Raw genomic sequence first — 57,671 nt, forward strand, 5'->3', positions numbered from 1 at the left:
TGAGCTTTACGTAAACATGAACGCAGAAAGTTTTTATATGCACTTACTACTGAGTTTTGTAGCACATCTTGACGCTTACTTTCACTATCACGAATGTTCATCATCAGTCAATCCTATCAGTCTAGGACATTTGTTTCAAAAAAAGCTAGATCCAAATAAATTACAGTATGATGCAGAGACAGATAAGTTTATTTCATTAGGCAAGAAAGGTAATCAATTTACTCGTACGTCTCGTACTTTTTTACAATGGTCGCAAACTTGGCTATATTTTCAGCAGCATGAGGAGATGCCCAAAACTACAAGAGGTATAAGTGGAGAGATTAAATGGCCTGCCATTAATGACCCAGAAGGAAAGCGTGAATACTATATTCGTCGGACAAGTGAAGGTAAATGGATTACTTTAATAGATTTATATTGGCTGTTAGGTATTGAGGATAGAACGGATGATGAGTCTCGTAAAGTCCTTCATCTTCGCCGAAATAATATGGTCAAGTACGTAAAAAACGCTGATATTGAGGCTTTAGAAGGATTTGACCATAACTTTGTTGGATTAATCTGGTTAGTCTATGCTTTTTTTCAAACTCTGTATGAGAAGTCTGATAGCGATAGCTGTATCTTCTATGATGATTATCATGATTTATGGGAATCCATAACAGGTCACTACGAATCAAAGGTCAGTGAAAATATAAAAAATGATCGTATTGAATGGCCAGACTACCTAAAAAAACATGCCACACGTAATGAACGTATGGCTTGAGCATAAAAAAATAAAAAGTAACTAAGAGTGACTTATTTACCTTTGGGTGGATTGTTATCGCGACCACCACCTGAGGGATTACCTGTTTGACTTGGAAAACCAGCACCTTGACCACCATTATTCATGAAAACTTTCATAGCTGTTACTCCTTTAAAGGTTTGATTTAGTTTCTATAGCCAGTTGCTCACTGTCTATGCTTACTAGATTAACTGTTAATGTCAGTTTGTATCTACCACTGATCTGAGAGTTTTGATCAAAAAACATACAAATAACTTAAGTTTTTATAAAAACATAATCAGTATTAAATAAGGGTAGATAGATGAGTGATAATTTTGAATTAACCAATACAAAGTCATATTGGTTTGTAGGGGCTGCATACAGTGGTACAGAAGATCAAACTGAGCGCTTTATCCAAGAAGGTATATGGGAGGCAAGAGGCAAGCAATCTGACTTAGTAAAAACAATTAAGGCTGGTGAGAAAATCGCTATAAAATCTACTTACACCAGAAAAAAAGGCGTTCCTTTTGATAATCGAGGACACACCGTCTCTGTGATGGCGATTAAAGCTATTGGTACAGTCATAGAAAATTCAGGAGATGGAAAGACCTTAAAAGTAGACTGGGAAGAAGACAATACTGTAAGAGAGTGGTATTTTTTTACTAGTCGCAATACGGTTTGGAAGATTATCCCTGAGACATGGGCAAGGGCTAATTTAATAGATTTTGCATTTCACGGAAAAGAACAGGATATTGATCGATTTCGTAATGATGCGTATTGGCGAGATAGGTTTGGAAGTAATATTGAAGAAAACTTGTCTTTTAGCTGGACTAGTTTTTATGAAGAAGTAGCAGATAAAATTCTTACATTTCGTAATAGACGCGAAGAACTCATTGCTGGAGTACATGAGATTTCAGCTTTATTTAATGAAGTTTCTGTTTATGACAAAACTATAATGGGCCAACAAGGTGAATTACTTGAGAATATATGTCCATTTACTATTATGTTGTTATTTAATAGGGGTAATAACTATAATCAAAGAAAAGAGATAGCAGAAAAATTAGCACATTTTTTAGGAGTGTCTACACCCATTCCTCATAATTTTTTTGAAATAGTACAAGTTGATCTGAAGCCTTGGTTTTTTGAAAATATTTATGAGCATAGGAGTAATGACATTGAGGCGTTATGGGATCTCTTCTCTAAAGCAATTTCGTACGCTGATATGTATAACGAGTGTGAAGATATGCGTACTCAATTTACTAATGCTTATGACAAAGCAATATCTACCTACGACACATTTGCAGGTTGGAGAATAACCACAGGACTTCATTGGATTAGACCTTGGGTATATTTATCATTAGATAAGAAGTCAAATAAGTATATCGATCTTAAGCTTAACATTGTAATTAATAGGAGTGGTCCTTTTAGAAGCTGTAGCTCCAGTGACTACTTAGACTTAATTGATTATCTAAAGTCTCGTTTCCACGAAGAAGAGTATCCAGTACATTCATTTCCAGAACTCTCATTCATGGGTAATCATTACAAATTAAGAGATACTGATTTAGCACTTTATAATTGGAACAAAAGTATATTATCGAAAGTTAAAGAAATCTGTAATGAAAAACTATCTTCCGCTTTTACTTTAAATGAGTTTACAGATAGGTTTAATGAAAAACTTAAACAAGAGTTTCCAAGTATTAGTACATCTGACACTTCCATAGTGAAAAGTTTACAAGAAATGGTAGCTTATCGAGAACTCAAACTAATTGAACCAGAATTATATCAATACGTAGATAAAATTTTAATCTCCAAAAATATACGAAATAATGAAACCTTAGTTCAATCTTATACTCTAGAAAGTATTATCGATAACGGATGTTTTTTACCTCAATCCAAGATTGAGATGATACTTAAGCGTATTCAAAATAAGAAAAATATCATTCTACAAGGTCCTCCAGGTACTGGTAAGACTTGGCTTGCTAAAAGACTAGCCTTTGCTTTGATCGGTCAACGTGACGACAGCAAAGTACGAGCTGTGCAGTTCCATCCAAACCTATCCTATGAAGACTTTATCCGCGGATGGCGTCCATCAGGCGAGGGTAAGCTGACATTGGTGGATGGTCCTTTTATGGAAGTGATTACAACTGCTATAGCTGATCCCGAGTCAAAATATGTCATTGTCATCGAAGAGATTAACCGAGGCAATCCGGCTCAAGTATTTGGTGAGATGTTGACATTACTTGAGACCGATAAAAGAACACCAGATGAGGCGTTAGAGCTGTCTTATAGAAAGTCTGCTGGTGAACGAGTTTATATTCCCAGTAATTTATATGTCATCGGTACAATGAATATTGCTGATCGTTCATTGGCTTTGGTTGATCTTGCCTTGCGTCGGCGCTTCGCCTTTATTGATCTTGAACCGACACTTGGTAAATCATGGCGTAACTGGGTACAAACTAAAAATGGTATTGGCTCAGAGTTCTTATATGAAATTGAGCGGCGTATTAATGCTTTGAATGATGAGATCACCATAGACCCAAGTCTTGGCGCTCAATTTCAAGTAGGACATAGTTATGTCACGCCAGCCGTTGGTATGAATATCACAGATGCTAAAGAGTGGTTTGGTGAAGTGGTAGAGACAGAGATAGGCCCTTTACTCGATGAGTATTGGTTTGATGACCTTGAGAAATCTCGAAAAGCCCAAAATCGCTTAATTGAAGGTTTGTAGATATATGTCTGTTGCAGAAGGTTTATCTATGGAATCCTTTGATGATATTCAGCACATAGGCAAGATACCTATTCGTAATCTTTGGCTGCTTATGCTTTATGCGTCAGATATCTATAAAGAGCTGGATGCTGCTAACATCGCAGTTGAAGACAATCCTGATGATATACCAGACTTAGTCGCGGAGATGCTTTGTCGACGGGTTGAACATCGTATTCAGCGCAATCTAAGTTATAGCTATCAGTCTCGTGATGCCGTACTCAGTCGCGTTCGTGGCAGAATAGACCTTCTAGGTACTGAAAGAGGCAGGTTACTTGAGCGGGGTAAGATAGCCTGCCGCTTTGATGAATTAACCATTGATACGCCGCGTAATAGATATGTTAGGGTGGCTCTTGAGGCTATCTCTAAGGTCGTTAAACGTAAAGATCTGGCTCATCGGTGTCGATCGTTAGATATACGCCTAAGGCGCATGGGTGTCAGTCAGGTACGTCCGAGTCGGAGTGAAGTTTCAGTAGATCGGTTTGGGAGGCATGATGCTGAAGACAAACCTATGGTAACAGCTGCACATCTGGCGTTTAATCTGGCATTACCAACGGAATATAAAGGTACAAAGCAGCTATTCTCTCCAGAAAGAGACAATCTTCCATGGTTGCGTAAACTCTTTGAAAAAGGAGTAGCTGGATTTTACGGTACGGTTCTTTCAAAGCAGTGTTATCGAGTAGGTGCGGGTAGATCACTTAAATGGCAGATTGAGAGTAATAGTTTAGGTATGAATAACATTCTTCCTAATATGAAGACGGACATCATCATTGATAATCTGGACTTAGAGCATCGAATCGTTATCGATACCAAGTTCAACTCGATAACAACAAATGGTTGGTATCGAGATGAAACGTTAAGAAGCGGATATCTTTATCAGATGTATGCTTACTTAAGGTCTCAAGAGGGTAGTGATGATCCTCTTAATGATGATGCTTGTGGTCTATTTATTCATCCTTCGGTAGGTGAAGATGTTAATGAATATGTTGTCATTCAGAACCATAGAATTCAGTTTTTTACCGTGAATCTGGCAGCATCCGCTATAGAGATTCGAGAACAGCTACTGGATATAATAAGTACCGAGACTTTGGCTAACTAATAGATTAAGTAATTTTTGATCTTTTATTCTTATCATAGCTAATTGCTTTGAAGATTCTCATAACATAATTGAATAGTTTTAGAAAACCTTAAGCCATATGTAATTTAGTTCATATGGCTTTTATTGTCTTTGTAATTTATCTATTACCCTAAGGCTTTTAATATCTAACAGATGGACAATACTTACAGTATTGAATTATTCCCATTTGCTTAGTATTCAGAGTACTCTTCAACTACCACCACCTCATCCGCTATATCTAGTGTTTCAATAGCATCTTCTACATCTTGATAGTTATCATTTTCTGAACTACTATCTGGCGTATTATAGTCCTGCTCTTCATAAGCCCGTGTGGCAGCAGCTGCTGCTTCGCTTCTTGCTAGTTCTTGTTCTGCGTATCTAGCACTTGAAGCTTTACTTCGCTGAGACCTATCATCAACGACAGCTATCACTGCCAACATAGCTGAGGCATTACCTATAGATGCCTCATAGCTTTGTTGTTCCTCACCTGACTCTGAGTAAGTTGTCTTGATTTCGTATTCAATAGGAACAGAAAAGCTATTACCTTTTATTTCTCTGAATTGATTTATGTTATATGGAGATATACCCATATTAGAGAAAGTCAAATAGTTTGCGTTCATCATCTTAGCAACTTGAACTGATAAACCGCTATCAGATTTATCATTCCCTATATAAGTTATATCTACCTGAGCTGAACAACCCCAGCCTCCATTTTCAAGTTCTGTAGCTTGTGTAATATAGCTAAAACCAATATTTGCATCATAAAGGCTAGAAGTATCCATTGTATCGGAGCTATAGTTAGTTTCAATATTTTCGAGTGCACTTTCTACAATTTTATCTTTCATACTTTGAATTGCCCATTGAGCAAGACAAGGGTTATCAGCACTAATTGCAGGATCTTCTACCACAGTCTCTTCTGCAACAGCTTCCTCATCGTTAGAGCTCTCTATGTTTGATGAGCAAGCGGTCAAGAGCAATAAAGATAAGGGTATAGTTGAAGATAGTTTTATGATTGTCATGTAGCATCCTAGGGGATTATTATTCACCAATAAAAACATGGGTTTAAATTTAATAGCTAAATATTAATTATTTTAATGAACGAAAGTTTGAATTTTTAATAGATTGTAGCATTGCCAGACTCAATAACAATCAAATTTTAGACAAAATAATTGTTTAAATAATAAAATCAATTAGCGAATAATAAAATCCGCTTAAATACAATGAGCGGATTTTATTATTGCGGTGAGTAATTTTATTTATAAGGCTTTGTAGTATTCTATGTATTCTATGTATTCTATGTATTCTATGTATTCTATGTATTCTATGTATTCTATGTATTATCTGCCAAACAACCAAACGGTGGTATCTCATCATCAGGTTCATAAATAAAGCCAGACGATATTTTCATATCTATTTTTTTAGCTTGGGACAAGTGGGACGGCGTGACACTGCACGTGTTTACTGGGCCTTCAGCTGTCCCATTATTTTTATTGATTTGGGACGGTTGTGACACATTATCCCGTTGTTGCTTTATTTGTCCCAGCTGTCTCAGTGGCGGTTTAGGGCTTGGGACAGTGGTTATCGCTTGCTGTGCTTGGCCTATCCCTCCCGTCCCATCTGTCCCAGTAGATTCATCAGCTTCATAACTTAATATATATGCTTTGACCGCATATACAGGTTTACGGTCTTCAAAAATTGTATCTGGTGTCTTGTAATCTTTTCGGTCACCTTGATTGCGCCTTAATAATTTTGCATCATCGAGCACCTGTAAAACTTTTTTTACATTAAAAGGTGGACAGACTTCCGTCTCAAAAGCATTTTTTAAGAAATAGTAATCTCCTGTTTTGATATTACGATAACCTACGCGGTTAGATGTTTTATGACCTACGATATCTGCGCATCGATAACTATTACGCGGCTCGAAGCGACTACTGCCGTTTTGTTCAATAAATGCCTGAATATGCTTAATGATTTGGCGCTGCTCGTGTTCACCATTACGCCCATAGTTATCAAGCCAATTATCTAAGCAAGTCATAACGGCTGTGGTTGCTTGTCCTGCTTGCCAGCCAGTTATACCTGCCTGTGTTGCCATTTCACCAGCTGTTGCCACAATAGCGAACCGTTTAGCCACTCTATGCGCTTGCGGTGCTAGGTAGCTATACTTACTCATAAAGTCATTTACAAGCTGCTTGGCTGTTGCTGTGGTTGCTATTTTATCAGTAGTGATATGTTCTAACCATGCTATGCCAGCCACACCATAGTATCTATAATATAGCTCTTTGATTTTATCTGCTTGTGCTGCGCCTGTGTCTGCCAGCACCAAACTATCAAACGTCCTTAAGTCATTACCAGCCCCAGCATCAGCATCTATATGTGCTACTCGAACCTCAATACCTGCATTCGTTTTTTGTCCTGCTTGTGCCATGAAGTTCTGTAGCGACTCCTCACCATTAGACAAAAAGATAATGCGCCATGTTTTAGTGGTTCGGTTGTGTCCCGTAACAGTGCTACGCCCTTTACCAGTACCATTACCTAACATGTAAATAGTTCTGCCTACTGCTTTTGCATCGGAGTCGCTAATTTCATCGAGTGGTAAAAAACTGTCATTGCATTCACTTGCTGTGCCCTCTAAGGCGTTATCTGTACTGCGCCATGTCTTAACATACCTGTCAGGGTTGCCCCATACACTAGCAGCCACTTTAAGCGATAAGGACTTGCCCATAGTTGACGAGCCTACAATATGAAAACCGCCTCCGTCATCATCTAACAGTTCAAGTAATTGACCAGCAAACGCGCAAGCAATAGAGAAAACAAAACGGCTTTGATCTGCTAGTGGTTTGCATAATTCATCACGCCATTGGGCTAATGTGCCTTGCTGGGCTATGGTGCTGTTGATTGCATGGGCAGACTGATAGACAATTAACTGCTTACCATCGCCGCCTATTGCGCCATCAGGTAATATATACTGCCCGTCATGCCAGCCTAGCTTATCCACGCATAGCGCCCGTTTATGAATAGGATAGTCTTGAATATAAGTGTCTAAGTAATTGCGCTGTTTGCCATTGGTGGTAATGCTCAATCCTTGACTGGCTAGCTCTCTACGATACTCACGGGCATCACCTTGTAGCAGTGATAACGGCATTGTCCACGTATGTAGCACACCATCATCATCACGCCATTGTAATAACCGCCCCCATGTAGTGCTGCTCTCGTCTCTTGTTTTGGCGATTACCTCAATAGGGGAGCAAACAAACGCCTTAAACTTAAAGGTTATATTTGCTGGATCATCTAGGTTATATTTCACAAAATACAGCCCATCATGGTATAGCTCAAAACGGCCATCAGCATCAATCATAGGGGCGTTAAGCTGTGGCGCTTTGTCTTTGCGCCATTCGGGATAGTAGGAGGTGTCAGCAAGATCAATAATGTCTATCGCTTGCTCTTTGATGTACTCATAGCTCTCATGTGCTTGTAGCTTGGTAACGATATGAGCATCTGTAACTAACGCTTGCGCCTTGATACCTGCTAATGAGTTTAATAAACCCTTATCATCAAGCGTTATAGGTACAACAACATGTCGCGTACTACTCCAGTACTGTATGGTCTGCTTGAATATCTGCTTTTGCTTACTGTTGCTGGCGATCAGTGTCTTATCATGACCGATGGCCGCGATATAGGCATCAAGCATGTCAGTGATATTGTCAAAGGCAATAACCTCACTGTTTGCATCAGTGCTACCCATAACAATGGCACCGTAACCTGTCGGGTCAATAACAATAGGTTTGTCTTTACTGTTTGGTTTAAAGAATATCGCACCGACGGTTTGCCCTTGTTTATCAGTGATCGATAAGGCAATCGTGCCAGCGGTGGGTTCAGTTTTGCCAACCTCATCACCATGATATATAGTAGTATTGTCTGTAACGGATAGCAGCCGTCCAGGTTCTAGAATGTCATAGAGCTTGTTTAAAAAGGGATCGCCTGCCAGCTGTTCTTTTTTGGCCGGTTTATAGCCTTGCAAGATATTTTCAGTGCCCGTGTTCACACCACGGGCTTTTTCTTGGCTGTTGTTTTGTTTTGAGGTAGTCATAGCTTATACCTCGCTACTGTTAGTAGTGTTATGACTTTCTAACCATTGATTAATATCAGACAAACGCCATAAGCTGGCACGTCCAATTTTGACGCATTTTGGAAATTTACCTTCATTCATTAGATGGTAGATGTGCTTAATACTAAAGCCAGTGATGCCGCGTGTGGCAGCTTTGGCGGTGACGGTGCGCTTTTGACCTGACTTTGTAATGTAGGTCTTAGCGGTTCGCGCTGGCTGGTTGGCAAGGTCTGCCATTCTTAGATATTGATCGACTAAGGCCATAATAATTTACTCCATAGCGGTTAAAGGAATGGGCGGTAATGCCCTGCTATGAAGTGATATTAAGTGGTGGTAGTGGGGTTACTGCAAAGGGTAACCCTTTAAACAATGGGTGACGGTCATGGGTTACCCTTGGGGGTTACCGTCGCCTAAGTCCTTTATATTTAAATCTTTAATGACTTTTAATTTTTCGATATCCCCCTTCTGTTTGTTAATTTGAGGATTGGTTATTTTACTTAATCTACTGATCAATGCTCCGCCATGAACATCTTTATCTAAACCTATTTTTTCAGCAATTATATCAAATCGCTGAGAGTGGTCCGTTATGTGTCGGTTTTCTATCTCATTTAAGATATAACTTTTTTCCCATATCATCATGGCTAAATGAAGTTCTGGAGGATAGGTGTACGGGTTCATTTTCTGCCAATCATAGGACTGTAGTTCTTTATCAGTAACAGTGAAGTTCTCTAATGAACAATCTACCTTATTGTTTTTTTCGATGATATCTAATGCATTGTTAAGTTGAGTTTTTAAAGAAGTGATTTCATCTTGCTGCTTTCGAAATGAATTTCTTGCAAGTTCTAATCTAGCTTGTAATTCCTTCTCTACTTTGTGAGGTTGGTTATTGAAAAATATATCTAAATCAGCTTTAACAAATCTTAGATCTCTACTATGTACTTTCTCATTGTCTAATAAGAAGTATGTGAATGCCGTTGGATCGAATTTGTAAATAGATGGAAGTTCAAATATTTTGAAAGCTTCGTAAGAGAAGTCTTTACTTATACCTGCACTATTTCCAAAAGATTTAATTAGAGATTTTGATTGAAAGTATCCCTGTATATTGGCCGTTTTTACTTCGTTGCCTTGATTATTGTCATGCGAAAGTTTTTCGAGGGGGTTGAGTCGCCCTTGTCCGTCATAATAGATGACTACTCTTAATCTATTTTCCTTAACTAGATCACTGACTATCTCACTAACTTGCCAATAGTCACTTTCTACTATTAGATCAAAGTTAAACCCGTTTTCGTTAAAATACAGACTAACCTCTTCCAAACTTAAAAATTCTTTCTCAAGAACTAACATTTATAGCACCCTTACACCCTTAAATAAAATAGGAACAAGGCGCTGACAACATAAGGGTGCGGGTGCTGTCGTTCGGGTAATTAATCCTAGCCTTGCAATCGGTTATGACAGCGATTGACGCTATCAGGTTTGGCTTGCCAGCCGAATGCTGACGATAATAAGTAAAGCAGTGTTGTTAAATATTGTTGTTAAAGCTGCTCTGCAAGTTTGGTCAGTACCTCTTGCGATATACCTTGCGCTCTTAAGCTCTTTATCAAAATGTCTTTATCATGCAGCACTATATCAGTCACTTGCTTATTTCTATTACTCATTTCTTTGGATAATTCATCAGGTGTTAGAAGATCAAAACTAACCGCTTTGCCAGCACGTAAGTCATCAAGATGGTTTGCCCATTTATTCATCATCATTTGACGTTCTGCTAAATGAGCCGATAAATCATAACGCTTTTTTACACTAGATTGCTCAAGGTGCGCTAACTGTATCTCTATCAAGTTGTCATTAAATTGCAGCTCATATAGCCCCGTACTAGCCAGCTGTCTAAAGCCATGCCCTGTCATTTTAGGGTAGTGGTCACCCGTATAGCCCATGCGCTTTAATGCCTGATTGAACCAAGCTTCACTATAGGGCTTATTAGACTCGAAGTTATAGAAAACATAACCCGTCCGCTCAGTCAGTGGTCTCAAACTTTCAATAATTGCCATTGCTTGCGATGACAGCGGGATAATATGATCTTGACGCATTTTCATTTTATGAGCTGGCACGCGCCAAACGCTTTTATGGTAATCAATTTCTGACCATTCAAAAAACCTTAATTCTTTAGTTCTAACAAAGCATAGTGTCATCAGTTGCAAGCCTGCGACAGTCTGCTGATGACCGTTTGGATGGTTCTCTATATAGCTGTCGATATTACGTAGAAGCTCGGGAAATTGGTGCTGATCAACGGCTTTCATGCGTTCGGCTTTGTGTGGTCTTAGGGCCTTGTTACGTCCGCTGGCAATATTTACGATGTCATAGCCTAGCGTATTGATAGCATAGTCAAATATCGAGCTGATAAGTCCCATGGATTTATGCGCCGTTTCTGACGTATGTTTGCCTTGTTGCTCGAAGCTGATTTGAATAGCAAGTCCTGTCTTAATAATATCTTGTGCTGTGATCGCACCAATAGGATATTTACCTATGTGCTCTAAAATATGATTATCCAAAAACCCTTGGAGCTTTTGCACATTCTTCGATGTAGTTTTTGATTTCTCTGACATATAGCTTTCAGCTATGACTTTGAATAAATCTTTTTGTTCGTAGCTGTTTTTATGTCTGTTTTTATAGTCGTTAGGGTCGATACCGTCAGCAAGTAATAATTTTGCTTTATCGCGTTCGATACGAGCTTGCTTGAGTGTTACTTCAGGTTTGAATGATGCGTCAATTATCTGTTTAGATAATTTATAAGTACCAATATGATGAGTTTTTTGTTTGGGTTGAATATCTTTATCGGACTGATGGCGATAAGCCATGACCCAATAAAGTGAACCTTTAGGGTCATGAATTAAATAAAGACTGTCTCCATCACTATATCTTGTGCGTTTGGCAGGTGCTGACTGCTTGGCGATTGCCTTCACGCCATTGTCAGTTAGTAAATAGTTTTTACGCTCATTCATTATCACACCCGAAAGCCAGCTATAAAAAATGTTGTGTATGTACAACAGGATGTACAACATTCTATAGGTGCTAATAGGTAATGGCAAGTTATGTTGAAAGACGCAATACTTTGGTATATAAGGGTTTTAGAGGTTTGAGGTAATGCTAGGTAAGGGGGTAATACGATGATTGGTGCGCTCGGCGGGAATCGAACCCACGACCCTCGGCTTCGGAGACCAAAACAGAGGGCATTATAATTACAATACTTTACAATATTAACCGATTCTATCAACAGCATTTAATAAACTTTGGTAATCAAGGTGTGCATAACGAACAGTCGATTCGATATCTTGGTGTCCTAGCAAATCCTTAACAATATACAAACTAACCCCATCTTGAACAAGCCATGAAGCATATGTGTGTCGTAAATCATACATCGTGCAAGATAGACCTGCTCGACTTTTACAACGGGCAAAGGTTTTGGTAAATGTGGTGTAAGGCTTATTGGTGGTAGGATTGGTAAAAACATACTCACAATCTTGGGAACGACTGGAAAGAACGGCAAAAGCGGTACTGTTAAGGTATTTGTAAAGCGTCTTTTTGGACTTGCTGAAATAATTACGTACTACAAACTGATGCTTATCAAGATGAACATTAGACCACTTCAACGTGAGCAACTCTTTAGGCCTGCAACCTGTCATCGCTAATAAAACTATAAAATCATAAAGCGTGTGATTGTCTGTCTCCAATGCGGAGCACAACAACTTTTCATAATCGGTACGGCTCAAATAATTGGGAATATAATCTTTTTCGACAAACTTAACACGCTCGAAGGGATTATTGAGACTTATTTCATAGTCACAATTCACAAGATTAATGGCTGCACGGGCAAAACTGACTTCACGATTAATGGTGGCATTGGAGACTCTGACACGTCGAAACTGAGCATATTCTTTTATGTGATGTTTACGAATATCGGCTAACAGATGGGTATCGAAAAACGAAAGATTGTCGGAACGGTACTGATATTTGTTATCGGTAAGATGGTAATGCTGATAATACTCAATAACGTGTGAAAGCTTGGTAAACATGATAAAACCCTAAGAAATGAATAAGGTTCTAGAGTATTGAGAAATCAACTAATGCCTAACGCTTGCCCTTGGCGAATAGATGCCAAGTGCGCTACGGCTACGCAAGCAAACTATGACATACGATAGACAAAAGAAGTAACTGGGGAAAAAGAAGATGCGTTATGTGTTCGCATTGGGAGCAATAGAACCGTTAGACGGGATTTTTGGCAATAATCCCTTTTCGTTTAAATACAACTGACAATGATCGTAAGAAATATGGGACAACAACGCACCGTCTTTATTATAAACAGCACAACGACTACCGAAACCGACAACAGAGTTAGGCACTAGGTTTATATCGGCGATATAAGACCCATCAAGGGGATTAAAAACACCAACAGGCACAGAAGGCGGAGGCGAGGCAACAGGCGGTAGAGAATTAGCAGGAACAGGCACAGGAGCAACAGACGGTGAAGCGTCAGCAGGTGATAAGGGATTGTCAACAGTAGCAACAGCAGCGGTAACAGGTGTAGCACCTTTACCACCTAACAATTCAGAATCTTTAGCACCCATCAAACCATAAACAAAGATAGAACCAGCAGCCAACGTAAGAACGCCAAAGCCCATCAACTGCTTATAAGGGATACGTTTTTCGTGGGTGTTAATCGTGGTCGACTTATAGAGCTTAAAAAGGCGATCAGGTGGGGAAAAATAAAACTTATTCTCACAATTAAACTTGTTCGCCATTGTGTTTGGGTAAGCACGAACAGAACCAAATTGATAAACCTTGGTTTTCAATCCATAAGGAACAGTCAAATGAAAATGAACACCAATAAGAACGGATACGGTAGGGTGTAAAAGGCTTGGGTACTGGGTAATGAAATAAAAATCAAAACCACGGTGACGATGAATCGTTAAATCCTTAATGATAGGATCATTTTTGTCTTTAATATTTTCATAAGGCTCAACATTCTGAACCTCATCAATAACAATAATAGAGCCATCGGGACAAGTGCGCCAATCGTATTCCATAGATCTAACGTAGTCTATTTTTAACGAACGAATATTGGTGTAAATGGTACGAACAGGTAATAAATACTTAAAATCTTTTGCGCCTTCACGTTCGTGAATACGTTCACAAATCTCATTAAAACGAGTAGAGCGCATGAAATAATCATCAGGACGAAGATCATCAAATTCTTGATTGAACATATCAAAATAATCATCGGGCAACACTTCAATCTCATTGCGGAGCAAGTGACCAGTACCAACTTCATATTCGTAATAACCAAAATCGGAACGCCATGTTTCCATAAAAGACTGGTTTGACTGATAATAATCCTTGTTTTTGACAAGGTTTACTTTATTGTCACGCTCGACTTTATCGAGTTTAGACACCACAAAGACGGTTTTCTTTGCACCTGGTGTACCAGTAGCTAAATATAACATGATGATTCCTTATAATATGATCGCCACTAAATGCTCGTCGTCGTCGCCTCCTCCTCGCATGTGTCGTGGCTATTTTTTACGCAAGGCTAAATTACCTGAACTTAACGTAAACTTAGTAACGTAAGCACCAAAAATAAGACTGAAAAATATGTCAAATCCGGCAATATGGGCAAGAGATAAAATATCAAAAGGAACGGTGTTTAAATTACTTTTAAAGACATTAAGCATTTGACCAAAAATAATCATACTTACGCCACTAGTAGCAAGCGTCAGACCAGCACCCGTTAATAAATCCTTTAAAAAACCTTTGTTAACTGACTTCAACAAACTACCAAGATTAAGCATCTTTACGACCTCCAACAATGGCAACAGCCATAAACGAACCTAAAAGAATCAAGGTAGGCTTAACAAATGTACTGAGCAACGGGCAAAGCTTGCTAAAGGGCATAAGAACAAAATTAAAATTAGTACCGTAAAGATTGAAATCAGCACCTAAATCAGAAGGGCAAGAGCCACCAAAGGAAATATCGGTATCAGGTTCGGGCAATGGAACTTCGGGAATATCAATCTTATTATCTTCGGGTTTATTACCTTCAGGTTCACCCTTGAACCAATCAGCAAGAGAAGTAATTGAAGAAAGAATACCAGCAAGCATAGCTTTCAAGGCATTAATAGCAGCAATGATAGAACTAGGATCAAAAGGGACAGCAGGGTCTTTAGGGGGATTTTCGGGGTCGGTAGGATTTTCGACACCAGTATCAGGTACGGCAGCAGCATCGAGCGCGGCATCATGTTCGCCAGCAGCAAAACCCTCAAGAGCTGTGGCTTTTACGGCTTCTTGACTTTCAGCATGGCCGGCAGCAGCATTGGCAATGACTTTTGCAGCAACAGTGTCAATAGGAATATTATAAGGAGCAGGACTAGACGGTGCAATATAATCAGGAGCAGTAACACTACAACCACCGCCACCTTGAATATCTAAATTATACGGACTGCCGTCAGTACGTTTCATTTGACACTGATAACCACTAAAAACCTTAGAATAAGTAAGACCCATTTTTGCAGCAGTGGCCTTACAAAGTGATTCTTTATTAGCATATTTAGGCAAATCAGGCAGAATAAAGTAACCATTTTTTGAGCAAGTCACATCTTGACCACCAGCACCAGCAGCAGGAGTAACACGAACGCTATTATTGGCAGGGTCAAGAATCCAATCAATAGCACCATCACCCAACTCAATCATAGCAAAAGCAAGAGCAGCAGCACCGCCACCCTTTAATAAATGCTTACCAACCTTAGAGGCGCTAGCAGCAACAGTAACAGCAGAACGCATACCAGTAGCGCCAGCACCTTTTACAGCATTAATCGTATTATTAGCACCAGCGGTTATAGTATCAAGGGCAGACCAACCACCAACGGAAGTAGTAGCAAGTGCAGAGGTACTGGAGAAGATAAGAGCAAAAGATAATAAAAAGGCTAATAACCGTCTATAAATCATGATAGTAACCTTTTTATTATGTTCTAACGGAATGTACGAATAAGGACATGGAGAGCGTAAAAGATTAAAGCTATGGGTATCCAATAAAGGACAGAAGATTCAGGCATGACAAACCCCTAAAAAAGGTAGAGCCACGAGCAGAACCCGTGACCCCGTTAAAATATTAGGCTGAATTGGCACCGCGTTTCATGTAACGATAACCAGCAAATAATGCTAGGACAGTTGCACCAATACCGAACAGAGTCAAAATAATAGCTTTTGAAGCAGTAACTTCACTGGTAAGACCAGCGCCAATGGTATCAATACCTTCAGCCATAGCAAACGCAGGAGCAAAAGCCATCAAACCAAGAAGAATAGCTTTGTCAAAATTGCTGTATTTCTTAACTTCCTGAACTGCTACTTCATTTTTGTCAGACATAAGTAATTCCTTAAAGTGATTTAAGAGCTTTTGCGACCATGACAAAAGCCAAAATAAGGGCAAGAACGCCCGATATAGAGCCACCGATCAACACCATATCCGCTTTAGTAATCGCTAACTGGTCAACTAAAGAGGACGGCTGATAAACAACCCATTCGATGCACGATTGGGACAACTCATCGAGAGCATTGCAAACGTACATAGAAATTCCTTAAAAATTATTTGTTGGCTGTAACAGGCTTAATATCGATTAAAACGAGCTTAGAGCCTTGACCTGCTACAATATTTTCCCAAGTGATTTCGGCATCAAAAGGCTTTTTAATACCCGTAGAGCGTACAAAATCATGGTAGTTATCAGACAAGCCCCAATTATAGGAAACGGTCACAGAGCCAAAACCTTCTGCATCTGATGCCATATCTGTCTCGACATATACTTTGGTAGAATCATAAGGGCGACCTTCAAATTCACCTTTACTAGGCTTCATTGCGGTAACACGGGACAAAGATTTAAATTGCATATAAATGCTCCTTTAATACGTTTTCGTATGGTGAATGGGTAAGGTGCGTATTGGTAACTTTGGGAAAAGAACACCAGTGCATCGGTCTAAAAATAACTTTCTCGAATAACTTTAAACGCTTGGGGTAGTAATCGGTCTTTTCGGTAACTAACATTTCTAGTATTTCACTGTCATCTTTGAAGATGTCGCGGAATACTTTCATGTAACGCCCAAACTGATGCTTGACAACGGTTACAGACTTTTGAAAACTAATACTCATATCTTTTTTAATGGTGGCAATACGGGTAGGACAAAAATTCTCATTAACACCAGCAAGCTGGGCAATTTCAGCCATATAGGGATAAGTGCCTGCAAAATACTCACTAGGGTGCAAAAGAACATCAAGCGGTATGATGCGAGACTTATTACCAAGCTCAACTTCATGACGAAACCACGGTGATTCGGGATCACCTAACTGTTTACCTTTTTCATAACCACGGTACAACTTACCGTTAGCACGGCTACCGACTTGGAGCGTACGACCACGACCTTCATGACGTTTCCAATCACCTAAGTGCTGGACTTGCGGTAACTTATTGGTAAGGGCAAAACCGCCATTCGTGTCAGCGTCATCGGCTAATTCGGAACTGCTATAAATACCTTCAATATCATCATGGGCAAGGTCACAACGAGAGATACGAGGATCAATAGCGTTAGAACTTAACCACTGGAACAAACCGTATTCCCACCACGTTTCAGCAACGTGCGTACCTTCACCATAAATCATGACCAAAATACTAGGATTATCAGCATTAAAATTGTGAATACCGATTAAGCCCAACGGCGCTACTGTGTCTCCAATGCGGAAGGTGTAGTGATAACGGTTACGGCTTGTATTTGTGTCATGAATATCGGCAAAATCTTCACCCATTATTAGCCTAAGTACATTTCCAATATGGTAGGCGGTCTGGGTAGCTAACTTGCGTTTTTGATCAGGACATAAATCAGGGTTAATCATGTTTTGGTGTAAATGGGTGTCAAACGTATCAGGGTGAACAACTAGGTTAAGGGCATCAATTACGGCTATTTCACCGTTAACGGGTACACGGGTGCAAACTTCTTGGGGCTTACCATTTTTATCAACAACAACAGAGCTGTACTGCTGAGAGATTTGGCGAATACCGTCTAAAAGCGTAGTTTCGTTCATTTGCATAATCCGTTACCCCCGTGTTACTAATGGGGGGTTTCGTTCCCCCGAAAATTTTCGTTCTATCTGTGTTTGGTGAAAGCTTGGCGCATGTGGTTGTTTTCTTCTTGTACTAGGTTTAAGTAAAGCGCTATGGTATTAATGGTTGGTTTGTCAAAAGATTTTTGTTTGCTGATGTTTATTAATTCGATTAAGGCTATTTCTTCTGCTTCTGCTATATTTCCGTCAGAGATAAGGACACAAGCAGATTCATTAAGAGATAAAGCGACAAAGACAACAGCTTCTTGCTGGAACTGCTTATCTGTTTCATAGAATTTGTGTGTCATTGGGCAACCTCGAAGGCAATAAAAAGCTACTGAAAACATAAGAAAGGCTGTAAATAAAATGCCTAAGATAAAATTAATCATGGAACTGCATCGATGTAAGGACGCTTTTTATACTTGGGACGTAATAGATATAAAACTAAATACTGAACTGAACTAAAAACTATATATCCAAAAAGCATGATGGCGAACAACAAACCAATAAGAGCAAATTGAACATCATGCAGGGCATGAAGAAGATCGTCGGAAACTAAGAGATTCATGTCTAAAAAAGGCGTGTAATTCATAAATCACCATAAGGAAAAATCATGGAAATATTAATTGCAATAGTAATAATGGTAGTCATTGTTTTATTCGTTCTTAATGCAATGAAAGGCGATAAATCAAAGAAAGAAAAACAAACAACAAAATCCACCAAAACAGAAATTAAAAGTAGTCATTTAATGACGGCTCACGAGAAAACGATGTTTGGTGAGTTGAAGCAGTCAGTTCCTGAATGTCACATATTTGTTCAAGTAGCTTTAGGTGCGATACTTTGGACAAGTAGCTATGCAACTAGGAATAAATTTAGTCAGAAGATTGCTGACTTTGTTATTACTGACCAAAACTTCAAAATACTTGCAGTCATCGAATTGGACGATAAGAGTCATAATGGTAAAGAAGCTAAAGATGCAGAACGAGATGAAATGTTGAGAGAAGCAGGATACAAGGTATTGCGATATCCAGTGATGCCACCCAAAAATCAGTTACGTTCTGACATACTTTCTTAGTTTTAATGGTGTAGAATTAAATTAAAGAAAATACAACTAAACTTGAGTAATTCCAATAATATTGGAATTACTCCTATTAAGCAAGCATAGGAAAATACCATGAAACTAGAAATGCTCATAGCAAGAGCTAAATTTTATGAAAAAACACAGAAGGCAATAGCTAAAAAATTAGCCATATCTGAAACTAAATTTAGCGACTGGAAAAAAGGAAAGACAAAACCAACACCATTTGAAATATTCCAAATAGCAGAGATGGCAAGGCTTGAGCCTGAGATGACGTTTTATGAAGTGATGGCTGAGATAGACAAAGAGAATGAAAAATATTGGTGCGCTCGGCGGGAATCGAACCCACGACCCTCGGCTTCGGAGACCGATACTCTATCCAACTGAGCTACGAGCGCAAAAGTGCCTAGAAATAAAGACCGCTTAGTCTAACAAATAAAAGTCATAAAGCCAATGAATGAAGCCAGCTATTGAGGTTTTTTAAGAAAAAACAGCATAGTCCGCAAACAGGCATGGCAATCTACCCGTCTTTTCCCTTATAATGTCAGGGAGAATCCATATTTATAATCACCGATTACAAGTGCGCTCGCATGCGGGATGGCTGTTTGCTATTGACAACGGTTTGTTGTCAAAGGAGGACAGACAGAATGTCTAAGTCATGATGACCCTTGTATACGTAATAAGAGAACGTGACGAATGAGAAAAGTAGTTATGTTATCGGCAGCTGCCATTCTAGGAATCGCTAGTATCGCTGTGAGCCAAGCTGAAAGTGCTATAGATACACCCGTTACTATATCTGCTGTTGCAGAAGGCAAAGAGGTTGTCGAAAATGCCCCTCAAAAGCTAGGTGATGAGCCTCAAGCGGCGGCTGACACCACGGATGGCGCTGCTTCTGCTGATGCAACTGCACAAGCAGACGCGACAGCAACAGATGCACCAGCCGAGGCAACTGCGGCAGCCGCACCAGCTGCTGTCGAAGAGCCAATTCCACAAGATACGCCGCAAGTAAAAAAGCTGATTGCGTTATACCCAAACCTGATTGCTCGTATTCAGCCTGTTGCCAAAATATGTTTTGAAGAAGATGAAGTTTGTGACGTGACGGCTCGTTCTGCTGGTCCAGCTGCAGGCGATGGTCCTCGTGATGGTAAAGCAGTCTATAACGCAGTATGCCAAACTTGTCATGCGTCAGGACTGCTCGGCTCTCCTAAGTTAGGTGATGCGGGTGCTTGGGGACCTCGTATAGCAAAAGGTAAAGATACCCTATATACCCATGCTATCAATGGTTTCAATGCTATGCCTGCCAAAGGCGGCGCAGATATCCCTGATGAAGAAGTGCAAAATGCCGTTGATTATATGGTTGGTGAAGCCAGCTAGTTTTTATTGCTAAGGTGCTTTAATATCGCACTTCAAAAGGCAATAAATAAAAAGCACCTATCTCATAGTGAGGTAGGTGCTTTTTTATGTATGATTGATAGGACTCATGTCGTCGTTATGATATTCCACCGTTGAAATAGCTTCCCTTCAGCCTCACATTAATACACGACAGCAACGATTATAAGAATTGGCATGCTGATACAGCATTTTTTAGATTAATCATTCATAAAGAGGTATTCATGTCTGAAGTACCAGCACTATCGATTCAGAATTTATCCAAAACTTATAGCAACGGATTTTCGGCATTAAAAGATGTCAGTCTTACGGTTCCGCAAGGGGGATTTTTTGCGTTACTGGGACCAAATGGTGCTGGTAAGTCAACGATGATTGGTATCATCAGCTCGCTCTTTAAGCCAACAGCGGGTAGTGTCCATATCTTTGGTACGGACTTGTTATCTGATCCCTCAAAAGCCAAGCAATTTTTGGGCGTAGTACCGCAAGAGTTTAACTTTAATCAGTTTGAAAAAGTTGAAGACATTCTTATTACTCAAGCAGGCTATTTTGGCATTGCAGCAAAAGAAGCAAAACCGCGTGCAGAGAAGTTGCTCAAAGCGTTGGGACTTTGGGACAAACGTGACAGTAAATCGCGTGAGCTCTCAGGTGGTATGAAGCGTCGATTGATGATTGCACGGGCGCTCATACATAAGCCACGTCTATTGATATTAGATGAACCGACTGCTGGGGTTGATATTGAGCTACGCCGCTCAATGTGGGAGTTTATGGAACAGATTAATATTGAAGAAAACACCACCATTATTCTAACTACGCATTATCTTGAAGAAGCTGAGCAGCTGTGTAAGCGTATCGCGATTTTGGATCACGGTGAAATTCGTATCAATACTGAAATGAAAGACTTGCTTGCGCAGTTATCGGTTGAGACTTTTGTCTTTGATGTGGCGACTCCGTTAACACATCAAATAGTATTAGCTGGTGTGACGGATGTCGTGCAGCCGGATGATTTGACGATTGAGGTAACATTGACAGAAGGTGAGTCGTTAAATGGTGTCTTTACTCAATTGTCTGAGCAAGGTATTACGGTCGCGAGTATGCGTAATAAAGCCAATCGTTTAGAAGAGCTGTTTATGCGTCTGGTAGATAAAAGCCTACATGAGCCTTTAAGCTCTTAGCTCTTGAGCATTAGCTACCTTCGAAAGTTGGGCTTTATAACGAATTTTTATGAATAATAAGACCGTATTAATAAGTCTTCAGTTAACATATATATTAAATGGAACAATCAGATAGGCAAATCTGCTTGCACTAGAGACTATTTGCTCTAGCAAGCCTAGGCGCTTAGGAGAGATACCGCATGAACTTTGCACAACGCTGGATTGCATTTCGCACTATTTTGGTCAAAGAAGTGCGCCGGATTATACGTATTTGGCCGCAGACGTTATTGCCGCCAGTCATTACCATGAGTCTGTATTTTGTCATCTTTGGTAAGATGATTGGACCACGTGTGGGTGAAATGGGCGGTGTGCCGTATATGCAGTTTATCGTGCCTGGTTTGATTATGATGGCAATCATCACTAACAGCTATTCTAACGTGGTCTCAAGCTTTTTTAGTGCCAAATTCACCGCCAGTATCGAGGAGCTTTTGGTCTCGCCCGTATCAAAACATGCTATTTTGATGGGCTATATCAGCGGTGGTATTTTCCGCGGATTAGCGATTGGTATCATTGTCTCGATCGTGGCGCTGTTCTTTACTGATTTGGGTATTGAACATTTATTTGTGACCATATTTACTGTCCTTGGCACCTCTATTCTGTTTTCATTGGGCGGCTTTATTAATGCTGTATTTGCCCGCTCTTTTGATGATATCTCCATCATTCCCAGTTTTGTATTAACGCCGTTGACATATCTTGGCGGGGTGTTCTACTCGATGGAAAACTTATCACCATTTTGGCAAAATATCTCATTATTGAACCCAATCGTTTATATGGTCAACTCATTCCGATATGGGATTTTAGGCTATTCTGACGTCAATGTCTGGTATTCAATGGGCGCTATTTTTGCTTTTTGTGCGATATTTTATACCATTGCCTATCGACTATTAAGTGACGGCTCGCGCGTACGTTTGTAGGAAGAATAAGGTTTATATAAATCTTTCATTCCGTTCGAGCACTTGAACTGGTTAATAATCTTACTAAAACTTTAAATATTATTTAATTTCAATCATTACTATTAGGAAATACCAATGAGTATCCACGGTATCTTGGGTGAACAAACCACTGATTATCCAACTGAGTATAGTCCAGAGACGTTATATCCGATTGCTCGTAGTATGGGGCGAGAGGTCATTGGTTGGCAGGATGATAAGCTAGAGGTAGGTATCGATTGGTGGCAGGCATTTGAGCTGTCATGGTTAAATGAGCAAGGTATATCGCAGGTCGCGATAGCACGCTTTGGCATTCCGGCAAGCTCGTCATTTATTGTTGAATCAAAGTCATTGAAGCTTTATCTAAATAGTATCAACTTTACTGAATTTGGTAGTTGGGAAGCAGTACAAACGCTGATAGCGACAGATTTGTCGAAATGCGTACAAGCTGAAGTTAATGTTGAATTGTTTGATTTAGAGGATGAGCATTCAGGGCTATTGATCGCTCAGCCTGATGGCATTTGTATTGATGATGCACTAGCGGACAGTACTGAGAAAGTAGCATTAACGCTGCATCCTGATGCGTCATTATTAGAACATAATACAAGTGACGCTCACATAGCAGATGGTAAAGCTTTTAGCTTTTATTCTAATCTATTACGTAGTAATTGTCCGGTCACCAATCAGCCGGATTGGGGGACATTGGCAGTTTCGATAACCAGTAATAAGCCCATTAATAACGCAAATATGCTGCGTTATATATTAAGTTTCCGTCAGCATAATGGCTTTCATGAGCAGTGTGTTGAGCAGATATTTGCTGATTTGAGTCAATACTATAAGCCAAGTGAGCTCATGGTTCGTGCTTGGTATACACGCCGTGGCGGCATTGATATCAATCCTTGTCGTGTGAGCGATATTACATTATTGCCTGTGCCTAGCCGTTTGATTCGTCAGTAATAAAAGCATTGTGAATGGTTGTTAAATAAACCTCTAAGAATAAAAAGCGCCTATCTCATATAATGAGATAGGCGCTTTTTATGGTACTGATTTTATCATTGCACTATTTACCGCTGACTTTAGCTACTACTTCATCACGGCTAAGTAGTTGCTTTTCACTATCACGGCGATTAACGTATTCGTATTTATCTTCTGCCAAGTTACGGTCAGATACTACGATACGATGCGGAATACCAATCAGCTCAAGGTCAGCAAACTTCACGCCTGGGCGTTCATTACGGTCATCAAACAATACATTGATACCAAGAGCTTTTAGCTCCTCGTACAATGCTGTTGCTGTTTCCATAACGGTGTCTTCTTTTGATTTCATTGGCACGATAGCGACTTCAAAAGGTGCTAAAGAATCACTAACATCTGGTGTTGATGGCCACATAATGCCGTTTTCATCGTTGTTTTGCTCAATAGCAGCAGCGATAATACGGCTGACGCCAATACCGTAACAGCCCATCATCAAAGTGACCGGCTTGCCATCTTCACCTGATACCGTGCAGTTCATCGCTTGCGAGTATTTATCACCCAACTGGAAGATATGACCGACTTCGATACCGCGTTTGATCTGTAGCGTACCTTTACCGTCAGGAGAAGGGTCGCCTTCGTGTACATTGCGAATATCAACAATACGGGTGATATGCGCGTCACGCTCCCAATTCATACCCGTCGTGTGCTTGTTAATTTCATTGGCACCAGAGACAAAGTCGGACAATGCTGCTGCTGCACGATCTACAAAGACTGGCATATTAAGCTCAACGCCGATATAGCCTTTATGCAGACCAGCGGCTTTTAGCTCTTCTTCCGTTGCCATCGTTAAAGGGACATTGGCTTCTTCAATTTTTTCGGCTTTTATGGTGTTTAACGTATGGTCGCCGCGTAATACCACAGCGATAAGCTGCGGCTCACCTTCTGGCGTATGACCTTGCACAATCAATGTTTTGACAGTTGTAGCAAGCGGAACATTTAAATGCTCAGCAACGGCTTCACAGGTTGGCATATTGACGGTATCAATATTCTCGCGAGCCATCGTCGCAGGCTGGCGTTCTGCCGTACTCACAGATTCTGCAAGCTCAACGTTGGCAGCATATTCAGACGAATCAGAGAAAGCAATATCATCTTCGCCGCTGTCTGCTAGGACATGGAACTCGTGAGAGGCAAAGCCGCCGATCGAGCCGGTGTCGGCTTGTACCGCACGGAAATCAAGACCTAAGCGCGTGAATATGCGCGTATAAGCGTCATACATCTCATCATACGTCTTTGCCAGTGACGCTTGGTCAACGTGAAATGAATAGGCATCTTTCATAGTAAATTCGCGTGCGCGCATCACACCAAAGCGTGGACGAATCTCATCACGGAACTTATTTTGAATTTGAAAGAAAGTAATCGGTAATTGCTTATAACTGCGCAGCTCGCCTTGGGCGAGATTGGTAATGACTTCTTCGTGAGTCGGTCCCAATACAAAATCGCGGTCATGACGGTCTTTAAAGCGTAGTAGCTCAGGACCATAGTCGTTAAAACGTCCGGTCAGCTGCCAAAGCTCAGCAGGCTGAGTCATCGGCATAAGCACTTCTTGAGCGCCGATATTTTGCATCTCTTCGCGAACGATACGCTCGACTTTTTGCAATACGCGCAAACCCATTGGCAACCAGATATATAATCCAGAAGCGATTTTGCGAATCAGACCGGCTCTAACCATTAATTGGCTTGAAGCGATATCTGCATCACTGGGTGTTTCTTTTAGCGTGGCAAATAAAAATTGACTGGCTTTCATAAATAAAGCGGAACCTTATCGACGATAAAATAAATAAGAAATAGTAGGATGTTGAGCGTGTGGTTTGATAGCCGACGCAAGATTACCTGTTATTACTTGGTAATAGTGTAGGACATGCCCTAGCTAGAAAGTACTACAACAGACAGTACGCTAGTAAGCAGTGCGTTCGTAAACAGCATCTAAAAAAGGATATAACATATTATTTTGTATAAAAATATCAGACTTCATCGAGCACTGTCTTTAGCATAAAGCTCGAAAAATACCTGTATACCGATATTTTAAACATACAACCTGACTATGTTAGGTAAAGTTAGCCTAAGACGCAATGACTTTTTGTTTTTTCAGAGCGAAGGTTGCTTAAAGGGTTGAATCAGACAGCTATAACTCGATTATTTACCAGTTCTAAATGTATTTATAGCAAATGAATAAGTGGTTTTTTGAAAAGGGCATTATTGGTAATTATGTAGAGTATTGGTAGTCATTACTTGAAGTTGCTGCTTAAAAACAGCATTTATTATTTAGTACGTGATTTTTTGTGTAGTTCTAATAATAGGTATAGTGAATTCAGCATTAAAACAATATAGCGGGACTAAAATGAATTTTACGCAGCCTCTGTCAGCGTAGGCATAGCATGCCAGAAAAGTTTACAGCAGTTCCGCGTTGGAATATAACGTATCTGTTCTATTTGGAATAGACTATAGTTATAAAAATAATCGATAAAATTATGATAAAACCATAAAGGTGTTTATATGAACAGTTCTGATAATCGAAATCCTCTTGATACGACTGATTCAAAAGCGAAAAAATCTATCGCTATGATGTCGTGGATCGTATTGCTTGCTGGTCTCTCAGCCATCGTTTTCGCTATCTATACTGTGCAGAATATTACCAAAGAAGAGCCCATAGAAACCATCACTCGTGAGGGTGTGGTGACACAAATTCAGAACTTGAATCGTTTGGAGACGGTGGCATTCAGCGTTGATACGGTGATTACTAGTCAGCGTTCAGGCAGTTGGATGAAGCTATGGCAAGACGAGCAAAAGGCGCTATTTATTGCTCGTGGTCGCGTAGAAGCAGGCATTGACTTGAGCGCACTGACACCTGAGATGGTACAAGTGATACAGCCTACCGAGTCGGAAATAAATAATGCTGAAAACGCTGATCTTAATGCCTCCGTTTCTATTATGCCAAAAATTAATATTACGCTGCCGTCATCAGAGATATTTTCAGTCTATCTAGATGACATCGAGATTTACGATTGGCAAACCGGTGCTTTTGGGATGATGCAAGTCGATCCAAAAATTCTAAAACAAGCACAAAGTATGGCAAAAGCCGAGGTGCTTGAACGTGCTTGCCGCGGTGATGTCATGACAATGGCGTTAAATAACGCGCAAACGCAATTGCAGCAGTTATTTGCATTAACTGGCGCAGTAGTGACGGTCACCACGCAAGGCGCTGGTTCATGTCAGTTGCCTTCAGTCGCTTCAGCATCGACAACTGCTACGGTTAACAAATAATTAAACCCATTCTCAGCAGATAATGGTTGTATAGTCAGCGAAAAGTAATATCGATACATCAAGTACTGCTGATATTAATTTTTCTTGCTTGCTGTGCCTACGCAGACAGAGGCTGCAAAAAATTTATACCAGCAGCACTGTAGCGTTTTTGAGATATTCTAACTATAGATACTACTCTTTTTTAAACTCAGCAATCGCTAATTGGCGTGCCAGTTTATGCTCAACGATTGACACAGGATAATCAATGTCTGTAAAGGTACCGTTTTTACTCAGTGCCTTGCGCATTTTATCCTCGCTATGCAAGATGCTGGTAGGAATCGATTTTAATTCAGGCAGCCAAGTCTTAATGAATATTCCTTCAGCATCATGGCTTTTAGCTTGGCTAAAGGGATTCATAATACGAAAATAGGGCGCAGAATCTGTACCTGTTGATGCGCTCCACTGCCAGCCACCATTATTTGATGCAAAGTCACCGTCTATCAGCTGCTGCATAAAGTAACGCTCACCCCAGCGCCAATCAATCAATAAATCTTTGGTCAAAAACATCGCGGTAACCATGCGCAAACGATTGTGCATATAGCCTGTCGCATTAAGGCAGCGCATCGCTGCATCGACTAATGGCACACCCGTTTTGCCCTCACGCCATGCTGCAAAAGCATCTTCATCATATGACCAGTTGATTTTCTTATCAGTCTCATTTTTATAAGCCTGATGGCGGATAAGCTCAGGCTTATAATCTAAAACATGGCGATAAAAATCTCGCCAAGCCAGCTCGCTTATCCAGCGGTTGATGTCATTATTGTCACCGCTGTCAAAGTTGTCACCATCATTTCCATGTAATTCCCCTAATGCCTGAGTAGCTTGTAAATAACACACTCTAGGACTGATTGTTCCAATAGTAAGGTAAGCGGATAGCTGACTGGTCGCCTGTAAGCTTGGCACATCGCGGCTCACATCATAGTTATTGATATCATCCGCGATAAAGTGCTCTAATCGATGACAAGCAGCAACTTCGCCAGCAGGATAGGCAAGGCGAGCTTGGCTAATTTGCTTGTCCGTATCTATATATTGATAGGATTCATGAGTTTGTAGATATTCTTGATAGTCGTGGACAGTTTTTTTGCACAATGCTTCTATATCTTGAGTAGTATTTGCGCTGATTTCTGATAATGTTAAATTAACTTGTCTATTACCTATGATGGCAAGTGCTGTATGAATTTGTATGTCACTCACCTCCAAAGTATGCCGCCATTTTTTATAAAATGGGGTAAACACTTGATACATGCTATCGTCATTGGTAGTGATACTTTTCGGTGGTAAGATACATTGGTCATGCCAGCGGATAAACTTAATATCAGTCTCGAGGAGCTTTTTGGTTAATTGCTCATCACGTGCAACCTCATTACCTTCGTACTCATGATTTGCCATCACGCAGCTGATATTATTTGTCTCACATAATGCGCTCAACGCAGCTATACAATCAGTAAAACTAGGGCAGATTTGCATGGTTAAAATGATGTTCAACTGATGCAGTTTTTGTGCGAGGATAGGGAGTGTTCGCGCGATATGATCAAGCTGTGTAAGCGACATATCATGTGCCTGCCACTGCTCAAGGGTAAGAAAAAATACCGCGCTGAGCTGAGCATTGTCTTCGTTTGCACGCTCACAAATGGTAGCCAAAGCAGTATTGTCATGAACGCGTAGATCACGGCGAAACCACATGAGGTAATGCAACTGATGACTATCCTCGACTTTGTTGTGTGAATTATTTTTTATCGCTACCGCCGTTTTAGACATTCATCTATTCCCATATTAATCAATCGCAATCATAAACAAAACTATGAATAAAAGTATGCTAGGATAAGTTTTTGGATGCAATTGATTTGCTCCTTTATTAACAAATCATCATATTCAGTCTTTCGCAAGGTCACCTCATGCACGTTAAGTTTTGTGGATTTACTCAACTTGATGATATTAAAGCTGCTGTTAAGCTCAATGCGGACGCCATTGGCTTGGTATTTTATCCGCCAAGTCCTCGTGCGGTTACAATCGAGCAGGCGCAAATATTGAGTGCGGCAGTACCGGCTTTTATCAGTGTGGTGGCTTTGGTCGTCAATATGCCTGAAGATGAGCTTATTGAACTGGCAAATCATGTCTCTTTTGATATTATCCAATTTCACGGCGATGAAACGCCCGAGCAGTGCCGTCAGCTGGCAAATCTCGTCAATAAACGTTGGATTAAAGCGTTGCGTGTCAATACTGAACAAGATACGCTTGAGAGTGTGAATATGCAAATTGACAGTTTTGCGGCAGCAGGCGCGAGCAGCATTTTACTAGATGCCTACCATCAGCATAAGTATGGCGGTACAGGCGCACGCTTTGACTGGAGTCTGATACCGAATGACAGCTCACTACCGATTATCCTAGCCGGTGGACTTGATGTCGATAATGTCGCTGCCACTTATGACTTACCAATTTATGCCGTTGATGTCAGCGGTGGGATTGAGTCTGATAAAGGCAAAAAAGACGTTGGAAAAATGCATGCCTTTATGAAATCAGTCAAACGCGACCGATGGCAAAACGAGACGCTTAGCGAACCTTCGAATATAAGTAGTTAGCTTTACTGCTGTCAAATTGCCAAAGCAAACTATGTAAACAGTTTTCCCTATAGTTTTTCCAAAAAACAGCTATCCTAAAAAATACCACTTATTACAGTAGGAATTACCATGAGTCATGTCGCTAACAAAGATGTATCTGCCACCGCACACGCTATTAACAGCTTTACCAATCCAGAAAGCGTGCAAGATTTTAACCAGTATCCTGATGCGCGAGGACATTTTGGCGTCCACGGCGGACGCTTTGTCTCTGAAACCTTGATGGCAGCGTTAGAAGAGTTAGAAACATTATATAACACAGTCAAAAAAGACCCTGCGTTTTGGGAAGAATATCACAATGATTTGGTCAACTATGTTGGACGCCCAACGCCTCTCTATCATGCCAAGCGTCTAAGTGATGAGATTGGCGGTGCGCAAATTTACTTTAAGCGTGAAGACTTAAACCATACTGGCGCGCATAAGGTCAATAATACTATTGGTCAAGCGCTCCTTGCCAAAATGAGTGGCAAAAAACGTATTATTGCAGAAACTGGAGCAGGGCAACATGGCGTTGCGACGGCGACGATTGCCGCGCGTTTGGGACTAGAGTGTATCGTTTATATGGGCGCGGACGATGTTGAACGTCAAAAGATGAACGTCTATCGTATGCGCTTACTTGGTGCGACAGTTGTGCCAGTAACCTCTGGCTCACGTACTCTTAAAGATGCGATGAATGAAGCCATGCGTGATTGGGTTACCAATGTGGATAGCACATATTATATTATTGGTACGGTTGCAGGTCCGCATCCTTATCCATTACTCGTACGCGACTTCCAAGCAATTATTGGTAAAGAAGCGCGTGTGCAACATCTGCAAATGACGGGTAAATTACCAGATGCGCTAGTCGCTTGTGTTGGCGGCGGCTCAAATGCCATTGGTCTATTCTTTGATTTCTTAAATGATACTGATGTCAAAATGTATGGCGTGGAAGCAACAGGCGATGGTATTGAAACGGGTCGCCATTCAGCACCATTAGCTGCTGGTCGTATTGGTGTATTACACGGTAACCGTACTTACTTGATGGCAGATGATGAAGGTCAAATCCAAGAAACCCATTCTATCTCGGCGGGACTTGATTATCCTGGTGTTGGTCCTGAGCATAGCTTCTTAAAAGATATGAAGCGTGTTGAATATGTTGGTTGTACCGATAAGGAGTCGTTAGAAGGTTTCCATGAAGTCACGCGTAAAGAAGGCATCATTCCGGCGCTTGAATCTGCTCATGCGGTCGCTTATGCACTGAAGCTGGCTAAAACGATGACTCCTGATCAAACTATTATCGTCAATATGTCTGGTCGTGGCGATAAAGATTTGCATTCGGTGATGAAGGCAGAAGGGATTGAGCTGTAATAGCTACTTTTTAGTAACAACTGGATTATCCCTTGGAAGAAAAATTACTGATTTGACCCGTTATTATTAAATAAAGGGTCAAATGAGCCAGTTTATAATAATTAAGAGACCACTATGACCCGAATTGAAAGCACCTTTGAAACCCTAAAAGCACAAAATAAAAAAGCACTCATCCCTTATGTGATGGCAGGCGATCCCAATCCAAACAACTTTGTTGGCTTGCTGCATGATTTAGTCAAGCATGGCGCAGATATGATTGAAGTGGGCTTACCATTTTCTGACCCAATGGCAGATGGTCCTACAGTAGCATTGGCAGGCGAGCGTGCATTAGCAGCAGGTACGAGCACTCGTGATGCGCTAAAAATGGTCAAAGAGTTCCGTCTGCAAGACACGCAGACGCCAATTATCCTGATGGGTTACCTCAATCCAGTAGAGATTATCGGTTATGATAACTTTGTTGCGCTATGCGAGCAGTCAGGCGTCGATGGTATTTTGATGGTTGATTTGCCGCCAGCAGAAGCGGGTAGCTTTACCCAGCATTTGACTGAGCACGCGATGAATGAGATTTTCTTATTATCACCAACTACGCTGGCTGAACGTCGTCAGCAAGTATTGACCCATTGCGGTGGTTATATCTACTACGTGTCTTTAAAAGGCGTGACGGGTTCAGCAACGCTAGATACTGACGATGTTGCAAGGCAAGTACAAGCCATTAAAGCAGAGACGGATTTGCCAGTATGTGTGGGCTTTGGTATTCGTGATGCAACTTCTGCCAAAGCAATTGGTGCTCATGCGGATGGTATTATCGTCGGTAGTGCATTGGTGCAGAACTTTGCTGATATCGATGCCAATGATATCACTGCAGTCGCTAATGCTCAGCAAAAAATTATGGCAAAAATGGATGAGTTACGCGGCGCACTCGATAGTTTATAAGCACCCGCTCAAACAGTTGGGCAAGTTATCGTCACAATATTTATGAGGGTATTTATAACAATGTTTATAAAGACACAGGCAAATGGCTTTGCTAAAGTTAGTTTACGTGTGTAAACTAACATCACATATAAATGGTCACAGTTATGCATTAGCGTGCCTTATAATTGCTAAAGTCATGAGGATATGTGACGATTAAACTGATTCTTATAAATGGACTCTTACGGACAAGTGCACAAGTGAGCTTGCCAATAAGCCTTAGATAATGGCGAATAATATGACTGATACGATGACAAAACCTGATATAAATAACGATAGTACAAGCCTGCAGCAGAATGGCAATAAAGCTGGTCAATCATGGTTTGAGCGCCCGATTCCGGGTATCAAACAGCAATTAACGGCGCAATTGACCGCTGTAGAGACAGAGCCTTCTACAAAATGCAGCAGCTGCCATTCGATCATTACTAATACAGCACTGATTTTTAACTGTTACGTGTGCCCGCATTGTGACCATCATTTACCGATGAGTGCTCGTGAGCGCTTGAACTGGCTGCTTGATAAGGTAGAAGGCGAGCTTGGGCAAGAATTTACCGCCAAAGACCCGCTAAAATTTGTAGATAGTAAGCCTTATCCTGCGCGTATGGCAGAAGCACAAGAAAAAACGAAAGAGAGTGAAGCGCTGATTGTGCTATATGGCAAATTGCGCAATCTCGATATCGTAACTTGTGCGTTTGACTTTCGATTTATGGGTGGCTCTATGGGCTCGGTGGTTGGCGACCGTTTTGTTCAAGCTGCCGAAAAAGCCCTCGCAGACAGAGTACCTTTGGTCTGTTTCGCTGCTTCTGGTGGTGCGCGTATGCAAGAAGGCTTGCTATCACTCATGCAAATGGCAAGAACAGCAGCAGCAATCGAGCGTTTGAGAATTGCTGGCGTGCCATATATCGTGGTACTGACCAATCCTGTTTATGGCGGTGTGACCGCATCTCTTGCGATGCTTGGTGACATTCACTTAGCAGAACCAAAAGCCATGATTGGCTTTGCTGGTAAGCGTGTGATTGAACAGACAGTACGTGAGACACTAGAAGAGCCGTTTCAACGTGCAGAGTTTTTGCTAGAGCATGGTGTGGTTGATGAAGTGGTACATCGTCATCAAATGATTGATACCATTTATCGTCTGCTGGCGAAACTGTGTAGCGTGCCCAATGTTGATGCTCAGTAGGTAGTAAAAATAAAAACACGTGGGTTAGATTCAAGCAGCTGTTTTATAATTTCGCTGCATAATGATCGAGCGGCGTGCTAATATCTGCCAAATATGTAAAACTAATGAATAGCATTTATCGTGAATAACGGTAAATGCTATTTTTGCTTTGTAGCAAGCTAGTCATACTGTTTTTATTTTTTTATAAGTTTTATCTTTTATCTCAAACTTTGATATAGGTTCTGTCCATGTCTGATTCTTTAGTGTCTCGTAGCCCCAGTAGTACCCCTGACAACCAAGCCACTTTAACCGAATGGCTGAATTATATGCAGCAGATTCATGTCTCGGCGATAGATATGGGGCTGTCACGAGTACTGCCAGTTGCTGAGGCATTGGGAGTCGTACAATCAGCCAAAGATGACGCCTATGTATTTACGGTTGCAGGTACTAATGGCAAAGGCTCGACGACTGCGGTCATCGCGCAGATGTGCCAAGCCGCAGGATATAAAACTGCCTTATATCAATCGCCGCACTTGAGCGTCTTTAACGAGCGGGTACGGATCGATGGCGAGATGGTCAGCGATGAAACCCTGATTACTGCCTTTAGCAAGGTAGAAGCGGCACGGTTGCAATGTGATTTAACATTGTCATTTTTTGAGATGACAACACTGGCAGCTTTGCTGATATTCGCGGAAGCGGATTGCGATGTTTGGGTGTTAGAAGTAGGGCTGGGCGGTCGCTTAGATGTGGTCAATATCATCGACCCTGATATGGCAGTGATTACCAACATTGCCATCGATCATGTTGATTGGTTGGGTGATAATGTGGAAGCCATCGGAGCGGAAAAAGCAGGTATTTTACGTGATGGAATTAGCGTCATTTACGGTGCTACAGAGATGCCAAATAGCGTACAGCAAGCGACAGATAAGCATCAGGCGACTTGTTATCAAATCGGCAAAGACTTCAGCTATTACGAAAATGATTCGACTACGTGGCAATATAGTAATGCCGCTGTGACGTTGCAGTTGCCACGACCCGCACTGTCATTGACCAATACGGCCAATGCTCTGTCAGCAGTGCTTGCAAGCCCCTTAGACGTCGATACCAATGCTATAGGGCAAGCGCTACAAACGGTCAAACTTGCCGGTCGCTTCGATTATCGTGAAGTCCATGAGCGTCATTGGCTATTTGATGTGGCGCATAATGACCAAGGCGTTGAGTTTTTATTGGCACAGCTAGTGCCGCTTTGGCAGCAGCATTTAACACAGCAAAGTATATCTGAACAAGTTAATCAAACTTCAGGTGAACCTGCTACCATTAAAATGTTGTTTTCTATGCTAGGTGATAAAGATATTAATAAAGTGGTGCGGCGTTTGACGACAGCAGGCTTACCAATCAGTGATTGGTTCATCGCTGAAATTGATTATCCACGTGCTGCCACTACAGAGCATTTGCAAGGTATCTTAGCGAGCTATGTCGATGATGCTCAGATACATGAGTTTGCGCGTTTGCAAGAAGCCACTCATGCGATTATAAATGCCAGTCAGCCACAAGATTTAATCGTAGTCTGCGGCTCTTTTCATACGATTGGAGAGGCATTGTCTACGCTTGAAACGCGATAATTTACGTTAAAACATTGACTGTTTGATGTTAGTCTTAGTAATAGCGTGGTGGCAGACAGCATGAAAAATATGCTTTATAATCAAAGTGATTAAAACCTAGCGCATTAGTATTAACACGGATGGAAGCAACTGGCGCTAATGGCTTGCTGATTTAAGCTATCTATAATATAGTTTAAAACAATAACCGCGCCGCCCAATCAACCTTATTACCAACTAAGAGACGTAAACGGATGAATTTTTCGAGACAAGCCTTATTGGGCATTGGGATGATTATCGGTGGTAGCGTCATGCTATACGCCATGGTACAACAAATTGGTGATACCAATAAATCACAGCCAGCATCGGCAATGATCGATCAACCGAGTGCTGAGCCTACGTCTGTACAACCACTGACAACAGATATCGAAACAGAAAAACGTATCTTGGCACAAAAACAAAAAGAGCGTGCCGCTCGTGTTGCAGAACAAGAAAAGCGTGCTCAGCAATTCTTAACTGAACAAGAAGCGGCAGAGGCGCAAGCATTGGCAAAAGCACGCGCTGAAAGTCAGCAATATCTGGCGAGCACCACACCAAGTATCGAAGATAACGCTGATACTAACAGTAATAATGAAAAGGCGACGAAGAACACACTTGCAACACCTATATCAGCGCCTTCTAGTGCAGAGACGTCCCCTAATTCCGCTGATGATGCTGAAGCAAAGAAGAAAGCACTAGCAGAGCAGCAGGCAGCTGAAAGACAAGCAACTATTAGAGAGCAAGCTGCTGCTAAGAAATTAGCAGATAGCAAAAAAGAAGCAGACGTTAAAAAGCAGGCTGAAGCGCAAGTAGCTGCGGAAAAAAAGCGCGAGGCGGATGAAGCCGCAAAAAAGACCCCACCTAAGTCGCCCTCTGACTATCAAGTCAAAAGAGGAGATGGGCTGATTAAACTGGCACGCCAGTACGATATGCCGGTAGAAGTCTTAGCTCAAGCCAATAATCTCTCACCATCAACATCGCTAAATCTTGGTCAAACCATTACGATTCCATCGCGTAAGCAAGTAGAGCGTTTAGAGCGAGAAGCGACGGCGGCTGAACAGGCACGTGAAGAAAAGCGTCAAAGAGAAGAAGCTTTAGTGAAAAAGTCAGCAGACGCTAAACGTGATGCTCAGCAAAAACTCAGTGAAGCCCGTAAAGAAGTCAAAGAAACCGATGCTAAAGGTAGCTTTGGGGTACAAGTAGCGTTAGCAAACGACCAATCCAAAGCGGATGAGATGGCAAAAAAATTCCAATCTGCAGGTTATCAAGTTAAGACCAGCCCGACGAGTCGCGGTGTACGGGTTATTGTCGGTCCTGAGCGTGGTAAAGTAGCCGCTTTAGCCTTGAAGGATAAGATTAATAGTGACCCTAAAGTGAATACCACCAGTGCTTGGGTATTATACTGGCGCTAGATGTTGTTAAACTGCTAAACGCATGATAATGAATGTGGACCTACAATCTTAATGAGAGTGCTTTCATATATTATCATTTAATGCTTTCATAATTAAAACACGACATCTATTGTCGTGTTTTTCGTTTTAGTGTTTGTCCATTTGCTCATACTTAGTTACCATGAGCACCATTTTTGTTTCTCTCTGTATAACCTGTTAGCCCATAAGGGTTCGACCTGCTGCAGCTAAAGGTAGTTTGTTATGTTGGCTAGGCTAGCATATAGGCAAGCTATCTAACTGCTTAGATATTGTATAAGGTAAAACCATGTCATTTGGCGCTATATTTTTAATATTGGCAGTTGGCTTTTTGGGGCTGATTACCTTACCAAAATTATTTTCTAATAAACAAGTAGTTGAACCAGATCCGCCGCCTGTGCGCGGTGATGAGTTAGCTATTTGGCCGTTTGCGCCGATGCCAATTATGACCGATACTGAAGTGATATTTTTTCATAAATTAAAAAATGCATTGCCGGAATATCATATTTTTGTGCAAGTACAGCTGTCACGGATTATCGAAGCGAACAGTAATGAGACGTCTGAGCGCAGTTTTTGGTTCAATCGTATCTGCCGCCAAAGTGTTGATTATGTGATTGTTGATATTGATGCGCAGACTACCTTGGTTGCCATCGAGCTTGATGATTGGACACATAGCAGTAAAGCAAGGCAAAAAGCCGATGACAAAAAAGACAAGGCGCTTGCCAGTGCGGGCATCGCTATCGTGCGTTTTCATGCGGAGCGCATGCCGAGCGCCGACATGCTGAGATATGAGCTGATGCAAGTGATTGAGAGTTATTAATAAAATCACACAATGATTTATCTCACGATTAAAATTAATATCTTAATCTTTACGTAACATTATTGTAATAATTCTTTACCTTATAGACTAATTTAGCTAATAAATGTATGATTCTCTACTAATTAGTGGACTTAAGTTTCCTTATTCCTGATTTGTCTTTTATTTCATTAAGAGTCATGAAAAGGCATAAGTAAGTTGAATTACATTACCCTAAAAAACTCTATCAAGGTAAAGGATTATTTTATGAAGATTTTTAAACTAACGGCATTGGCACTAGCGAGCACCCTTTTATTAGCAGGTTGTGGCAGCGACAGTGATAATAATGGCTCTAATAGCGGTATTCCAAATGTTCCTTCTAAACCACCAGTCAATAATGGTGTGACTGAAATAAATCAAGCCAAAGATATCATTAAAACCGCTCAGCAGTTTGTGGCTGACAATGCAGCTGTTACAGAAGCTTATAAAGGTGCCAGTGATATCCTCACAGAACGTCAAGAGCAGCGTATCAGTAATACGTTTGAGTTGCCAGGTATCCTTTCTTATTACATGAAAGCAAAAAAAGTCTCAACCTTAAATGCAGCAAACATCAAAGCTTTAGCTGCGGATTCGGAGTTTAATGACTATTTGGGTGATATTTCTTTAGAGCCAAAGGACGGTTTTGTCGCCTCTTTGAATGCTAAGGGACAGATTAGCGTAACAGGCGCTACCAGTATTAAAACTGAAACAACTGACTATGTTTTTAATCAACAGACGGGTCTGTATGGACCTACAGTAGTTATAGATAACTTCGATGTTATCTATAAAGGTTTTGAGGATGCATTGAGTACCACTGAAACTGCAAATAGCTTTACAGGTGGGTTTGGTTTTGAAAGCATTAATATTGGTTCAGGCGCTGATGCGGTCATATTTACTTCTCCTTCAAAAGGACTTACGGTTACTGGTCAGTTTAGCGATAAAGTTAAAGTGGATGAAGAGTTTGATCTAGATGACATCAATCGTAATGGAATTACCCTTGAAAAAGCCGTTATGAAGCTTGGTAGTGTCAAAATGCAAGCCAATGACAGTACAATTGAAGCCAAAGACTTTGAGTTAGCATTTTTAGATATGACTCATAAACTGGCAAATGGTAAATTGGTAGTACGAACTTTGCCAACAGCTATTAAATTAACAGGCAGTCTAATTAAAGTTGCACCAGCGACCAATGCGAGCATCACTTTAAATGCAGTAGCTAATGAAGCTGACATCAAAAACATTATCAAAGTTACTGCACAAGGTGACTTGACAGAAGATGCGAATCGTTTTGTCGGTCTAGATCTGGTACTGGCACTAAAAGGAACTGTGGCCAAGAAGACTGGCACGACTACTGCCACTATCCCACTTGATATTCAGGCAAACCTAAAACGTACTGCGCGTAACATGATTGAGCTACAAGGTCTGAGTGCTTGGGTTGATGGCAAAAACTTATATGTGACAGGCAAAACAAATTTAGATGCTAATTATAATGTGGTAGGTAGTCAGCTTAAAATTACTCAAAATAACGCTGTTATCGTGCTGAACGTTGATGCGAATAACGAGTTCATAAAAGATAGCATGGGTAAATTGTCTGATATCATGGTGAATGGTAAGGATTTTGGTGATTTACTAGAGAACAACGGCAAGCTCAGTGCGAAGTTCACTGATAATAGTATTATTCCACTAGGTTAGATTTATCCTTTATTTTGTATGAAAAGAGACAGCTAGCCCTGTCTCTTTTTTATGCCTGACGTCTTTTTAATACCGCTGAGAGTATTATATTTATGTTTTATACTTACCGCGCTATCTGCGCTAAAAAATCAAGGTGGATAGACCAATCGCCTAAAAGCATGCAAAAGGCTAGTATTTATTACCATTCCGCTTTATCCATTAACCTGTTATTACTCATGAGTATGGGTATTAGCATGTCTGCTAAGGCGCAACAATCCAACCCTGTGTTTATGGAAGCTCCGGCTGTGGCAAGTAAATGGATAGCACCGCAGGTAGCTACAGAATTAACTGCGGAGGTTATGATTACCGCCCATAGTCCAGCGCAACCCATTGCTGCCTTTATTAAAGAATGGGATGCGCCTTTAGAGTCGGGCAAGCATGCTTATACGCAAGGACGCATGGCAGTAGAAGTTCGCCCAGCGGACAGTGCGGTTAGTTATGGGTTGAACTGGCGCTATGATTATATGATGCGCTTTAATCAAGAAACTGCCAACTTGTACTGGCAATATAAAAACAGCCAAATCCCTAATAAAGATCAGGTTTACCCGATATATCTAGAAGCAAAGCATAATGAGCGAATTGGTGCAAATATAGGTTTTACGCAGCAGATTATTCCTAATTGGCAACTGTCGGCTTACGCGAATTTTTGGAAAGGGCTACATGCGCTTGAAGGAGATGCAGTAGGGACATTGACTTCTCAAGCAGCTCTTGAGGGCGAAACGATTAGGAATATCGATCGTTTAAACAGCATTAAAACGGATCTAAACTATTACTATGATGAGCCTGCACTTGGAGAAGAAGACCTAAATTGGTATCCGGATAAGCCTGCAGGTTATGGCTATTCAGTAGACATTAAGCTGGCAGGGCAGATAACGGATAAGACCGCGCTCATGATTAGGGGCTATGATGTGCTTGGTCGCATGCATTGGCAAGATATGCCGAGTACTGAGTATATCTTAGATTACGATGTCAATAGACGCCCTAATAACGAGACGCGTGGTCAATTGGACACCAATAATGTTATTCAAACGTTACCTTGGCGTGTCGAAGGTAGTCTGACTCATCAATTGACAAATAAATGGCAGCTTGGTACCCATGCGCAAGCGAATGACATTGAAACTCTGTATCAGTTGTCAGCTGGTTATCAATTAGACAATGCGTCTTTACCCATTCCGATAGTTATTACTGGACTAATAGAGCCGCAAACACAGGCACTTGGCTTGGCAATAGACAGTAAATATGGTGGTGTTAAATTCTTGACCGATGATATTGATGCTGAAAAAGCCAAGCGTAGTGAAATTAGCTTATATGGACGTTACTCTTGGTAAGCAATGAATTTGAAAAGCTGGTCGGTTAAATCATCAGCTTAGTATTATAAAAACTATACTTGTTAAAGCTTATCTTCCACTCCGTCACGAAGTTTAGGATAAATGACAATAGGTCTATCGCCTGCAAAATATAAACCTGTTTTTAATATATCGTTTTTAGAATTGTTCAGTGGCGACTGACGACCGTCATAAAAATCGCGCCTAGTAAACCATTCAATATAATAAGCAGCGCGTAATGTATCAGTATCAATCATCGAAAGATTTGCGCTATCAGTCTTATCGCACCACTCATGCATAGGAAAGCTTGTCGCTAACCAAGGCGGATAAGTGAAGTTACAGGTATTGATGGGCAAAAAGAACCGTCCTTTTATCACGCCATAGCGCTTATCAATTCTAATTTGACCATGATTTTCGGTATCTACCCATACGGTGCGAAACTGCTTGGTTTGCATGTAGGTCATTTTGCTCTGTAGATTGTCCTTGGAGTTGATGCCAACCCAGTTCTCCGGCTCAAACGGTGCTGATCCCATAAAGAACTTAATAGCCAGTTCCCAATGCTCGACCAAATTTTCTGCATGATTATATAAGATTAAATCCAGCTCACCCGTCGTCTGCTTGCCGTTAAATAATTGCACATTATTAGCGAGTGTTTCGTACGGATGTAGTTCACGCGCAAATCCATCTTCTAACCAAAATGACAATAATCCTTCAAAGTGAAAACCCAGTCGATTGGGACTTGGACGCTTAAGTAAATAGCGGGTTAGCGCCTGATAGTCATTGGTGCTATCTAGCTTTTCCAAACGCTGCTGATAGGCTGCAAACTGCGCTTGCCAAAAGCTTGCGCTATGTACGGCGATGGCATGTGTATTCTGATGCGGCGCAAAGTCCAGCCATTCCGTTAAGACGTTAGGGCAGGCAAGCACATACGCCAAATCACGCACATAAGGTCGCTGGTAAGTTTCCCAAGGTGCGTCAGCTATCAGGTGGGTAGAGTTGGACTGAACGATAGGCTCGGACATAAGGTGAACCAGTGTAAAGGTGTAGCATTTACCCTAACGGCTCGCTCTATAAAAGTCTATAGGATACGAGTATCGGCTAGGGTAGTGCTCAGTTTTTTGGCTTTAAAACATGATATTAATGTGATGAATATGAATGCTGATATCAGGCGGTGATAGCAAGTAAGGTAATAGGATACTGAATACCGTTTTTAGTATTGGCAGTAGCCATTTTGGTAAGTTGCTGGATTCATTATAAGGTGACTGCTGTTCTAAATGAGGTGGGATATGATCTTGCTGTGTCATGTTTAGCTCCATGTTATGCCGTTACACAACGGTGCGTAACGGTTCATGGATTTATGTTATAGGTTGTATGGTTATAGCTAAATACTTATGCATGCATAGCGTGTTGTATGCCTGCATACCACAGTATGATAGGTTATGAAAAATCGCCTTTGTTGGCTTAGCTTAACCATCGTTTGATAGTGTCATAAGATGGTTTTTTATCTGTTTCAATGTGCTGTTTAATATATTCGGCTGTTTCAGCAAAAGTAGTGAAGTTCTGTTGATCCATAATTTCTAGGTATAGTTTCTTTTTTTTAGGTCTGGTTTGATTGTGTTTTGACCATCTTTTATTCGCTTTTGTCTTGTTGGACTTTGATAGTTTTTTTTGAAAATCGTTATCACCTCTAACTTCATTTGTTCCTGCACCAAAAACATAGCCAACTAAGTTGATACAGTAAAAACTAGCTTCATATTGTTGGTTCTCAAAATAAAGTCTAGCAAAAGCTTTTAAATTGATACAGTCACATAGTTTATGAAAGTTCAAGCATTTAAGCTCCTTTGACTCTAAGTAAATATCTTTGTTACTGAGCATAATATGAACAGATAATCCTCTATACATAATAGATTCTTCTTTCTCAAAATCTACACGATAACCCTGTTCTTCTAAAAGTCCTTTGCAGTCTTCAATAGCAATATTCTCTATCTTTTCTATTAGCTCATGAATGATTGATATTCTCTTCCTATCTTTATAACCTACGTCAAAAAAATTACGACTTAGTAAAAAATTAGGTGGGCTATCTAGTAATTCTTTTATAAATACTGTGGGTATAGTTGTTCTATGTTGCAATCTTTCAAACTCTATTCGTTCGGCTTGTTCGAGAATTTTTTGAAGGTCAGCATCTGAAAAACCCTCTCTAGAATTAACCATAATTTACACCTTTACACACCCTTAAATTATAGTAGTTGCAAGTCAGTACCAGCCTAAAGGTGTGTGGCTGGCTGGCTTTTGAGTAATGAATCCTAGCCCTGCTCAAATTTTACTATTTCTTTCTTTAATTATCAGCCAAATTTAGCACAAAAAAAAGCCAACCATTGAAAACAATGATTGGCTTTTCTCTTTACTACTATGTTTGGTCGGAACGGCAGGATTTGAACCTGCGACCACTACACCCCCAGTGTAGTGCGCTACCAGACTGCGCTACGCCCCGAATGACTGACTATTTTACGCAAAATTATGCATATTGCAAGAGCTATTTATTTTAGCCAAAATCTACAATGGCATTTTACATATCATAGCCAGTATAACCAATGAGCAGTTAACCTTAACCCAGTAACTCTTTCAGAATTTGGTTGACTTGCTGTGGATTGGCACTACCGCGACTGGCTTTCATTACTTGACCAACTAAACCATTGAAGGCTTTTTCTTTACCGCCGCGATACTCTTCAACCATCGCTGCATTCTTAGCGATGACCTCTTCAACGATGGCTTTGATAGCGCCCGTATCGGTTTCTTGCTTGAGACCTTTTTCCTCGATGATTTTATCTGCTGCATCATCAGCATCGCCGCCTTCGCGCTCATATAAGGCGCTAAAGACCTTCTTAGCTAGTTTGCCAGATAGGGTATCGTCTTTGATGCGGGCTAGCATACCAGCCAATTGCTTGGCGCTGATAGGGGAGTCAGTAATTTCCTTATCATCTTTGTTTAGCGCACCAAGTAGGTCGCCCATGACCCAGTTAGCCGCCATTTTGGCATCTGCTTGCCCAACTTCTGCGACCACATTTTCAAAGTAATCAGCAATTTGACGGCTACCAGTCAAGATACGAGCGTCATATTCTGAAAGACCAAGCGCTTCTTCAAAACGCGCACGGCGGGCAACCGGTAGCTCAGGCATCGCTGCACGAATGCTATCAACCGTATGCTGCTCAATACGCACAGGTAGCAAGTCAGGATCAGGGAAGTAGCGATAATCATTGGCGTCTTCTTTAGTACGCATAACACGAGTTTCGTCGCGCTCTGGGTCATAAAGCATCGTTGCTTGCACAACTTTACCGCCATCTTCTAAGATGTCGATTTGACGCTCGATTTCGCGATTGATGGCACGCTCGATGAAGCGGAATGAGTTTAGGTTCTTAAGCTCAGTACGTGTACCAAGCTCGCTTCCAGGCTTACGGATAGAGACGTTACAATCACAGCGGAAGGAGCCTTCTGCCATGATAGCGTCTGAGATACCCAGCCACGTGACTAGCTGATGAATGGCTTTGATATAGGCCAGTGCTTCGTGAGCTGAGCGCATATCAGGCTCAGAGACGATTTCGATTAATGGCGTACCAGCGCGGTTTAGATCCACACCAGTCATACCATCGACAGCATCGTGTACTGATTTACCAGCATCTTCTTCTAGATGCGCGCGGGTGATGCCCATGCGCTTAGGATATTCGTTCTTTTCACCTTCATTGACGACGACATCAATATAGCCTTCACCAACGATAGGATTGGCCATCTGGGTGATTTGATAGCCTTTCGGCAAGTCAGGGTAAAAGTAGTTTTTACGGTCAAAGGTATTAAATAGACCCAGCTCAGCGTTGACGCCGATACCGAATTTTAGCGCACGATCAACCACACCAGCATTTAGTACCGGCAATACGCCAGGTAAGCCTAAATCTACAATACTGGCTTGGCTGTTTGGCTCGTGACCAAAGTCAGTCGGCGCGCTCGAGAATATCTTACTTTCTGTGTTCAGTTGGCAGTGAATCTCGATACCGATGACCACTTCATAACCATCGACGAATAGCTCTTTACGAACATCGTGTTTGCGAACGGCGTTGTTATCAGTAATAGTTGCTGTATTCATTATACCGTCTCCTTCGCGATGTTAGAGTGTTGCAGATGATGGTCTGTATGCTGCTGGAATAAATGAGCAGTAGAGAGCAATTTGCTCTCTTGCCAATATTGTCCAATCAATTGCAAACCAATAGGCAATCCAGCTGAGGTTAAACCAACTGGCTGACTAAGCGCAGGTAGACCCGCTAAGTTGACACCAATGGTATAAACATCACCTAGGTACATCGTTGCAGGATCAAGGTCTTCACCAAGTTTATAAGCCGCTGTTGGCGCCGTTGGACTGGCGATCACATCACAGTTGGCAAAAGCATCTTCGAAGTCTTTGATAATTATGCGGCGCACTTTTTGGGCCTTAGTATAATAGGCATCAAAGTAACCAGCAGATAGCGCATAAGTCCCTGACAAAATACGGCGCTGTACTTCAGGACCAAAGCCTTCAGAACGCGAGCGCGTATATAAGTCAATCAAGTCTTTAGGGGTTTCACAGCGATACCCAAAGCGCACACCATCGAAGCGTGATAGGTTTGATGATGCTTCAGCTGGTGCGAGCATATAATAGGTAGCAAGGGTGATCTCTGGATCGGTGATTGTCACCTCTACAATGGTCGCGCCAAGCTCTTCATATTTCTTTAACGCTGCACGAGCTGCTTGTTCGACTTCAGTATCAAGTCCTTTACTAAAGTATTCTTTAGCAACGCCAATACGTAAACCGGCAAACGGTTTATCACCAGCGCTGGTAGCTGCATCATTTAAATCTTGTACATAATCAGGCATATCGTATTTGATAGAAGTCGCATCGCGTGGGTCATGACCAATCATTGGCTGTAATAGGAAGGCACAGTCCATGGCACTGCGACCCATACTACCGGCTTGATCAAGACTCGAGGCATAAGCAATCATACCGAAGCGAGAGACGCGACCATAAGTAGGTTTGATGCCCGTTAAGCCGCAAAATGAGGCAGGCTGACGAATAGAGCCACCAGTATCACTACCAGTCGCAACGGGTACAAATCCTGCTGCAACGGCTGCTGCACTACCACCTGATGAGCCACCAGGTACATGCGCTATGTTCCAAGGATTGTGCACCGCACCATAATATGAGCTTTCATTATCCGAGCCCATCGCAAACTCATCCATATTGAGCTTACCAAGGCTAATCATTCCAGCTTTATCAATGTTAGTGACGATGGTCGCATCATAAGGAGAGATAAAGTTATGCAGCATTTTAGAGCCACAGGTCGTCAATACGCCTTGAGTACAAAAAATATCTTTATGCGCCATGGGTACGCCAAGTAATGGGCGTTTGTCCCCTTGTACACGCATCTCGTCCGCCGCTTGTGCTTGCGCGCGCGCTGTCTCAGAGGTATGAGTGATAAAACTGTTGATCTTGCTATCAAGCGCGTTGATACGTTTGATGTAGTGGTCAGTCAGCTCAAGGCTGCTAAATTGTTTGTCTTGCAGACCAGTAATGAGCTGCTGGGTACTTAATAAATGAAGTTCAGACATAAGGTGTCGTCCGTCAAAATGTTAATAGCATAAAGTAAGATACGAAATCAGAGAGCGACAGCCGCCTATTCAATCACTTGCGGTACCAAATACAAGCCATCTTCGACAGCAGGGGCGACCGATTGATTGCGTTCACGATTGATATCGTGTTTAGCAACATCAGCACGCAAATCTTGGCAAGCTTCATGAATATTTGATAAAGGTTTGATATCGGTGGTATCGACATTACCAAGCGTGTTCATCAGCTTAAGTATTTTAGAGATATCAGCAGCATAGCTATCGGCAGTATTTTCATCGACACCTAAACGGGCAAGGTTGGCAACTTCTAGGATTTCTTCACGGCTGACAGTGTTGTCAGACGTTAATGGTTGCTGTGACATAGTGTCTCCAGTTACGGACAGTTTTTGTTAGAGTAGAATATGACTAAAACAGATAAGCACTAAAATAAGCGACTTATATAAAGATGTAAGTATACAGTGGCTTTATTATAAAGCATCTGACCGAAGTTTACAGAGTAGGACACTTGATTACAGCACAATCTTTACTCACAAGATTGTTTAAAAGGGCTTTATTCACGACTCTTCTATTAAAAAAGGCTCAACTTAATAAGCAATTATGCAAAGCTGACTGGATAGTAAAAAGTTGATGGTCAATAGCTCCCCATTTAATGACGAAATACGTTACAGTGGGTAGCTGCTGCTAAGCAAGTTATCAAGCAAATTACTTAGTAAGTATCATAAGACGGTAGCTGCTTGTGAGTGATTGAATTAAAGGCTGTTTCATCAAAGCGGCTGGTATGGTCTGCGATTTCAAACTTTGTAACAACTTTTAGCGCATAAGCGCAAAATCCTAGCGTACTGATGCAAATATCTGTGTTTTTTTTGAGCCAAATCGGTATAATTTAGCTCAGTTTTTTCATTTCATCATTATAGCTTCGGTTTGACTTGTTACGATGATAAACTCTCGCCACGGGTAATGTCTAAAGACGACCTGCTCAATACTGACGAGTAATCCCTCGGTCACTCTCATTTGCCTCATTCGCCTCATTTGTAATACGCTGGAAATATTAGTCATGAACCTGTTTGGATTTTTATCAAATAATATCGCAATCGACCTCGGTACTGCGAACACCCTTATTTTTATTCCTGGTAAAGGCGTGGTGCTCGATGAGCCTACGGTGGTCGCTTTAAGAAGCAATCGCACACAGAACCCTACCGTTGCTGCTGTTGGTATTGATGCCAAGCAGATGCTGGGTCGTACGCCTGCCAATATTACGGCTATCCGCCCATTAAAAGACGGCGTGATTGCTGACTTTGAAGTGACGCAAAAAATGCTTAAGCATTTTATCGCCAAGGTAAAAGCTAAGCGTTTTATGGCACAGCCTAATGTGGTGGTTTGTGTGCCTTGCAAGTCTACCCTTGTCGAGCGAAAAGCGATTCGTGAAGCGGTATCGTCAGCTGGCGCCAGCAAAGTATTGTTACTAGAAGAGCCAATGGCAGCAGCGATTGGTGCTGGCATGCCGGTTCATGAAGCCAGCGGTTCGATGGTCGTTGATATCGGCGGTGGTACCACTGAGATTGCCGTTATCGCTTTGTCAGGTTGTGTCTATGCTGAGTCTATCCGTATCGGTGGCGATATGTTTGATGATGCCATTATTACCCATGTACGTCGGATTCATGGCTGCGTGATTGGTGAAACCACGGCTGAGCGTATCAAACAAGAAGTTGGCTCCGCGCTAAATGAAGACAGCCAGTTAGAAGTAGAAGTACGCGGACGTAGCATGGCAGAAGGCGTACCAAAAACCTTCACTGTCAACTCAGAAGAAGTGCAGAAAGCTTTGAGTGATCCGTTAAGTGGTATCGTCAGCGCGGTAAAAGCAGCACTTGAGCAGACGCCACCAGAGTTGTCATCAGACATCGCTGAACGCGGTATTGTCTTGACCGGTGGCGGCGCACTATTACGTGACTTAGATAAGCTCATCTCAAGAGAGACAGGCTTACCAGTTACAGTCGCTGAAGATCCATTAACTTGCGTGAGCCGTGGTGGCGGTATTGCGCTTGATTTTATCAATAACAAAAGCCTAAATATGATTTTTGTATAAATCACTGTTTATCAAGCATTGTCATACTAGCAATGTTAGATAAGGCTGAAGTTAACGATAACTAGGCATGAGAAAGGCTAGATGAATAACATTGAAGGTAGCCAAAAAGGTTGCCTTTAATATTATCAATAAAGGCAATCAATATCTGATAGATACTGAGCTTTTTTTGATATCAAATGCCTTTTATATAGTGCTATTCAGTGCTGGCTAATGCTCACATTAAAACCTCTACATTAGACGAACTATGACTCCAAGTATTTTTGCTCGCCAGCCACTCGCGCTTCGTATGACTGCTGTTTTATTAATAGTGGCATTGATATTGATGTGGTTTGATAGCAAAAATCCAGAATGGTTCAAGCCTATACGCTCAACGAGCCATGCCGCAATGCAGCCTATTTACGAGCTGTCGTTATTACCCAGTTATGCACAACACTGGTCAAGCGGCAGCTTACAATCAAAAGAAACGCTGCGCCGCGAAAACATGCAGCTCAAATCCCAACTTATTCACGCGCAAGCTAAATTGCAGCAGCAAGATTATATCTTGGCGCAAAACGCTCGCCTGCAAGGTATTCTATCGACCACGCGCCCTGAACAATTTGATTTAAATCTGGCACAGGTAATTGGTACTGACACCAATCTACTGCGTCAAATTGTGGTGTTGAATAAAGGGGAGCAAGATGGGGTACAAGTTGGGCAAACGGTCATTGATGAAAACGGCATTTTAGGGCAGATTATCAATGTCTATCCTAATACCAGCCGTTTATTGCTTATTACTGATGAACAGCAGTCCGTCGCCGTTACTGTCAAGCGGACAGGTCAGCGCGCTATTGTCACCGGTCAGGGTATACCTACTTCATTGAGCCTTGAGTATGTCTTTAAAACCTCAGATGTACGCGTCGGGGATGAGCTGGTCTCGTCTGGATTAGGGGGGCGTATCCCTGCAGGCTACCGTGTTGGTCGTATCGCCCATATTGAAGACACGCAAGCGGATAATTTTAGAAGCATTGATGTCACACCTGCCGCAAACTTTGTCGATAATGCTTATGTGCTGATACTGCAAGACAAGCTGGCTAATAAAAACAATATTGGCATCAATGAGTCTTGATGGTCATTGTTAGAGATAATCATTGCCCGATAATCAGCCGCTATTCTATTTAAGTGCGCTGCTTTACTCCTCTTTTTTTATTCCCTGCAATGCTGAATTCATTATTAAGTAGCTGCTAAACATCTGCTAAAGGTACGTATTCATGGCATATCCTGATTCTGATCATGCAAATGGGCTGCTGCATGCCGTGATTGTACTGAGTTTTATTATTGCCTCATCGCTCAGTGTTTATCCATTAAGTCCTAGTATGGCCACATTGCGTCCTATGATCATGATCATGGTATTGATTTTTTGGTTATTGTTTCAGCCGCGTTATGTGGGCATTTTTAGTGCCTTTGCTATTGGCCTTATTGCTGATTTGCTGATGGATACTCATTTAGGACAGCAGGCTTTTTCTGCTGTGGCAGTGGCGCTTATGATAAAGGTGACCAGTATCTATATCAGACAGCTAAATACGATTAGTGCATGGATAATAGCGAGTTTAGGATTGTTTGTATTTCAAGCGAGTCTGTGGATGCTACAGATGTTTGTACAAGATATCTTTGTTGCCCAATCTACTTTTTCTTTGTTGATGAGTATTATTAGCTGGCCATTGGTACTATTGACATTACGAAAATTTGTGCGTTAATCAGATTGATTATTACATCGATTATCAATACAAGTATTTTCATCACACATGGTTTTTATAAGCATCTATTATAAACGACGCTCGTTTATTTTGGGCTAAGCCTATCAATACTGAGTTTTTTCATAATAAGAGAGTAGTGATGGATATTATCTTAGCATCCGGCTCGCCGCGTCGTCGCGAGTTACTAAGTAGAGTGCAACTAGAATTTACTGTCATCAGCGTTGATATCGATGAAACGCCTTATCAAGATGAGTCGCCCAAAGATTATATTGTCCGTATGGTCGCCGCCAAAGCAGAGGCAGCAACGGTGCAGCTAAATAGACAGTTAAAGAATAATAACGCTCACTTATATCAATCACTCTTATCGAAGCCCATTATCTTATTGACCTCTGATACCATTGGGGTATTACCAGATGGCAAAACAGTCTTGGTCAAACCAAATAATCGCGAAGATGCTTATCGTATGTGGCAGCAAATGTCCGATAGTACTCATGAAGTATGGACGGCGGTACAGGCAACGCAACTCTCATTACAGCCTAAACGTTCTGATGAGTTCAATAATGAGCAAGTATGGCAAATCATCAATCAGCAACAAATCATTGAACGCACAGAGGTCACCTTTGTAGCGCTTACTCCAGAGATGATGAGTGATTATTGGGACAGCGGCGAGCCTGTAGACAAGGCAGGTGGATATGGTATTCAAGGGTTGGGCGCTGCTTGGGTTAGCTGTATCAATGGCAGCTATACCAATGTGGTGGGCTTACCGCTTGCCCAAACGCTGGCATTGATTAAAGAGATGAATGACACTGATACGCGTTAAAATTTTGATGCCTAAATAGATAATACCTAATAAAGCTTACATGCTCAAAAAGTTTAGAGTAGGGGTATGGATTCAGCAGTGCTTTAAGATGAAGTTTGATATTAAACCATCTGCACATAATGACACGCTTGTGTCATGGGCAAAAGCAAGTGGCATTTGTTACACTGTCAGGCTACCAAACTATGAATGCTTCACCAGAAAGCTAAGTGATAAGAGAAAATACTATGTCCGAAGAGCTGCTGATTAATATTAGTCCCATGGAGTCCCGTGTTGCCGTACTAGATAACGGTATCTTGGGCGAGATTTATATTGAGCGTCATCATAAACTGGGTTTGGTTGGTAACATTTACTTGGGTACAGTGGTGCGCGTTCTGCCGGGTATGCAGGCAGCCTTTGTCGATATTGGTCAGTCACGTACTGCATTCTTACACGTTAATGATATGCAGCGTGAACCTCGTCCAGCTGCCAAAAGCATTAAAGTCGAAAAGACTGGTGATGAGCGCACTATTATAGAGGTGACGGCTGACGATTTAGCCATCACGCCGCCTGTAATAAGTACGCAGAACACAGAAGTTGTATCAGTTTCGAAAACTCTCATCCAGCATCGCCTACACGAGAGCCAACGTATCTTAGTTCAAGTCACCAAAGATCAGCTAGGCAGTAAAGGCGCGCGCTTAACCACCAATATATCACTGCCATCTCGCTATCTGGTCTACTTGCCATCGAGTGAGCATATCGGTATCTCGCAGCGTATTGATGGTGAAGAAGAGCGTACCCGTCTCAAGACTGAGCTTACTAGCCTGATGCAAACCGTCAACCTCAAGGGCGGTCTTATTGCACGTACAGCGGCAGAGCGTGTCCCCGTTGATAAACTTGAAGAAGACATCTACTATCTCTTGCAACTATGGCGAACGATATGTGCCCGTCGCCAAGAAATGAAGCCTAATCAAAGCTCTGAGCTTATTTATCAAGAATTATCGTTACCACTGCGTTCTATCCGTGATTTGGTACACGCTGGTACCGAAAAAGTCGTTATTGATAATTTGCAGATATATGAGCAGGTTAGATACTTTGCCAAAGAATTTGTGCCTTTTGTCTATGATCGCATAGTACATTATACCGCTGAGCAGTCGCTGTTTGATGTGCACCGCGTCGAAGATGATTTACGTGATGCTCTCAAACGCCGCGTTGATTTAAAGTCGGGCGGCTATCTAATTATTGACCAAACCGAAGCGATGACCACTATTGATGTCAATACTGGCTCATTCGTTGGTGGGCGTTCATTAGAAGATACCGTCTACAAAACAAATCTAGAGGCAACACACGCGATAGCCCGTCAGCTGCGCTTACGTAATCTAGGCGGTATTATTATCCTAGACTTCATCGATATGCTTGAGCAGCAGCACAAGGATGATATCTTAGAGAGCTTGCAGTCACAGCTAGTACAAGATTATGCCAAAACCAAAATCACTCAAGTCAGTGAGCTTGGTTTGGTTGAGATGACCCGTAAGCGCACCCGTGAATCGCTTGGTCAGCAACTATGTGAGCCTTGCTCGACCTGTCAAGGGCGCGGCTTTGTCAAAACCGCTGAGACGGTCTGCTTTGAGATATTTCGTGAAATCATGCGCTGTGCTCGTACTTATAACTCTCCAAAGAAGTTTACGGTGGTCGCTCATGCGGCAGTGATTGATTTATTACTGACGTCAGAATCGGATACCGTGGCAGATTTAGAGTATTTGCTTGGTAGAGTGATTACCTTTGATGTTGAGAATTTATATACCCAAGAACAATACGATATAGTATTAGATTGAACCTCAAGGCGGGATCTGAATAGTAAGTATTGCCGTCAAATGTTGAAAACTGAGTGCATTTAATGGGACGGTTTAGCTTTGATGATTAGTAAGCAATTGGTTAAAACTTAAGAGAAATTGGTTTAAAAACCAATATTTATATCAAACAGTTGTGTATATCATTGTAAATAATCCCCTTGCAATCATCTGATTATTATGTATAATACAGACCACTGAATTATATATGCGCAGCCAATCAAACAGCTGGCGCTATGACAGCTAGAGCATCGTTTCTAGCACTATTTCATTATGCCTTTGCTGACATCCTACAATGGAAGGGTCGGCGGGGCTTTAAACTATTTTGCTTTTGGCACGCTATAAGTTCGGATAAAGAACTCATTCTGGTTTAGAACAGAAGGCCGCTTTAAGTGAATATTTAACCAAACGGCTTTTGCTCATATCCTTGCAAAGCAAGAATGACAAAAGCACATATTAGGAGCTTGCTGGCATGGCTAACCAGAGAATCCGTATCCGTCTTAAGTCTTTTGATCATCGTCTGATTGATCAATCTGCACAAGAGATTGTTGATACTGCAAAGCGCACCGGTGCGCAAGTTTGTGGTCCTGTACCGTTGCCGACTCGCATTGAGCGCTTCAACGTTCTAACTTCACCACACGTAAACAAAGACGCTCGTGATCAGTACGAAATCCGTACTCATAAGCGTATGGTTGACATTGTTCAACCTACCGATAAAACTGTGGATGCGCTAATGAAGCTTGACTTAGCGGCGGGTGTTGACGTTCAAATTGCTTTGGGTTAATGCACATAAACACCCAACCCATTAATATAAGATATAAAGAGGTCTAAAATGGCGATCGGTTTAGTCGGTAAAAAATGCGGCATGACCCGTGTCTTCACTGAAGCAGGCGCATCTATCCCTGTAACAGTGGTTGAGATCAGTGCTAACCGCATTACTCAAGTAAAAAATACTGATGTAGATGGCTATCAAGCCATCCAAGTTACCACAGGCACCCGTCGTGACAGCCGCGTAACAGCAGCTCAAAAAGGTCACTTCGCTAAAGCCGGCGTTGCCGCTGGTCGTGGTGTTTGGGAATTTCGTGCCAATGACAGCGATCTTGAAGGTCGTGAGATTGGTGGTGAGATCCTAGCTGACTTGTTCGAACAAGGTCAGATGGTTGATGTCACAGGAAACAGTAAAGGTAAAGGCTTTCAAGGCGGCGTGAAGCGTCACAACTTCAGCATGCAAGATGCCACTCATGGTAACTCAGTATCTCACCGTGCCATTGGTTCAACTGGTCAAAACCAGTCACCAGGTAAAGTCTTCAAAGGCAAAAAAATGCCAGGTCAGATGGGTAACAAACGCGTTACCGTTCAAGGCCTAGAAGTGATATCGGTTGATGTTGAAAATGGGTTACTTGTCATCAAGGGTGCTATCCCAGGTGCCACCGGTGGCGATGTCATCGTACGTCCGTCAGTCAAAGCCTAAGCAAGGGGATTAACGTGGATTTAAAAACAGTTACAGGGGCGGCAGTTGAGCTTTCTGATACGGCTTTCGGTCGTGAATTCAACGAAGCACTAGTGCATCAAGTCGTCACCGCATATCTTGCTGGTGCTCGTCAAGGTACACGCGCTCAAAAGACCCGTGCCGAAGTTTCTGGTGGTGGCATTAAGCCATGGCGCCAAAAAGGTACTGGTCGCGCTCGTGCAGGTTCTATTCGTAGCCCAATCTGGCGTGGGGGCGGTCGTGCATTCGCGGCTAAGCCACAAGATTGGTCACAGAAAGTTAACCGTAAGATGTATCGCGGTGCTATGCAGTGCATCCTAGCCGAATTGATTCGCCAAGAGCGTCTGATTTTGGTTGAAGAGATAAGCGTTTCTGGTCCTAAGACCAAAGAGCTGATCGCAAAGTTAGGTGAGTTAAATGCATCACGTGCATTAATCGTCACCAAAGAAGTTGACGAAAACTTGTACTTAGCTGCTCGCAACATCCCACATGTCAATGTACTTGATACAAGTGAAGTGGATCCAGTGAGCTTGATCGCTTTTGATAAAGTGATCATGACAGTCGAAGCTGCGAAACAATTTGAGGAAGCACTAGCATGAATAACGCAAGACTTTATCAGATCCTAAGAGGACCTGTATTCTCAGAGAAATCTCAAATGCTTGGCGACTCACTTGGTGTGCAGGTATTTAAAATTGACTCTAAGGCTACTAAGCTTGAAGTTAAAAAAGCAGTTGAGATGATGTTTGAAGGTGTTGAAGTTTTAAAAGTAAACACATTGAACGTTAAAGGTAAGACAAAGCGTTTTGGTAAAAGTATCGGCCGTCGTAACGACTATAAAAAAGCCTATGTTACCTTAAAAGCTGGTCAAGATGTACAAATGGCTGATGCTGGTGAAGAGGTCGCAAATACGACTGCTTCTACTAGTGAAACAGCGAATAACGAATAAGGATTACACTCATGCCTATCGTAAGAGCAAAGCCAACATCACCAGGCCGTCGTTTTGTTGAAAAAGTAGTGCATCCACACCTTTATAAAGGTCGTCCGTTTGCAGCGCTTCTAGAATCAAAAAGCAAGACCGGTGGTCGTAACAATAATGGCCGTATCACTACTCGTCACATCGGCGGTGGTCATAAGCAACATTATCGTATTATCGATTTTAAACGTACTAAAGACAATATCCCAGCTACAGTAGAGCGTATTGAATACGATCCTAACCGTACTGCGCATATTGCTTTACTTAAGTACGCTGACGGCGAACGTCGTTATATTATCGCTGCTAAAAAGCAAGCAGTTGGCGATACTGTAATGTCAGGTGAATTATCACCAATTCGTCCAGGTAACTGTTTACCGCTAAAAAACATACCACTAGGTACTGTGATCCATAATATCGAACTTAAAATCGGTAAAGGCGCACAGATGGCTCGTGCTGCGGGTGCTAGCGTTCAGCTACTAGGTCGTGACGGTATTTATGCAATTCTTCGTTTGCGTTCTGGCGAAACTCGCCGTGTACACGTAAATTGCCGTGCTGTTATCGGTGAAGTTTCTAATACTGAAAACAACTTGAAATCACTTGGTAAAGCCGGTGCTTCACGTTGGAGAGGTATTCGTCCTTCTGTTCGTGGTGTCGCTATGAACCCGGTTGATCACCCACATGGTGGTGGTGAAGGTCGTAACAAAGGTCGCCATCCTACTAGCCCTTGGGGTCAGAAGTCTAAAGGACTTAAAACGCGTCACAATAAGCGTACTGACAACATGATCATCCGCCGTCGCGCCAAGAAGAAATAAAGGAAGAATTTCATGCCTCGTTCATTGAAAAAAGGTCCATTCATAGACGCGCATTTATTTGCTAAAGTTGAAACTGCATTAGAAACCAACTCACGCAAACCAATTAAAACTTGGTCGCGCCGTTCAATGATTCTGCCACAAATGGTTGGCCTAACTTTATCTGTTCACAATGGCCGTACTCATGTACCGGTTATCGTAAGTGAACAGATGGTTGGTCATAAACTAGGTGAATTTGCCCCGACTCGTACATATCGTGGTCACGGCATTGACAAGAAAGCTAAGAGATAAGGTGCTTACCATGGAAGTAACTGCAAAATTACGCGGTGCCGCCATATCGGCACAAAAAGTTAGACTCGTTGCTGATGAAGTTCGTGGCAAATCTATTGAGCGTGCTTTGGATATCCTAACGTATAGCAATAAAAAAGGCGCGGTTTTTGTTAAGAAATGTCTTAACTCTGCCATCGCCAATGCTGAAAACAACAACGGTTTAGATATCGATACTCTTAAAGTATCAACCATCTACGTTGATGAAGGCATTACGCTAAAACGTATCCTACCACGTGCTAAAGGTCGCGCTGATCGTATCAGTAAGCGTACCTGTCACATCACTATAAAGGTAGGGGAATAAGTTATGGGACAAAAAGTACATCCAATCGGAATTCGTCTTGGTGTTGTAAAAAAGCATAACGCAAACTGGTATGCTAGCCCTAAACAATACTCAGAATACCTAATTAACGACATTCAGGTTCGTGAATATCTGCGCAAGAAACTTGATAGTGCTATGATTAGCAAGATCATGATTGAGCGTCCTACTGGTGCTGCTAAGATTACCATCGCCACTGCGCGTCCTGGTATTGTTATCGGTAAGAAAGGCGAAGATATTGAAAGACTTCAAAAAGAATTGACCAAAATTATGGGCGTACCTGCTCAGGTTAACATTGAAGAAATCACCTCGCCTGATCTTGATGCTCATTTGGTAGCGGAAGGCATCGCAAGTCAGCTTGAGCGTCGTGTTATGTTCCGCCGTGCTATGAAGCGAGCGGTACAGAACAGCATGCGTTCTGGTGCTAAAGGTATTAAAGTTGAGTTGTCTGGCCGTCTTGGCGGTGCTGAGATTGCTCGTACTGAATGGTACCGTGAAGGTCGTGTGCCACTGCATACACTACGCGCTGATATCGACTATTCGTCAGTACGTGCGGAAACCACTTACGGCACTATCGGTGTAAAAGTTTGGATCTTCCGTGGCGAAATCCTTGACGGCATGAACAGTGTATACAATCCCGTCAAAGAAGAGCAGACTCGTGCGCCAAAACGCCGTGGTCGTGGAAACGGAAACCGTCGAAACACAGACAGAGGTTAAACTATGTTACAGCCAAAACGTACCAAGTTTCGTAAAATGCATAAAGGTCGTAACACTGGGCTAGCTCATCGTGGAAGCACCGTTGCATTCGGACAAATTGGTCTAAAATCTTTGACTCGTGGTCGTATGACTGCCCGTCAAATTGAAGCAGCACGTCGTACCATCACTCGTAAAATTAAGCGTGGCGGTAAGATTTGGATTCGCGTTTTCCCAGACAAACCAATTACCAATAAACCATTAGAAGTACGTATGGGTAAAGGTAAAGGTCCTGTAGAATATTGGGTATGCGAAATCAAACCTGGTAAAATACTATATGAACTTGAAGGGATTTCAGAAGAGCTTGCTCGCGAAGCGTTAACGCTTGCTGCAGCTAAACTGCCCTTTAAAACTACCATTGTTAAGCGGACGATAATGTAATGAAGATCAGTGAATTACGTGATAAATCATTAGAAGAACTGACCCAGTTACTTGATGAAAAGCAACTTGATGCTTTCCGTATTCGTATGGCTAAAGCAACTGGTCAGTTGGGGAATACCCATGAAGTACGTGTCAATCGTCGTGCGATTGCTCAGCTTCAGACTTTGATTAACGAGAAACAACGAGGCGACTCATGAGCGATAACAATCAAGCAACGACCAATGCTAGTGTTCTGACAGGACGAGTTGTCAGTGACAAGATGGACAAGTCCATCACGGTTTTGATTGAGCGTCTGGTTCGTCATCCTTTGTATGGCAAGCAGCTTCGTCGTTCTACTAAAATCAAAGCACATGATGAGAATAATGTTTGCCAACAAGGCGATCTTGTCCGCATCAAAGAAACGCGTCCAATCTCAAAAACCAAGTCTTGGACTTTGGTTGATGTGGTTGAAAAAGTAGAAAAAATCTAAGTAAATTGCATTAAAAGCCAGAAGCTGTTAAAATAGCTGCCTTTTTAAGGATACTGATTGCGCCGAGCGTATATCACTCACATTAAGAGTAGCAGCGGTTATTAATATTAAAATGCCGACTACTCATACTGTGCTAGCGGCAGCAACTGGTTTTTATTGCTCATACGTGTGGAGTAACGCTAT

General features: G+C 41.7%; 57 protein-coding genes and 2 tRNA genes (2 of these 59 cut by a window edge). 35 read left to right on the forward strand and 24 right to left on the reverse strand.

Annotated elements, in window-relative coordinates; all coding sequences use genetic code 11:
* From FQ082_RS09260 to mcrC, 3 genes are all read left to right on the forward strand, one after another.
* On the forward strand, nt 1-757 hold the 3' portion of the coding sequence (locus tag FQ082_RS09260) for a hypothetical protein (protein WP_149492885.1). It extends 416 nt beyond the left edge of the window; only the last 757 of its 1,173 coding nucleotides appear in the window; the start codon falls outside the window, past its left edge; the stop codon is at nt 755-757.
* A gap of 319 nt (nt 758-1,076) precedes the next feature.
* Nucleotides 1,077-3,482 carry an AAA family ATPase gene (locus FQ082_RS09265; RefSeq protein WP_149492886.1) on the forward strand — a complete coding sequence of 802 codons (2,406 nt, stop codon included), beginning with the start codon at nt 1,077-1,079 and terminating at the stop codon, nt 3,480-3,482.
* A gap of 4 nt (nt 3,483-3,486) precedes the next feature.
* On the forward strand, nt 3,487-4,617 hold the full coding sequence (gene mcrC, locus FQ082_RS09270; protein WP_149492887.1) for a 5-methylcytosine-specific restriction endonuclease system specificity protein McrC: 1,131 nt from the start codon (nt 3,487-3,489) through the stop codon (nt 4,615-4,617).
* A gap of 209 nt (nt 4,618-4,826) precedes the next feature.
* Here the strand turns inward: mcrC and FQ082_RS09275 are convergent, their stop codons facing one another.
* The 14 genes from FQ082_RS09275 to FQ082_RS09340 form a co-directional block, all read right to left on the reverse strand.
* Nucleotides 4,827-5,654 (reverse strand): hypothetical protein, encoded by an 828-nt coding sequence (locus tag FQ082_RS09275; RefSeq protein WP_149492888.1) that lies wholly within the window; start codon nt 5,652-5,654, stop codon nt 4,827-4,829.
* Between the two features lie 311 nt (nt 5,655-5,965).
* Nucleotides 5,966-8,722 carry a DUF927 domain-containing protein gene (locus FQ082_RS09280; protein ID WP_149492889.1) on the reverse strand — a complete coding sequence of 919 codons (2,757 nt, stop codon included), beginning with the start codon at nt 8,720-8,722 and terminating at the stop codon, nt 5,966-5,968.
* Between the two features lie 3 nt (nt 8,723-8,725).
* The gene (locus tag FQ082_RS09285) at nt 8,726-9,004 is read right to left on the reverse strand and encodes a helix-turn-helix transcriptional regulator (RefSeq protein ID WP_149492890.1); all 279 of its coding nucleotides are present in this window, start codon (nt 9,002-9,004) and stop codon (nt 8,726-8,728) included.
* 123 nt (nt 9,005-9,127) lie between these two features.
* A complete protein-coding gene (locus FQ082_RS09290) occupies nt 9,128-10,084 on the reverse strand; it encodes a hypothetical protein (protein ID WP_149492891.1) in 957 nt (318 codons plus the stop codon).
* Between the two features lie 188 nt (nt 10,085-10,272).
* Complete coding sequence (locus FQ082_RS09295) at nt 10,273-11,736, reverse strand: tyrosine-type recombinase/integrase (protein WP_188018938.1); 1,464 nt, start codon at nt 11,734-11,736, stop codon at nt 10,273-10,275.
* Between the two features lie 255 nt (nt 11,737-11,991).
* Nucleotides 11,992-12,807, reverse strand: coding sequence for a tyrosine-type recombinase/integrase (locus FQ082_RS09300; RefSeq protein WP_149492893.1), 816 nt, complete (start codon nt 12,805-12,807; stop codon nt 11,992-11,994).
* A 159-nt stretch (nt 12,808-12,966) separates the two neighbouring features.
* Nucleotides 12,967-14,235, reverse strand: coding sequence for a zonular occludens toxin domain-containing protein (locus FQ082_RS09305; protein WP_149492894.1), 1,269 nt, complete (start codon nt 14,233-14,235; stop codon nt 12,967-12,969).
* Nucleotides 14,236-14,304: 69 nt separating this feature from the next.
* Complete coding sequence (locus FQ082_RS09310; RefSeq protein ID WP_149492895.1) at nt 14,305-14,580, reverse strand: DUF2523 family protein; 276 nt, start codon at nt 14,578-14,580, stop codon at nt 14,305-14,307.
* Complete coding sequence (locus FQ082_RS09315; RefSeq protein ID WP_149492896.1) at nt 14,573-15,733, reverse strand: virulence factor TspB C-terminal domain-related protein; 1,161 nt, start codon at nt 15,731-15,733, stop codon at nt 14,573-14,575. Before FQ082_RS09315 ends, FQ082_RS09310 begins: the two co-directional genes overlap by 8 nt.
* 163 nt (nt 15,734-15,896) lie before the next feature.
* A complete protein-coding gene (locus FQ082_RS09320; RefSeq protein ID WP_149492897.1) occupies nt 15,897-16,151 on the reverse strand; it encodes an HIG1 domain-containing protein in 255 nt (84 codons plus the stop codon).
* A gap of 10 nt (nt 16,152-16,161) precedes the next feature.
* A complete protein-coding gene (locus FQ082_RS09325; protein ID WP_149492898.1) occupies nt 16,162-16,353 on the reverse strand; it encodes a hypothetical protein in 192 nt (63 codons plus the stop codon).
* Between the two features lie 16 nt (nt 16,354-16,369).
* Nucleotides 16,370-16,669: a hypothetical protein gene (locus FQ082_RS09330; RefSeq protein WP_149492899.1), complete on the reverse strand. Its 300-nt coding sequence runs from the start codon at nt 16,667-16,669 to the stop codon at nt 16,370-16,372.
* Nucleotides 16,659-17,855 (reverse strand): replication initiation factor domain-containing protein, encoded by a 1,197-nt coding sequence (locus tag FQ082_RS09335; RefSeq protein WP_188018939.1) that lies wholly within the window; start codon nt 17,853-17,855, stop codon nt 16,659-16,661. Before FQ082_RS09335 ends, FQ082_RS09330 begins: the two co-directional genes overlap by 11 nt.
* Before the next feature lie 62 nt (nt 17,856-17,917).
* Complete coding sequence (locus tag FQ082_RS09340) at nt 17,918-18,262, reverse strand: hypothetical protein (protein ID WP_149492901.1); 345 nt, start codon at nt 18,260-18,262, stop codon at nt 17,918-17,920.
* 224 nt (nt 18,263-18,486) lie between these two features.
* Here FQ082_RS09340 and FQ082_RS09345 point away from each other — a divergent pair, with 224 nt between their 5' ends.
* Nucleotides 18,487-18,948: a DUF2726 domain-containing protein gene (locus FQ082_RS09345; protein WP_149492902.1), complete on the forward strand. Its 462-nt coding sequence runs from the start codon at nt 18,487-18,489 to the stop codon at nt 18,946-18,948.
* 324 nt (nt 18,949-19,272) lie between these two features.
* Here FQ082_RS09345 and FQ082_RS09350 read toward each other — a convergent pair.
* A tRNA-Arg gene (locus FQ082_RS09350) sits at nt 19,273-19,349 on the reverse strand.
* Between the two features lie 298 nt (nt 19,350-19,647).
* Between FQ082_RS09350 and FQ082_RS09355 the strand changes: the two genes are divergently transcribed.
* The 4 genes from FQ082_RS09355 to queF all read left to right on the forward strand — a co-directional run bounded on the left by FQ082_RS09355 (nt 19,648) and on the right by queF (nt 23,437).
* Nucleotides 19,648-20,325, forward strand: coding sequence for a c-type cytochrome (locus tag FQ082_RS09355; protein WP_149492903.1), 678 nt, complete (start codon nt 19,648-19,650; stop codon nt 20,323-20,325).
* A gap of 239 nt (nt 20,326-20,564) precedes the next feature.
* A complete protein-coding gene (locus FQ082_RS09360; protein ID WP_149492904.1) occupies nt 20,565-21,512 on the forward strand; it encodes an ABC transporter ATP-binding protein in 948 nt (315 codons plus the stop codon).
* A gap of 179 nt (nt 21,513-21,691) precedes the next feature.
* Nucleotides 21,692-22,465 carry an ABC transporter permease gene (locus FQ082_RS09365; RefSeq protein WP_149492905.1) on the forward strand — a complete coding sequence of 258 codons (774 nt, stop codon included), beginning with the start codon at nt 21,692-21,694 and terminating at the stop codon, nt 22,463-22,465.
* Nucleotides 22,466-22,579: 114 nt separating this feature from the next.
* Nucleotides 22,580-23,437, forward strand: coding sequence for an NADPH-dependent 7-cyano-7-deazaguanine reductase QueF (gene queF, locus FQ082_RS09370; RefSeq protein WP_149492906.1), 858 nt, complete (start codon nt 22,580-22,582; stop codon nt 23,435-23,437).
* A 103-nt stretch (nt 23,438-23,540) separates the two neighbouring features.
* On the opposite strand, the gene FQ082_RS09375 is transcribed toward queF, so the two are convergent.
* Complete coding sequence (locus FQ082_RS09375; RefSeq protein ID WP_149492907.1) at nt 23,541-25,259, reverse strand: proline--tRNA ligase; 1,719 nt, start codon at nt 25,257-25,259, stop codon at nt 23,541-23,543.
* A gap of 749 nt (nt 25,260-26,008) precedes the next feature.
* Here FQ082_RS09375 and FQ082_RS09380 point away from each other — a divergent pair.
* On the forward strand, nt 26,009-26,776 hold the full coding sequence (locus tag FQ082_RS09380) for a DUF4230 domain-containing protein (RefSeq protein ID WP_149492908.1): 768 nt from the start codon (nt 26,009-26,011) through the stop codon (nt 26,774-26,776).
* Between the two features lie 171 nt (nt 26,777-26,947).
* Here FQ082_RS09380 and FQ082_RS09385 read toward each other — a convergent pair whose 3' ends face one another.
* Complete coding sequence (locus FQ082_RS09385) at nt 26,948-28,573, reverse strand: cryptochrome/photolyase family protein (RefSeq protein ID WP_149492909.1); 1,626 nt, start codon at nt 28,571-28,573, stop codon at nt 26,948-26,950.
* Nucleotides 28,574-28,710: 137 nt separating this feature from the next.
* Here FQ082_RS09385 and FQ082_RS09390 point away from each other — a divergent pair, with 137 nt between their 5' ends.
* The 9 genes from FQ082_RS09390 (at nt 28,711) to FQ082_RS09430 (ending at nt 39,860) form a co-directional block, all read left to right on the forward strand.
* Nucleotides 28,711-29,394: a phosphoribosylanthranilate isomerase gene (locus FQ082_RS09390; RefSeq protein ID WP_149492910.1), complete on the forward strand. Its 684-nt coding sequence runs from the start codon at nt 28,711-28,713 to the stop codon at nt 29,392-29,394.
* 180 nt (nt 29,395-29,574) lie between these two features.
* Nucleotides 29,575-30,777 carry a tryptophan synthase subunit beta gene (trpB, locus tag FQ082_RS09395; protein ID WP_188018944.1) on the forward strand — a complete coding sequence of 401 codons (1,203 nt, stop codon included), beginning with the start codon at nt 29,575-29,577 and terminating at the stop codon, nt 30,775-30,777.
* 114 nt (nt 30,778-30,891) lie between these two features.
* Nucleotides 30,892-31,710 carry a tryptophan synthase subunit alpha gene (gene trpA, locus FQ082_RS09400; RefSeq protein WP_149492912.1) on the forward strand — a complete coding sequence of 273 codons (819 nt, stop codon included), beginning with the start codon at nt 30,892-30,894 and terminating at the stop codon, nt 31,708-31,710.
* Between the two features lie 262 nt (nt 31,711-31,972).
* Nucleotides 31,973-32,926 (forward strand): acetyl-CoA carboxylase, carboxyltransferase subunit beta, encoded by a 954-nt coding sequence (gene accD / locus FQ082_RS09405; protein WP_188018940.1) that lies wholly within the window; start codon nt 31,973-31,975, stop codon nt 32,924-32,926.
* Nucleotides 32,927-33,153: 227 nt separating this feature from the next.
* Nucleotides 33,154-34,527, forward strand: coding sequence for a bifunctional tetrahydrofolate synthase/dihydrofolate synthase (gene folC, locus FQ082_RS09410; protein ID WP_149492913.1), 1,374 nt, complete (start codon nt 33,154-33,156; stop codon nt 34,525-34,527).
* A gap of 230 nt (nt 34,528-34,757) precedes the next feature.
* Nucleotides 34,758-35,954 carry an SPOR domain-containing protein gene (locus tag FQ082_RS09415; protein WP_149492914.1) on the forward strand — a complete coding sequence of 399 codons (1,197 nt, stop codon included), beginning with the start codon at nt 34,758-34,760 and terminating at the stop codon, nt 35,952-35,954.
* 304 nt (nt 35,955-36,258) lie between these two features.
* Nucleotides 36,259-36,789, forward strand: coding sequence for a DUF2726 domain-containing protein (locus FQ082_RS09420; RefSeq protein ID WP_149492915.1), 531 nt, complete (start codon nt 36,259-36,261; stop codon nt 36,787-36,789).
* 243 nt (nt 36,790-37,032) lie between these two features.
* On the forward strand, nt 37,033-38,493 hold the full coding sequence (locus tag FQ082_RS09425) for a hypothetical protein (RefSeq protein WP_149492916.1): 1,461 nt from the start codon (nt 37,033-37,035) through the stop codon (nt 38,491-38,493).
* Nucleotides 38,494-38,708: 215 nt separating this feature from the next.
* Nucleotides 38,709-39,860: a hypothetical protein gene (locus tag FQ082_RS09430; RefSeq protein ID WP_223145355.1), complete on the forward strand. Its 1,152-nt coding sequence runs from the start codon at nt 38,709-38,711 to the stop codon at nt 39,858-39,860.
* A 62-nt stretch (nt 39,861-39,922) separates the two neighbouring features.
* Here FQ082_RS09430 and FQ082_RS09435 read toward each other — a convergent pair whose 3' ends face one another.
* The 7 genes from FQ082_RS09435 to gatC all read right to left on the reverse strand — a co-directional run bounded on the left by FQ082_RS09435 (nt 39,923) and on the right by gatC (nt 45,868).
* A complete protein-coding gene (locus FQ082_RS09435) occupies nt 39,923-40,879 on the reverse strand; it encodes a DUF1853 family protein (RefSeq protein ID WP_149492918.1) in 957 nt (318 codons plus the stop codon).
* Between the two features lie 102 nt (nt 40,880-40,981).
* Nucleotides 40,982-41,161, reverse strand: a complete 180-nt coding sequence (locus FQ082_RS09440; protein WP_149492919.1) for a hypothetical protein — start codon at nt 41,159-41,161, stop codon at nt 40,982-40,984.
* Between the two features lie 157 nt (nt 41,162-41,318).
* Nucleotides 41,319-42,068, reverse strand: a complete 750-nt coding sequence (locus FQ082_RS09445) for a hypothetical protein (protein WP_149492920.1) — start codon at nt 42,066-42,068, stop codon at nt 41,319-41,321.
* 203 nt (nt 42,069-42,271) lie between these two features.
* Nucleotides 42,272-42,348: transfer RNA gene (locus FQ082_RS09450), tRNA-Pro, on the reverse strand.
* A 114-nt stretch (nt 42,349-42,462) separates the two neighbouring features.
* Nucleotides 42,463-43,992: an Asp-tRNA(Asn)/Glu-tRNA(Gln) amidotransferase subunit GatB gene (gene gatB / locus FQ082_RS09455; protein WP_149492921.1), complete on the reverse strand. Its 1,530-nt coding sequence runs from the start codon at nt 43,990-43,992 to the stop codon at nt 42,463-42,465.
* Entirely contained in the window at nt 43,992-45,488 is a 1,497-nt protein-coding gene (gene gatA, locus FQ082_RS09460; RefSeq protein ID WP_149492922.1) for an Asp-tRNA(Asn)/Glu-tRNA(Gln) amidotransferase subunit GatA, read from the reverse strand. Before gatA ends, gatB begins: the two co-directional genes overlap by 1 nt.
* Nucleotides 45,489-45,553: 65 nt before the next feature.
* Nucleotides 45,554-45,868 carry an Asp-tRNA(Asn)/Glu-tRNA(Gln) amidotransferase subunit GatC gene (gene gatC, locus FQ082_RS09465; protein ID WP_011512845.1) on the reverse strand — a complete coding sequence of 105 codons (315 nt, stop codon included), beginning with the start codon at nt 45,866-45,868 and terminating at the stop codon, nt 45,554-45,556.
* 692 nt (nt 45,869-46,560) lie between these two features.
* Here gatC and FQ082_RS09470 point away from each other — a divergent pair.
* From FQ082_RS09470 to rplN, 17 genes are all read left to right on the forward strand, one after another.
* The gene (locus FQ082_RS09470) at nt 46,561-47,589 is read left to right on the forward strand and encodes a rod shape-determining protein (RefSeq protein WP_011512846.1); all 1,029 of its coding nucleotides are present in this window, start codon (nt 46,561-46,563) and stop codon (nt 47,587-47,589) included.
* A 244-nt stretch (nt 47,590-47,833) separates the two neighbouring features.
* A complete protein-coding gene (gene mreC / locus FQ082_RS09475; protein WP_149492923.1) occupies nt 47,834-48,694 on the forward strand; it encodes a rod shape-determining protein MreC in 861 nt (286 codons plus the stop codon).
* A gap of 142 nt (nt 48,695-48,836) precedes the next feature.
* Nucleotides 48,837-49,322: a rod shape-determining protein MreD gene (gene mreD / locus FQ082_RS09480; protein ID WP_149492924.1), complete on the forward strand. Its 486-nt coding sequence runs from the start codon at nt 48,837-48,839 to the stop codon at nt 49,320-49,322.
* Nucleotides 49,323-49,461: 139 nt separating this feature from the next.
* Nucleotides 49,462-50,142, forward strand: a complete 681-nt coding sequence (locus FQ082_RS09485; RefSeq protein ID WP_149492925.1) for a Maf family protein — start codon at nt 49,462-49,464, stop codon at nt 50,140-50,142.
* A 224-nt stretch (nt 50,143-50,366) separates the two neighbouring features.
* A complete protein-coding gene (locus FQ082_RS09490; RefSeq protein WP_149492926.1) occupies nt 50,367-51,953 on the forward strand; it encodes a ribonuclease E/G in 1,587 nt (528 codons plus the stop codon).
* A 487-nt stretch (nt 51,954-52,440) separates the two neighbouring features.
* Complete coding sequence (gene rpsJ / locus FQ082_RS09495) at nt 52,441-52,752, forward strand: 30S ribosomal protein S10 (protein WP_010196670.1); 312 nt, start codon at nt 52,441-52,443, stop codon at nt 52,750-52,752.
* A 48-nt stretch (nt 52,753-52,800) separates the two neighbouring features.
* The gene (gene rplC, locus FQ082_RS09500) at nt 52,801-53,439 is read left to right on the forward strand and encodes a 50S ribosomal protein L3 (protein ID WP_011512851.1); all 639 of its coding nucleotides are present in this window, start codon (nt 52,801-52,803) and stop codon (nt 53,437-53,439) included.
* A gap of 14 nt (nt 53,440-53,453) precedes the next feature.
* Nucleotides 53,454-54,056, forward strand: coding sequence for a 50S ribosomal protein L4 (gene rplD / locus FQ082_RS09505; RefSeq protein WP_011512852.1), 603 nt, complete (start codon nt 53,454-53,456; stop codon nt 54,054-54,056).
* A complete protein-coding gene (rplW, locus tag FQ082_RS09510; protein WP_011279789.1) occupies nt 54,053-54,403 on the forward strand; it encodes a 50S ribosomal protein L23 in 351 nt (116 codons plus the stop codon). The genes rplD and rplW overlap by 4 nt, the downstream gene beginning before the upstream one ends.
* A gap of 11 nt (nt 54,404-54,414) precedes the next feature.
* A complete protein-coding gene (rplB, locus tag FQ082_RS09515) occupies nt 54,415-55,242 on the forward strand; it encodes a 50S ribosomal protein L2 (RefSeq protein WP_011512853.1) in 828 nt (275 codons plus the stop codon).
* Between the two features lie 12 nt (nt 55,243-55,254).
* Nucleotides 55,255-55,530, forward strand: coding sequence for a 30S ribosomal protein S19 (gene rpsS, locus FQ082_RS09520; RefSeq protein ID WP_011279791.1), 276 nt, complete (start codon nt 55,255-55,257; stop codon nt 55,528-55,530).
* A 10-nt stretch (nt 55,531-55,540) separates the two neighbouring features.
* On the forward strand, nt 55,541-55,870 hold the full coding sequence (gene rplV / locus FQ082_RS09525) for a 50S ribosomal protein L22 (RefSeq protein WP_010196689.1): 330 nt from the start codon (nt 55,541-55,543) through the stop codon (nt 55,868-55,870).
* 3 nt (nt 55,871-55,873) lie between these two features.
* Nucleotides 55,874-56,602, forward strand: a complete 729-nt coding sequence (rpsC, locus tag FQ082_RS09530) for a 30S ribosomal protein S3 (protein WP_011512854.1) — start codon at nt 55,874-55,876, stop codon at nt 56,600-56,602.
* Nucleotides 56,603-56,605: 3 nt separating this feature from the next.
* Nucleotides 56,606-57,019 (forward strand): 50S ribosomal protein L16, encoded by a 414-nt coding sequence (gene rplP / locus FQ082_RS09535; RefSeq protein ID WP_011512855.1) that lies wholly within the window; start codon nt 56,606-56,608, stop codon nt 57,017-57,019.
* Nucleotides 57,019-57,216, forward strand: coding sequence for a 50S ribosomal protein L29 (gene rpmC, locus FQ082_RS09540; RefSeq protein ID WP_011279794.1), 198 nt, complete (start codon nt 57,019-57,021; stop codon nt 57,214-57,216). Before rplP ends, rpmC begins: the two co-directional genes overlap by 1 nt.
* A complete protein-coding gene (gene rpsQ / locus FQ082_RS09545) occupies nt 57,213-57,488 on the forward strand; it encodes a 30S ribosomal protein S17 (protein WP_011512856.1) in 276 nt (91 codons plus the stop codon). Before rpmC ends, rpsQ begins: the two co-directional genes overlap by 4 nt.
* Nucleotides 57,489-57,669: 181 nt before the next feature.
* Nucleotides 57,670-57,671: a 2-nt sliver of a 50S ribosomal protein L14 gene (gene rplN, locus FQ082_RS09550; protein ID WP_010196702.1), read on the forward strand. It continues 367 nt past the right edge of the window; just 2 of its 369 coding nucleotides fall inside the window; the start codon is cut by the window's right edge — 2 of its three bases fall inside, at nt 57,670-57,671; its stop codon lies off the right edge, out of view.

This window comes from Psychrobacter sp. ANT_H56B, from assembly GCF_008369245.1.
GTDB classification, from domain to species: Bacteria; Pseudomonadota; Gammaproteobacteria; order Pseudomonadales; family Moraxellaceae; genus Psychrobacter; species Psychrobacter cryohalolentis.

What these genes read in the sequence shown, in the direction of transcription:
- FQ082_RS09265 (WP_149492886.1), top strand. Translation starts at nt 1,077, where the DNA reads ATGAGTGATAATTTTGAATTAACCAATACAAAGTCATATTGGTTTGTA.
- mcrC (WP_149492887.1), top strand. Translation starts at nt 3,487, where the DNA reads ATGTCTGTTGCAGAAGGTTTATCTATGGAATCCTTTGATGATATTCAG.
- FQ082_RS09275 (WP_149492888.1), bottom strand. Translation starts at nt 5,654, where the DNA reads ATGACAATCATAAAACTATCTTCAACTATACCCTTATCTTTATTGCTC.
- FQ082_RS09280 (WP_149492889.1), bottom strand. Translation starts at nt 8,722, where the DNA reads ATGACTACCTCAAAACAAAACAACAGCCAAGAAAAAGCCCGTGGTGTG.
- FQ082_RS09285 (WP_149492890.1), bottom strand. Translation starts at nt 9,004, where the DNA reads ATGGCCTTAGTCGATCAATATCTAAGAATGGCAGACCTTGCCAACCAG.
- FQ082_RS09290 (WP_149492891.1), bottom strand. Translation starts at nt 10,084, where the DNA reads ATGTTAGTTCTTGAGAAAGAATTTTTAAGTTTGGAAGAGGTTAGTCTG.
- FQ082_RS09295 (WP_188018938.1), bottom strand. Translation starts at nt 11,736, where the DNA reads ATGAATGAGCGTAAAAACTATTTACTAACTGACAATGGCGTGAAGGCA.
- FQ082_RS09300 (WP_149492893.1), bottom strand. Translation starts at nt 12,807, where the DNA reads ATGTTTACCAAGCTTTCACACGTTATTGAGTATTATCAGCATTACCAT.
- FQ082_RS09305 (WP_149492894.1), bottom strand. Translation starts at nt 14,235, where the DNA reads ATGTTATATTTAGCTACTGGTACACCAGGTGCAAAGAAAACCGTCTTT.
- FQ082_RS09310 (WP_149492895.1), bottom strand. Translation starts at nt 14,580, where the DNA reads ATGCTTAATCTTGGTAGTTTGTTGAAGTCAGTTAACAAAGGTTTTTTA.
- FQ082_RS09315 (WP_149492896.1), bottom strand. Translation starts at nt 15,733, where the DNA reads ATGATTTATAGACGGTTATTAGCCTTTTTATTATCTTTTGCTCTTATC.
- FQ082_RS09320 (WP_149492897.1), bottom strand. Translation starts at nt 16,151, where the DNA reads ATGTCTGACAAAAATGAAGTAGCAGTTCAGGAAGTTAAGAAATACAGC.
- FQ082_RS09325 (WP_149492898.1), bottom strand. Translation starts at nt 16,353, where the DNA reads ATGTACGTTTGCAATGCTCTCGATGAGTTGTCCCAATCGTGCATCGAA.
- FQ082_RS09330 (WP_149492899.1), bottom strand. Translation starts at nt 16,669, where the DNA reads ATGCAATTTAAATCTTTGTCCCGTGTTACCGCAATGAAGCCTAGTAAA.
- FQ082_RS09335 (WP_188018939.1), bottom strand. Translation starts at nt 17,855, where the DNA reads ATGAACGAAACTACGCTTTTAGACGGTATTCGCCAAATCTCTCAGCAG.
- FQ082_RS09340 (WP_149492901.1), bottom strand. Translation starts at nt 18,262, where the DNA reads ATGATTAATTTTATCTTAGGCATTTTATTTACAGCCTTTCTTATGTTT.
- FQ082_RS09345 (WP_149492902.1), top strand. Translation starts at nt 18,487, where the DNA reads ATGGAAATATTAATTGCAATAGTAATAATGGTAGTCATTGTTTTATTC.
- FQ082_RS09355 (WP_149492903.1), top strand. Translation starts at nt 19,648, where the DNA reads ATGAGAAAAGTAGTTATGTTATCGGCAGCTGCCATTCTAGGAATCGCT.
- FQ082_RS09360 (WP_149492904.1), top strand. Translation starts at nt 20,565, where the DNA reads ATGTCTGAAGTACCAGCACTATCGATTCAGAATTTATCCAAAACTTAT.
- FQ082_RS09365 (WP_149492905.1), top strand. Translation starts at nt 21,692, where the DNA reads ATGAACTTTGCACAACGCTGGATTGCATTTCGCACTATTTTGGTCAAA.
- queF (WP_149492906.1), top strand. Translation starts at nt 22,580, where the DNA reads ATGAGTATCCACGGTATCTTGGGTGAACAAACCACTGATTATCCAACT.
- FQ082_RS09375 (WP_149492907.1), bottom strand. Translation starts at nt 25,259, where the DNA reads ATGAAAGCCAGTCAATTTTTATTTGCCACGCTAAAAGAAACACCCAGT.
- FQ082_RS09380 (WP_149492908.1), top strand. Translation starts at nt 26,009, where the DNA reads ATGAACAGTTCTGATAATCGAAATCCTCTTGATACGACTGATTCAAAA.
- FQ082_RS09385 (WP_149492909.1), bottom strand. Translation starts at nt 28,573, where the DNA reads ATGTCTAAAACGGCGGTAGCGATAAAAAATAATTCACACAACAAAGTC.
- FQ082_RS09390 (WP_149492910.1), top strand. Translation starts at nt 28,711, where the DNA reads ATGCACGTTAAGTTTTGTGGATTTACTCAACTTGATGATATTAAAGCT.
- trpA (WP_149492912.1), top strand. Translation starts at nt 30,892, where the DNA reads ATGACCCGAATTGAAAGCACCTTTGAAACCCTAAAAGCACAAAATAAA.
- accD (WP_188018940.1), top strand. Translation starts at nt 31,973, where the DNA reads ATGGCGAATAATATGACTGATACGATGACAAAACCTGATATAAATAAC.
- folC (WP_149492913.1), top strand. Translation starts at nt 33,154, where the DNA reads ATGTCTGATTCTTTAGTGTCTCGTAGCCCCAGTAGTACCCCTGACAAC.
- FQ082_RS09415 (WP_149492914.1), top strand. Translation starts at nt 34,758, where the DNA reads ATGAATTTTTCGAGACAAGCCTTATTGGGCATTGGGATGATTATCGGT.
- FQ082_RS09420 (WP_149492915.1), top strand. Translation starts at nt 36,259, where the DNA reads ATGTCATTTGGCGCTATATTTTTAATATTGGCAGTTGGCTTTTTGGGG.
- FQ082_RS09425 (WP_149492916.1), top strand. Translation starts at nt 37,033, where the DNA reads ATGAAGATTTTTAAACTAACGGCATTGGCACTAGCGAGCACCCTTTTA.
- FQ082_RS09430 (WP_223145355.1), top strand. Translation starts at nt 38,709, where the DNA reads ATGAGTATGGGTATTAGCATGTCTGCTAAGGCGCAACAATCCAACCCT.
- FQ082_RS09435 (WP_149492918.1), bottom strand. Translation starts at nt 40,879, where the DNA reads ATGTCCGAGCCTATCGTTCAGTCCAACTCTACCCACCTGATAGCTGAC.
- FQ082_RS09440 (WP_149492919.1), bottom strand. Translation starts at nt 41,161, where the DNA reads ATGACACAGCAAGATCATATCCCACCTCATTTAGAACAGCAGTCACCT.
- FQ082_RS09445 (WP_149492920.1), bottom strand. Translation starts at nt 42,068, where the DNA reads ATGGTTAATTCTAGAGAGGGTTTTTCAGATGCTGACCTTCAAAAAATT.
- gatB (WP_149492921.1), bottom strand. Translation starts at nt 43,992, where the DNA reads ATGAATACAGCAACTATTACTGATAACAACGCCGTTCGCAAACACGAT.
- gatA (WP_149492922.1), bottom strand. Translation starts at nt 45,488, where the DNA reads ATGTCTGAACTTCATTTATTAAGTACCCAGCAGCTCATTACTGGTCTG.
- gatC (WP_011512845.1), bottom strand. Translation starts at nt 45,868, where the DNA reads ATGTCACAGCAACCATTAACGTCTGACAACACTGTCAGCCGTGAAGAA.
- FQ082_RS09470 (WP_011512846.1), top strand. Translation starts at nt 46,561, where the DNA reads ATGAACCTGTTTGGATTTTTATCAAATAATATCGCAATCGACCTCGGT.
- mreC (WP_149492923.1), top strand. Translation starts at nt 47,834, where the DNA reads ATGACTCCAAGTATTTTTGCTCGCCAGCCACTCGCGCTTCGTATGACT.
- mreD (WP_149492924.1), top strand. Translation starts at nt 48,837, where the DNA reads ATGGCATATCCTGATTCTGATCATGCAAATGGGCTGCTGCATGCCGTG.
- FQ082_RS09485 (WP_149492925.1), top strand. Translation starts at nt 49,462, where the DNA reads ATGGATATTATCTTAGCATCCGGCTCGCCGCGTCGTCGCGAGTTACTA.
- FQ082_RS09490 (WP_149492926.1), top strand. Translation starts at nt 50,367, where the DNA reads ATGTCCGAAGAGCTGCTGATTAATATTAGTCCCATGGAGTCCCGTGTT.
- rpsJ (WP_010196670.1), top strand. Translation starts at nt 52,441, where the DNA reads ATGGCTAACCAGAGAATCCGTATCCGTCTTAAGTCTTTTGATCATCGT.
- rplC (WP_011512851.1), top strand. Translation starts at nt 52,801, where the DNA reads ATGGCGATCGGTTTAGTCGGTAAAAAATGCGGCATGACCCGTGTCTTC.
- rplW (WP_011279789.1), top strand. Translation starts at nt 54,053, where the DNA reads ATGAATAACGCAAGACTTTATCAGATCCTAAGAGGACCTGTATTCTCA.
- rplB (WP_011512853.1), top strand. Translation starts at nt 54,415, where the DNA reads ATGCCTATCGTAAGAGCAAAGCCAACATCACCAGGCCGTCGTTTTGTT.
- rpsS (WP_011279791.1), top strand. Translation starts at nt 55,255, where the DNA reads ATGCCTCGTTCATTGAAAAAAGGTCCATTCATAGACGCGCATTTATTT.
- rplV (WP_010196689.1), top strand. Translation starts at nt 55,541, where the DNA reads ATGGAAGTAACTGCAAAATTACGCGGTGCCGCCATATCGGCACAAAAA.
- rpsC (WP_011512854.1), top strand. Translation starts at nt 55,874, where the DNA reads ATGGGACAAAAAGTACATCCAATCGGAATTCGTCTTGGTGTTGTAAAA.
- rplP (WP_011512855.1), top strand. Translation starts at nt 56,606, where the DNA reads ATGTTACAGCCAAAACGTACCAAGTTTCGTAAAATGCATAAAGGTCGT.
- rpmC (WP_011279794.1), top strand. Translation starts at nt 57,019, where the DNA reads ATGAAGATCAGTGAATTACGTGATAAATCATTAGAAGAACTGACCCAG.
- rpsQ (WP_011512856.1), top strand. Translation starts at nt 57,213, where the DNA reads ATGAGCGATAACAATCAAGCAACGACCAATGCTAGTGTTCTGACAGGA.